Annotated in this window: 44 protein-coding genes and 1 pseudogene (1 of these 45 running past the window's edge); 31 read left to right on the top strand and 14 right to left on the bottom strand. The window is 41.6% G+C overall.

Features of this window, described 5'->3' with window-relative positions; genetic code table 11:
• From ligA to BLT18_RS10085, 6 genes are all read left to right on the top strand, one after another.
• A protein-coding gene (gene ligA, locus BLT18_RS10110; protein WP_091273622.1) for an NAD-dependent DNA ligase LigA crosses the window boundary here: on the top strand, positions 1-456 show its final stretch. The gene continues 1,557 nt to the left of window position 1, outside the view; the window shows 456 of its 2,013 coding nt (coding positions 1,558-2,013); its start codon lies off the left edge, out of view; it ends in the stop codon at positions 454-456.
• Between the two features lie 185 nt (positions 457-641).
• Positions 642-1,832 (top strand): CamS family sex pheromone protein, encoded by a 1,191-nt coding sequence (locus BLT18_RS10105; RefSeq protein WP_091273620.1) that lies wholly within the window; start codon positions 642-644, stop codon positions 1,830-1,832.
• Positions 1,833-1,934: 102 nt separating this feature from the next.
• Positions 1,935-2,225 (top strand): Asp-tRNA(Asn)/Glu-tRNA(Gln) amidotransferase subunit GatC, encoded by a 291-nt coding sequence (gatC, locus tag BLT18_RS10100; RefSeq protein WP_091273618.1) that lies wholly within the window; start codon positions 1,935-1,937, stop codon positions 2,223-2,225.
• A gap of 15 nt (positions 2,226-2,240) precedes the next feature.
• On the top strand, positions 2,241-3,698 hold the full coding sequence (gene gatA / locus BLT18_RS10095) for an Asp-tRNA(Asn)/Glu-tRNA(Gln) amidotransferase subunit GatA (RefSeq protein WP_091273617.1): 1,458 nt from the start codon (positions 2,241-2,243) through the stop codon (positions 3,696-3,698).
• Between the two features lie 12 nt (positions 3,699-3,710).
• Complete coding sequence (gene gatB / locus BLT18_RS10090; RefSeq protein WP_091273615.1) at positions 3,711-5,144, top strand: Asp-tRNA(Asn)/Glu-tRNA(Gln) amidotransferase subunit GatB; 1,434 nt, start codon at positions 3,711-3,713, stop codon at positions 5,142-5,144.
• 239 nt (positions 5,145-5,383) lie between these two features.
• Positions 5,384-6,268 carry a diacylglycerol kinase gene (locus BLT18_RS10085; protein ID WP_091273613.1) on the top strand — a complete coding sequence of 295 codons (885 nt, stop codon included), beginning with the start codon at positions 5,384-5,386 and terminating at the stop codon, positions 6,266-6,268.
• Positions 6,269-6,350: 82 nt separating this feature from the next.
• Here BLT18_RS10085 and BLT18_RS10080 read toward each other — a convergent pair whose 3' ends face one another.
• Genes BLT18_RS10080 through BLT18_RS10065 form a run of 4 tightly spaced genes read right to left on the bottom strand, consistent with a single transcriptional unit; the run spans position 6,351 to position 9,025 of the window.
• Positions 6,351-6,572 (bottom strand): hypothetical protein, encoded by a 222-nt coding sequence (locus BLT18_RS10080; RefSeq protein WP_091273612.1) that lies wholly within the window; start codon positions 6,570-6,572, stop codon positions 6,351-6,353.
• Between the two features lie 42 nt (positions 6,573-6,614).
• Positions 6,615-7,526 (bottom strand): proline dehydrogenase family protein, encoded by a 912-nt coding sequence (locus BLT18_RS10075; RefSeq protein WP_091273610.1) that lies wholly within the window; start codon positions 7,524-7,526, stop codon positions 6,615-6,617.
• Positions 7,527-7,544: 18 nt separating this feature from the next.
• Positions 7,545-7,799: a biotin/lipoyl-containing protein gene (locus tag BLT18_RS10070; protein WP_175487464.1), complete on the bottom strand. Its 255-nt coding sequence runs from the start codon at positions 7,797-7,799 to the stop codon at positions 7,545-7,547.
• 23 nt (positions 7,800-7,822) lie between these two features.
• Complete coding sequence (locus BLT18_RS10065; protein ID WP_245705240.1) at positions 7,823-9,025, bottom strand: Glu/Leu/Phe/Val family dehydrogenase; 1,203 nt, start codon at positions 9,023-9,025, stop codon at positions 7,823-7,825.
• A gap of 268 nt (positions 9,026-9,293) precedes the next feature.
• Between BLT18_RS10065 and BLT18_RS10060 the strand changes: the two genes are divergently transcribed.
• The 10 genes from BLT18_RS10060 (at position 9,294) to mqnE (ending at position 24,701) form a co-directional block, all read left to right on the top strand.
• Positions 9,294-10,697: a sigma-54 interaction domain-containing protein gene (locus BLT18_RS10060; RefSeq protein ID WP_091273605.1), complete on the top strand. Its 1,404-nt coding sequence runs from the start codon at positions 9,294-9,296 to the stop codon at positions 10,695-10,697.
• Between the two features lie 276 nt (positions 10,698-10,973).
• Positions 10,974-12,173 carry an ornithine--oxo-acid transaminase gene (locus BLT18_RS10055; protein ID WP_091273603.1) on the top strand — a complete coding sequence of 400 codons (1,200 nt, stop codon included), beginning with the start codon at positions 10,974-10,976 and terminating at the stop codon, positions 12,171-12,173.
• A 21-nt stretch (positions 12,174-12,194) separates the two neighbouring features.
• The gene (gene pruA, locus BLT18_RS10050) at positions 12,195-13,742 is read left to right on the top strand and encodes an L-glutamate gamma-semialdehyde dehydrogenase (RefSeq protein WP_091273601.1); all 1,548 of its coding nucleotides are present in this window, start codon (positions 12,195-12,197) and stop codon (positions 13,740-13,742) included.
• A 138-nt stretch (positions 13,743-13,880) separates the two neighbouring features.
• The gene (locus tag BLT18_RS10045; RefSeq protein ID WP_091273600.1) at positions 13,881-15,302 is read left to right on the top strand and encodes a YfcC family protein; all 1,422 of its coding nucleotides are present in this window, start codon (positions 13,881-13,883) and stop codon (positions 15,300-15,302) included.
• Positions 15,303-15,347: 45 nt separating this feature from the next.
• On the top strand, positions 15,348-16,745 hold the full coding sequence (locus BLT18_RS10040) for a M20 family metallopeptidase (protein ID WP_091273598.1): 1,398 nt from the start codon (positions 15,348-15,350) through the stop codon (positions 16,743-16,745).
• A gap of 149 nt (positions 16,746-16,894) precedes the next feature.
• Positions 16,895-18,268: a sigma-54 interaction domain-containing protein gene (locus BLT18_RS10035; RefSeq protein WP_091273597.1), complete on the top strand. Its 1,374-nt coding sequence runs from the start codon at positions 16,895-16,897 to the stop codon at positions 18,266-18,268.
• A 293-nt stretch (positions 18,269-18,561) separates the two neighbouring features.
• A complete protein-coding gene (locus BLT18_RS10030) occupies positions 18,562-19,743 on the top strand; it encodes an amidohydrolase (protein ID WP_091273701.1) in 1,182 nt (393 codons plus the stop codon).
• 212 nt (positions 19,744-19,955) lie between these two features.
• On the top strand, positions 19,956-21,575 hold the full coding sequence (locus BLT18_RS10025; protein ID WP_091273594.1) for an amidohydrolase: 1,620 nt from the start codon (positions 19,956-19,958) through the stop codon (positions 21,573-21,575).
• Between the two features lie 33 nt (positions 21,576-21,608).
• On the top strand, positions 21,609-22,997 hold the full coding sequence (locus BLT18_RS10020) for an alanine/glycine:cation symporter family protein (RefSeq protein ID WP_217635740.1): 1,389 nt from the start codon (positions 21,609-21,611) through the stop codon (positions 22,995-22,997).
• A 600-nt stretch (positions 22,998-23,597) separates the two neighbouring features.
• The gene (gene mqnE, locus BLT18_RS10015; protein WP_245705239.1) at positions 23,598-24,701 is read left to right on the top strand and encodes an aminofutalosine synthase MqnE; all 1,104 of its coding nucleotides are present in this window, start codon (positions 23,598-23,600) and stop codon (positions 24,699-24,701) included.
• A 479-nt stretch (positions 24,702-25,180) separates the two neighbouring features.
• Here the strand turns inward: mqnE and BLT18_RS10010 are convergent, their stop codons facing one another.
• From BLT18_RS10010 to adh, 3 genes are all read right to left on the bottom strand, one after another.
• Entirely contained in the window at positions 25,181-25,687 is a 507-nt protein-coding gene (locus BLT18_RS10010) for a hypothetical protein (RefSeq protein ID WP_091273593.1), read from the bottom strand.
• A 318-nt stretch (positions 25,688-26,005) separates the two neighbouring features.
• The gene (locus tag BLT18_RS10005) at positions 26,006-26,374 is read right to left on the bottom strand and encodes a DUF779 domain-containing protein (RefSeq protein WP_091273591.1); all 369 of its coding nucleotides are present in this window, start codon (positions 26,372-26,374) and stop codon (positions 26,006-26,008) included.
• A gap of 64 nt (positions 26,375-26,438) precedes the next feature.
• Positions 26,439-27,959, bottom strand: coding sequence for an aldehyde dehydrogenase (gene adh / locus BLT18_RS10000; RefSeq protein WP_091273589.1), 1,521 nt, complete (start codon positions 27,957-27,959; stop codon positions 26,439-26,441).
• A 313-nt stretch (positions 27,960-28,272) separates the two neighbouring features.
• On the opposite strand from adh, the gene rlmD (BLT18_RS09995) reads away from it, so the two are divergent.
• Positions 28,273-29,664, top strand: coding sequence for a 23S rRNA (uracil(1939)-C(5))-methyltransferase RlmD (gene rlmD / locus BLT18_RS09995; protein ID WP_091273696.1), 1,392 nt, complete (start codon positions 28,273-28,275; stop codon positions 29,662-29,664).
• Positions 29,665-29,840: 176 nt separating this feature from the next.
• On the top strand, positions 29,841-31,331 hold the full coding sequence (rlmD, locus tag BLT18_RS09990) for a 23S rRNA (uracil(1939)-C(5))-methyltransferase RlmD (protein WP_091273587.1): 1,491 nt from the start codon (positions 29,841-29,843) through the stop codon (positions 31,329-31,331).
• Between the two features lie 351 nt (positions 31,332-31,682).
• On the opposite strand, the gene BLT18_RS09985 is transcribed toward rlmD (BLT18_RS09990), so the two are convergent.
• From BLT18_RS09985 to BLT18_RS09970, 4 genes are all read right to left on the bottom strand, one after another.
• Entirely contained in the window at positions 31,683-32,858 is a 1,176-nt protein-coding gene (locus BLT18_RS09985) for a DUF4317 domain-containing protein (RefSeq protein WP_091273585.1), read from the bottom strand.
• A 299-nt stretch (positions 32,859-33,157) separates the two neighbouring features.
• A complete protein-coding gene (locus BLT18_RS09980) occupies positions 33,158-34,039 on the bottom strand; it encodes a sugar phosphate isomerase/epimerase family protein (RefSeq protein WP_091273584.1) in 882 nt (293 codons plus the stop codon).
• 269 nt (positions 34,040-34,308) lie between these two features.
• Positions 34,309-35,772 carry a CoA-acylating methylmalonate-semialdehyde dehydrogenase gene (locus BLT18_RS09975; RefSeq protein WP_091273582.1) on the bottom strand — a complete coding sequence of 488 codons (1,464 nt, stop codon included), beginning with the start codon at positions 35,770-35,772 and terminating at the stop codon, positions 34,309-34,311.
• A gap of 297 nt (positions 35,773-36,069) precedes the next feature.
• Positions 36,070-37,095, bottom strand: coding sequence for a LacI family DNA-binding transcriptional regulator (locus tag BLT18_RS09970; protein ID WP_091273581.1), 1,026 nt, complete (start codon positions 37,093-37,095; stop codon positions 36,070-36,072).
• A 274-nt stretch (positions 37,096-37,369) separates the two neighbouring features.
• Here BLT18_RS09970 and BLT18_RS09965 point away from each other — a divergent pair, with 274 nt between their 5' ends.
• From BLT18_RS09965 to iolI, 7 genes are all read left to right on the top strand, one after another.
• Entirely contained in the window at positions 37,370-38,302 is a 933-nt protein-coding gene (locus BLT18_RS09965; protein WP_091273578.1) for an aldo/keto reductase, read from the top strand.
• A 521-nt stretch (positions 38,303-38,823) separates the two neighbouring features.
• Positions 38,824-39,636 (top strand): 5-deoxy-glucuronate isomerase, encoded by an 813-nt coding sequence (gene iolB, locus BLT18_RS09960; protein ID WP_091273575.1) that lies wholly within the window; start codon positions 38,824-38,826, stop codon positions 39,634-39,636.
• A 50-nt stretch (positions 39,637-39,686) separates the two neighbouring features.
• The gene (gene iolC, locus BLT18_RS09955) at positions 39,687-40,679 is read left to right on the top strand and encodes a 5-dehydro-2-deoxygluconokinase (RefSeq protein ID WP_091273573.1); all 993 of its coding nucleotides are present in this window, start codon (positions 39,687-39,689) and stop codon (positions 40,677-40,679) included.
• 12 nt (positions 40,680-40,691) lie between these two features.
• Entirely contained in the window at positions 40,692-42,605 is a 1,914-nt protein-coding gene (iolD, locus tag BLT18_RS09950) for a 3D-(3,5/4)-trihydroxycyclohexane-1,2-dione acylhydrolase (decyclizing) (RefSeq protein ID WP_091273571.1), read from the top strand.
• Between the two features lie 20 nt (positions 42,606-42,625).
• Entirely contained in the window at positions 42,626-43,531 is a 906-nt protein-coding gene (gene iolE, locus BLT18_RS09945; protein WP_091273569.1) for a myo-inosose-2 dehydratase, read from the top strand.
• Positions 43,532-43,605: 74 nt separating this feature from the next.
• Entirely contained in the window at positions 43,606-44,643 is a 1,038-nt protein-coding gene (locus BLT18_RS09940; RefSeq protein WP_091273567.1) for a Gfo/Idh/MocA family protein, read from the top strand.
• The gene (gene iolI / locus BLT18_RS09935; RefSeq protein WP_091273564.1) at positions 44,640-45,479 is read left to right on the top strand and encodes a 2-keto-myo-inositol isomerase; all 840 of its coding nucleotides are present in this window, start codon (positions 44,640-44,642) and stop codon (positions 45,477-45,479) included. The genes BLT18_RS09940 and iolI overlap by 4 nt, the downstream gene beginning before the upstream one ends.
• Positions 45,480-46,419: 940 nt before the next feature.
• Here iolI and BLT18_RS09930 read toward each other — a convergent pair.
• Both BLT18_RS09930 and BLT18_RS09925 read right to left on the bottom strand, forming a co-directional pair.
• Entirely contained in the window at positions 46,420-47,193 is a 774-nt protein-coding gene (locus tag BLT18_RS09930) for an SDR family NAD(P)-dependent oxidoreductase (RefSeq protein ID WP_091273562.1), read from the bottom strand.
• Between the two features lie 42 nt (positions 47,194-47,235).
• The gene (locus BLT18_RS09925; protein WP_091273560.1) at positions 47,236-47,625 is read right to left on the bottom strand and encodes a tautomerase family protein; all 390 of its coding nucleotides are present in this window, start codon (positions 47,623-47,625) and stop codon (positions 47,236-47,238) included.
• Positions 47,626-47,903: 278 nt separating this feature from the next.
• Here BLT18_RS09925 and fba point away from each other — a divergent pair, with 278 nt between their 5' ends.
• From fba to BLT18_RS09890, 6 genes are all read left to right on the top strand, one after another.
• On the top strand, positions 47,904-48,776 hold the full coding sequence (gene fba, locus BLT18_RS09920; protein WP_091273558.1) for a class II fructose-1,6-bisphosphate aldolase: 873 nt from the start codon (positions 47,904-47,906) through the stop codon (positions 48,774-48,776).
• Positions 48,777-48,954: 178 nt separating this feature from the next.
• Positions 48,955-49,863, top strand: a complete 909-nt coding sequence (locus BLT18_RS09915; protein WP_091273556.1) for an AraC family transcriptional regulator — start codon at positions 48,955-48,957, stop codon at positions 49,861-49,863.
• Between the two features lie 637 nt (positions 49,864-50,500).
• The gene (locus tag BLT18_RS09910; protein ID WP_091273694.1) at positions 50,501-51,391 is read left to right on the top strand and encodes an AraC family transcriptional regulator; all 891 of its coding nucleotides are present in this window, start codon (positions 50,501-50,503) and stop codon (positions 51,389-51,391) included.
• Between the two features lie 392 nt (positions 51,392-51,783).
• Positions 51,784-52,752, top strand: a complete 969-nt coding sequence (locus tag BLT18_RS09905) for a sugar phosphate isomerase/epimerase family protein (RefSeq protein ID WP_091273554.1) — start codon at positions 51,784-51,786, stop codon at positions 52,750-52,752.
• Positions 52,753-52,842: 90 nt separating this feature from the next.
• The gene (locus tag BLT18_RS09900; RefSeq protein WP_091273552.1) at positions 52,843-54,021 is read left to right on the top strand and encodes a Gfo/Idh/MocA family protein; all 1,179 of its coding nucleotides are present in this window, start codon (positions 52,843-52,845) and stop codon (positions 54,019-54,021) included.
• A 1,277-nt stretch (positions 54,022-55,298) separates the two neighbouring features.
• Positions 55,299-56,738 carry a sugar porter family MFS transporter gene (locus BLT18_RS09890; RefSeq protein ID WP_091273548.1) on the top strand — a complete coding sequence of 480 codons (1,440 nt, stop codon included), beginning with the start codon at positions 55,299-55,301 and terminating at the stop codon, positions 56,736-56,738.
• 546 nt (positions 56,739-57,284) lie between these two features.
• Here the strand turns inward: BLT18_RS09890 and BLT18_RS18215 are convergent.
• Positions 57,285-57,671, bottom strand: a pseudogene (locus tag BLT18_RS18215) (AAA family ATPase); the annotation flags it as partial.

Below are 57,671 nucleotides of genomic sequence, written 5' to 3'. Positions count from 1 at the left end.
GCTAGAACGCTGGCAGAGCATTTTAAAACAATGGAGCGGCTGCATCATGCTTCGTATGAAGAATTCATTGCTATTTATGAAATTGGAGAAAAAATGGCAGACTCCATCGTCAGCTATTTCAACAAGCCGGAAGCTGCAGAACTGCTGGATGAACTAGCGGAACTTGGTGTGAATATGGAATATAAAGGCATAAAAAGAGATGAAGCCGCCGACAATTCTGCTTTCTCTGGCAAAACAGTTGTCCTGACAGGAACATTAGAGAACATCACGAGAAAAGAAGCAAAAGAGAAAATCGAAGCTCTTGGAGGAAAAGTAACAGGCAGCGTTAGTAAAAATACGGATGTACTCGTTGCTGGTGCAGATGCTGGTTCCAAATTAGACAAAGCTCAACAACTTGCCGTTGATATCTGGAACGAAGAACAGTTTTTAGAGGCGGTCAATGGTGAAAATATGTAAGGCGGGAGAGAGGCAGCGCAGCCTGTCTCCTTTGTCATTGTATGAAAAACAGTGAAAAAAGCTGGGAAGATTATTATTTTTTTCACTTGAGAATATGCCTTTGTCATTCTATGATGGAACTTGAATGGGATGATATGTACGCTTGTTAAAAGTATTCGTTCCCGGGGAAACGAGGAGAGAGATACATGTGGAAAAAAACGGGAGTTTCTGCGTTGTCCGCGCTCGTATTGTTATCTGGCTGTCTGCCTGGTATGGAGCCTGATGATGGAATAGAAATGGATGAAGAAGAACATATAGAAGATACAGAAGTAAAAGTAAGTCCGGAAATACCAAGCTTAAACCAGTATTACCGAAGCATTTTGCAAGATGGCAAGTACATACATGGGACAACGAGAGGATATAACACAGCTGTTGTTTATAATCGCATGGATTTAGAAAGACTGGAAGTAGGTTTGCAAGAGGTTGCGTTAGAAGAATTCAATCAAGATGATTATTTTTTCCGCGAAGGACAATTTATTAACCGAACAGAATTGAACAACTGGCTGATGAGATATGAGGAACCTGCAGAGGAGGAAGAAGGAAATCCAACTGGATTGAACCCTCCGTTAGGCAGCGGTGATAGTTTTGAAGAACGAGAAAGGTCGCAGCCAAGAGTTCTTTCCAATATTCTCGAACACAACTATGTTTTTGAAAACGCAGAAGGCAACCTCCAAGTCGGGGGTGTTGTTATCGGTATTTCCATGAACAGTGTTTATTATTTTCGACAAGAACATGAGGATGGAACATATGGGCCGTGGCTGAATGAAGAAATTGATGAAAACACCAGTTTAGAAGAAGGAAAGCAGATTGCTCAAGAAGTGTTAGAACGGTTAAGAGATACAGACCGGGCTGATGGAGCGTTGTCACAGGTCCCAATTGTATTTGCAATATTTCGTGAAGCACCAAGAGAATCGGCGGTTCCCGGGGAGTTTATAGCAACTGCAAAAGCTAATCCTGAAGAAGATGTAGGGAATTGGCAGTCCATTAATGAAAAACATTATTTATTTCCATCAAGTACAGCGACAGAAGAACAAAGAGAAGATGCAGAAGCATTTAACCAATTTCGAAATGAAATCAATGATTTCTTTGAAAACTATGTTGGTGTTGTTGGGGAAGGATATTATCAAAATGGGGAGTTAAGAAGCCTCACGGTAAACATTCCGATTACGTTTAACAGTAAGACAGAAATTATTGCACTGACACAACACGTGACAGATCGTTTGGAACAGCGTTTTCCGAATGAGCTGGACATAGAAGTGAATATTACATCGACAGACGGTCAAGAAGCATTAGTTGTCAGAGATGCAGGAGAAGACCCTTTTATTCACGTATATTAAGCGTAGGTGAATGAGCGTCCAGGCGTTGATACGTTGCCCGCAGCGGTCTTATTTGGTATCATCAATATATTGTGAAAGGACGAATAAGTGGAGGTGACGGAAGTGGAAAGAATTACAAAAGAGCAAGTAAAGCATGTGGCACATTTAGCGCGCCTTTCGGTAACAGAAAAGGAAGTAGAAACTTTCACAGAACAATTAGATGCTATTATCGGCTTTGCTGAACAGCTGAATGAGCTAGATACTGACAATGTTGAACCGACAACACACGTTTTGGACATTCATAACGTGCTGCGTGAAGATGAACAGCGCCCGTCATTAGAACGGGAAGAAGCGTTGAAAAACGCGCCGGATCAAGAAGACGGACAAGTAAAAGTACCGTCTGTTTTAGAGTAAAGGAGGGAAAGATACATGTCTATATTAGAAGAAAGCTTTTCATCGATACATAAAAAGCTTAAAGATAAAGACGTAAAAGTCACGGAGCTCGTTGATGCTTCTTATGAACGTATTAAAGAAGTAGATGAGAAAGTTCAAGCATTTTTGACATTGAATGAAGAAGAGGCGAGGCAGCACGCAGAAAAGTTAGATCAAGCGATTCAAAATGATGAAGCCAATAATGTGTTATTTGGCCTGCCGGCTGGCATTAAGGATAATATTGTAACAAATGGACTGCGCACGACTTGTGCAAGCCAGCTTTTAGCTAATTTTGAACCAGTCCATAATGCAACAGTGATGGATAAGCTTCATGCTCAAGAAACAGTTACTGTTGGCAAATTGAATATGGACGAATTTGCGATGGGTTCTTCCAATGAAAACTCAGGATTTCAAACAACACGAAATCCGTGGAATGTAGAGTACGTTCCCGGTGGGTCAAGCGGTGGTTCTGCGGCCGCCGTTGCAGCTGGCGAAGTAGCTTTTGCCCTTGGATCTGATACGGGCGGCTCTATTCGTCAACCAGCCTCTTATTGCGGTGTGGTCGGCTTAAAACCAACATACGGACGTGTATCCCGCTTTGGATTAGTTGCGTTTGCTTCGTCCTTGGATCAAATTGGTCCATTGACACGTACTGTAGAAGATAACGCATATGTTCTGCGCGAAATCGCAGGTCATTGTAGGAAAGATTCCACTTCTGCAGATGTAGAAGTACCTGATTATCTTTCTTCGTTAAAACAGGACGTGAAAGGGCTGCGCATTGCTGTACCTAAAGAATACCTTGGTGAAGGTGTTCATGAAGATGTGAAAAAGCACGTGCTGGATGCTTTAAAAGTGTTAGAAGATCAAGGAGCAACGTGGGAAGAAGTGTCTCTTCCACATTCTCAATATGCAGTTGCTGCTTATTACTTATTAGCTTCTTCGGAAGCATCAGCGAACTTAGCACGTTTTGATGGTGTTCGCTACGGTGTTCGCAGTGAAAATGCGAACAATTTAATCGATATGTACAAAGAAACACGGAGCCAAGGTTTTGGTGATGAGGTGAAGCGCCGTATTATGCTGGGAACCTTTGCACTCAGCTCCGGTTATTATGATGCCTATTACAAGAAAGCACAAAAAGTACGTACGTTGATTAAGCAAGACTTTGACCAAATTTTAAACGATTATGATGTCGTCATCGGTCCTACAGCACCTACTACTGCATTTAAAGTCGGTGAAAAGATTAATGATCCGTTAACGATGTATGCAAACGACATTTTAACGATTCCAGTGAACCTTGCGGGCGTGCCAGCGATTTCTGTTCCATGCGGCTTTTCCGAAGGGCTTCCAGTAGGATTGCAAATCATTTCTAAGCCGTTTGCAGAAGGCACGGTGTATCGTGTAGCTCATGCATACGAACAAGCAACTGAACATCATAAAGCAAAGCCGGAACTGTAAGGGGGGAAAACGATGAAATTTGATACAGTAATAGGTTTGGAAGTTCACTCTGAATTAAAAACAAACACAAAGATTTTCTGTAATTGTTCCACAGAGTTTGGTGCACCGCCAAACACACATACATGCCCTGTCTGTCTCGGGCATCCCGGGGTACTGCCAGTGTTGAACGAGCAGGCTGTAGAGTATGCGATGAAAGCAGCGCTAGCGTTAAACTGTGAAATTGCGGAAGAAACGAAGTTTGATCGTAAAAACTATTTCTATCCGGATAATCCAAAAGCTTATCAAATCTCACAATTTGATAAGCCGATCGGTGAAAACGGCTGGATTGAAATTGAGGTAGAAGGATATAAAAAGAAGATTGGGATTACCCGTATTCATATGGAAGAAGATGCTGGGAAGCTGACACACGATGATTACGGAGAGCACTCCCTCGTTGATTTTAACCGTGTTGGGACACCGTTAATTGAAATTGTATCGGAGCCTGATATTGAGACGCCGGAAGAAGCGTATGCCTATTTAGAAAAGTTAAAAGCGGTTTTACAGTACACAGAAGTGTCCGACTGTAAGATGGAAGAAGGCTCACTTCGTTGTGATGCCAACATTTCGCTAAAACCTGCAGGCCAAAAAGAGTTTGGCACGAAAACGGAGTTGAAAAACTTAAACTCATTTGCCAATGTACAAAAAGGGTTGGCCTATGAAGAAAAGCGCCAAGAACAAGAGCTGCTTTCAGGCGGAGAAATTTTGCAAGAAACAAGACGGTGGGATGACGCAAAGAAAGAAACTGTCTTAATGCGTGTCAAAGAAGGTTCAGATGATTATCGTTATTTCCCTGAACCAGATCTTGTTTCCCTTTATATTGACGAGGACTGGAAAGCGAAAGTAAAAGCCGATATTCCAGAGCTGCCGGATGCACGTAAAAAACGCTATGTAGAAGAATATGGTCTTCCGGAATATGATGCTGGTGTTATTACACAATCAAAAGATATGTCTGATTTCTTCCAAGAAACCATTGACCAGGGTGCTGATGCAAAGCAAGCTGCGAACTGGCTGATGGGGGAAGTAAACGGGTACTTGAATGCAGAAGGCTTGGAACTTGAAGATGTGGCGCTGACGCCTGAAAGTCTTGCTAAACTCATCCGTTTAATTGAAGAAGGAACAATTTCTAGTAAAATTGCCAAAAAAGTCTTCGCTGATGTAATGAAAGAAGGCGGCGATCCGGAGAAAATTGTTAAAGATAAAGGGCTTGTCCAAATCTCCGATGAAGGTGAACTGAAGAAAATTGTAGCCGGTATTCTTGAAAACAATCCACAGTCGATTGAAGACTATAAAAATGGAAAAGACAAGGCACTTGGCTTTTTAGTTGGCCAAGTTATGAAAGAAACAAAAGGAAAAGCAAATCCGCAGTTAGTGAATAAGTTAATTCTTGAAGGAATCGATGAACAATAAATAACGAACCCCCTCCCATTGGCTAACACCATAGGAGGGGGTTTATCATTATTAAGCAAGAAGACTCCCGCTTCAAGCGGACTGCAAGGTTGTTAAGTAGGAGCAGTTCCGTGCGGGGGATGCCTGCTGTGAAGTGCTGGATCATAGACAATAAATCAATATATTGTTATAGGTAGAAGAAGCCGGTTTTTCATGAATGTGGTATAGTAATAAAAAACAATATGTTGGGAGATATCATAATGAGACGTGCACGCGTTATATACAATCCAACATCGGGACGAGAACAAATGAAAAAGCAGCTGCCTTATATTTTAGATCGACTGGAAACATCAGGTTATGAAACGTCTGCACACATGACAAAAAGAGAAGGGGATGCGAAAGAGGAGGCAAAGCGCGCTGGATTGGCTGGTTTTGAAGTTGTGATAGCAGCAGGTGGAGACGGTACTATCTTTGAAGTTGTAAATGGTTTAGCTAAACTAGAAGAACGTCCGAAGCTTGGCTTGATACCGGCTGGTACTACAAATGATTTAGCACGGGCGCTTGGTATCAGCGGTTACAGCATCGAGAAAATTTGTGACGTATTGTGTGGGGAGAAGAGTTCTTGGATCGATATTGGGAAAGTGAATCATCAATATTTTATTAATATTGCTGCAGGCGGAAAATTAACGGAATTAACGTACGACACGCCCAGCAAATTAAAGACGATGATGGGTCAGTTTGCTTACTATGTAAAGGGTGTTGAAAAGCTGGGGTCTCTTAAACCGAAAAATGTACGAATCGAGTATGATGGAAAGTTATTTGAAGGCGATATTATGATGTTTTTAATCGCAAATACAAATTCGGTTGGAGGCTTTGAGAAACTCTTGCCAAATGCAAAATATAACGATGGTATGTTTGATATGATTATTATAAAAAAAACAAACGTGCCTGAGCTCGTTCGAATCGGTACCCAAGCATTACAAGGAGAGCATCTTCACCATGAAAAAGTGTTATATGTACAAGCGAATAGAATCAAAATCCAAGTAGATGGGGACATGCAGTTGAATTTAGATGGAGAATACGGCGGCAAACTGCCAGCCGAATTTGTAAACCTGCATCATCACGTAGAGATGCTTTGCCCATAACAACGTTCAGGCTGTTGAAGCAGACAAGCCTGAACGTATGATATGTGGTATCACGGAAATGAATAGAGAGATGACTAGATTATTAGCTTTCTTTCTTATGAATATTTTCTATAAAAGATGTTTTAATCGTTTCCTTTGCTTTTGTCCATGAACCAAAGTTACGGTGATACGTATTGGAGCTTGGCAGCGCTTTTTCTTTCGCATATTCATCCCAATGGTCTTTTGTAGTAAATTCACCAATGTGCTGACAAGCAACTTTGATCATTTTCTCTTTTTTGAGTTCTTTTCTTACTTTTGTCGTCATCGATCTCATTGACCTCCGTTTCATTAGTAGTAAAGGGAATTCTTATGAGTTAGAAAGCATGCTTTTCACAGCAAGTTTTATATTTTGCGGCCGTTCTGCGAGCCGGCGCATGAAATAACCGTACCAGTCGTTTCCAAATGGCACATAAGAACAAACGCGGTATCCTTCGTTAGCCAGCTGCTGCTGGAGATCATGGCGAAACCCGTACAGCATTTGGAATTCAAATGAATGGTAAGCAATCTGATTCTCATGGACAAACGCTTTTACTTGTTCTATAATTTCATGGTCATGCGTAGCAATGGCGGTGTAACTGCCGTGAGAAAGGTGTTTTTTTATCAAATGCAAAAAATTTTTATCAATGTCGGCTTTCTCTTGCATAGCAACATCCGCCGATTCTTTATACGCCCCTTTAACAAGACGGAGAGGAACACCCTGCAGGTGGTCGATATCTTCATTTGCCCGGTATAAATAGGATTGAATCACTGTTCCAACGTTATCAAACTCTTTTCTGAGCGCAAACAGTATGTCAAGTGTTGTTTGATAGCGGCTGTAGTCTTCCATATCAATGTTGACGTATATGTCGTATTGGTTAGCGGTTTGGACAATACTTCGCATATTGTTCATGCATAAATTTTTATCAATATCGAGCCCAAGCTGCGTTAACTTTAAGGAAAGATGGCAATCCACCTTCCACTCATGAATAGCATGCAAGGTGTTGATACAATATTGACCAGCCTCCAATGCTTCTTGTTTGTCTGTGACAAATTCACCTAAGCGATCGACGGTACAAGCCAGCCCCGCTTCGTTTAGTCCCGCTATTGTTTTCATCGCACTTTCAATCGTTGTACCAGCTACTACTTTTGAGGCACCAAGGCGCAGCCCCCATTTTTTTGCGGCATGGTTTAACAGTTTGTTTTCCGAAAGAAAGAGGAAAAAATTTCGTGAGATATTCATGGCTTCTCCTCCTTTCCCTTAATCACTTCCGGAAAGTTTTAAGTCATCTTCAATGACGGCCAAAACCGTGTCGGCTTTTATTGTTTCTCCAGCTGTGACATGTATATCTTTAATGATTCCACTTGCACCGACATGTACTTTCGCAAGACTGCCGTTTTCTGTTTGGATAGTAAATAGTGGTTCCCATTCATACACGTATTCCAATGGCTTCACGTACACTTCTGCTATTTTTCCTTGTTCAAAAGATGACACTTCATGTATTTTTTGAAACATTGTGAAATCCTCCTTCTGTTTATTTATACCCATCCACGGAAGCGGCTGGCTTCGGCCATTTTTCTAGTACCTGCGATATAGGCAGCCGTCCGCATATCCGTCTTATAGCGAGTTGCAGCTTTATATACTTTATGAAAGGACTGCACCATTTTAGTATGCAGTTTTTCATCTATTTCATCTTCAGGCCAGTAATAGCCTTGGTTATTTTGAACCCACTCAAAATAGGAGACAATCACTCCGCCAGAACTTGCGAGCACATCTGGAATTAATAGAATATCGTTATCCGTTAGTATTTTCGTAGCTTGTGCAGTGGTCGGGCCGTTCGCTGCTTCGACAACGACTTTCGCTTGAATACGATCCGCATTTCGAGCGGTAATTTGGTTGGAAATAGCAGCAGGAATGAGAATATCACATTCTTTTTCCATTAACTCTTCATTGGTAATCGTATGTTGAAATTGATTGGTCACCATGCCAAAACTGTCTCTTCGTTCGCTTAATGATGGAATGTCCAATCCATCTGGATCATATAACGCACCGAGAACGTCACTGATGCCAATCACTTTTGCTCCTTTGTTATGCAAGAACGTCGCGATATAGCTTCCCGCATTACCAAACCCCTGAATGATAATCCGGGCGTCTTCTAAGCTTTTATTGCGTACTCGAACCGCTTCTTCAATACAGGTGATAACCCCTCGGGCAGTTGCGGTTTCGCGGCCTTGGGAACCACCTAGTACAACAGGCTTCCCCGTAATAAATCCAGGGGAATCAAATTCCCTGATGCGGCTGTATTCATCCATCATCCACGCCATAATTTGAGAGTTGGTGTATACATCTGGAGCTGGAATATCTTTGGTTGGTCCGACGACTTGACTAATCGCGCGTACGTAACCACGGCTGAGACGTTCAAGTTCCCCAAAAGACATTTGTCTTGGATCACAGATGATACCGCCTTTTCCACCGCCATACGGTAAATCATTAATGCCGCATTTTAAGCTCATCCAAAGCGCAAGTGACTTCACCTCTTCTTCTGTTACAGAAGGGTGGAAACGTACACCGCCTTTGGTTGGACCAACGGCATCGTTGTGCTGGGCGCGGTAACCAGTGAAAACTTTTGTGCGGCCATTGTCCATTCGAACAGGGATACGAATTGTTGTCAGACGAATCGGTTCTTTTAGTAACTCGAACATTTCCTCTGGATAGCCAAGTTTTTCGGTAGCTTCTCGCATTGTATGTTGAGCAGATTCCAATAATAAAGTAGTGGAAGACTGTTGGTGATTGGGAATGGTAGCCATATGTGCTGCCTCCTTCAAAATAGTGTTTCCTCCATTACATATTCAAAAATCGTGCCAACTTTTATCAAGAACAAAAAATCCCTTAACTATCACAACGGACGAAAATATATTTTGCAGTATAAGAGAGGATTTGCTAGGATAAAGAAAAATAAATTATCAAAAGAAAAATAATTTTTTGGCAGGTGAAAAGGAGGCAGCGGTGATGGATATACAGGGAAAGCATCAAGACATGATTTATGAAAACGTGATGAATCACATTGATGTTGGCGTGCATGCAGTGGATGCATTGGGGAAAACAATTATTTATAATAATAAAATGTCAGAAATTGAAAACATGAATCCGCAAGAAGTACTGCACAAACATATTTCCGATGTCTTTAAGTTCAATAAGGGACAAGAAAGCACGTTGGAACGGGCATTATCTGAAGGTATGGAGTCACGGAATGTAAAACAGTCGTACTTAAATAACAAAGGAATTGAAATAACAACAATTAATAATACATTTCCGGTGAAGGAAAACGGAACGATTGTTGGGGCGCTGGAAATAACAAAAGATATTACAAAACTAGAGCGGATGGTACAGGAAAATATGAAGCGCGGCAATCGAAAATATTCATTTGACAGTGTTATTGGAAGAAGCGCTGAAATGAAAGAAGTGATTGAACATGCGAAACGGGCGACACGGACAAGCTCTTCGGTTCTCATTATAGGAGAAACTGGAACAGGGAAAGAAATTTTTGCGCAAAGCATCCACAATGGCAGCAGCCGCTCGCCCGGTCCATTCATCAGTCAAAACTGTGCAGCGCTGCCGGATAGTTTGATTGAAGGGATTTTATTTGGGACGAAGAAAGGCGCGTTTACAGGGTCTGAAGATCGTCCTGGTTTATTTGAACAAGCGGAAGGAGGAACGCTTCTTCTCGATGAAATAAACTCACTTAGTCCTAACCTGCAGTCGAAACTCCTGAGGGCGATTCAAGAAAAAACGATTCGCCGGGTAGGGGATACAAAAGAAAGAGAAACCGATATTCGTTTAATTGCTACCATGAATGAAGATCCCATTGATGCTGTTACGGAAGGAAGACTTAGGAAAGACTTGTATTACCGGCTGAGTGTGGTTTCTATATTTATACCGCCGCTTCGCGATAGAAAAGATGATATAAAAGAGCTAAGTGATTATTTTATACAGTCATACAACGAATTGTTTCAATTAAATGTGAAAGAAATTAGTGACGAGGTGCGCCGCTTTTTTGAAGAGTATCATTGGCCGGGGAACGTGAGGGAGGTCGAGCATGTAATTGAAGGTGCGATGAATATGATTACCGATGAAGAAGTTATGGAAGAATCCCACCTTCCCCTGCATTTACGGAAACGTATAACTATAGAAAAGCCGAATGTCCAAAACAACACCTTTGTGGAAGATGCTGAAATACAGGAAGAGAACCGCACCTTAAAAGACTATTTGTTTGATAAAGAAAAAGCGTATGTGAAAAAAGTGTTAGAAAATCACGATTACCAAGTGAAAAAGGCAGCGGAAGTGCTTGGGTTAAGCAGGCAGAGTTTACAGTACCGTTTGAAAAAATTAGGAATTAAAAAAGTAAGAGTATAAGTGCCGCCGAAGAAGAGGTTCCTAAAAAGGAATCTCTTTTTTTACGGCGTGGTTTTCTGGAATGATTCGTTTTGCTGTCCCATATTCTGATGAGAGAAGAATTCTTATTTTTCATTTGAGCAAAATATTTTTTCTAATATCAATAATTTTTTGGCATAGGAAAAATATTTTTTCGCCTATTTGATATAAAAAAGGGACACGTTGTGATTTTTATGTTGGCATGCATTTTGCATTATATTAGTGTGACATTTCATGGAAGGGAGAAGGAGTGAAGTCATGACGTTAACACCGAGTACTTCAATTATTAAACAGACAGAAAAACATGGTGCGAGAAACTATCACCCTCTGCCAATTGTTATATCTAAAGCAGAAGGTGTATGGGTAGAAGACCCTGAGGGGAACAGATATATCGATATGCTGAGTGCGTATTCTGCATTAAACCAAGGGCATCGCCATCCAAAAATTATTCAGGCACTGAAAGACCAGGCAGATAAAGTGACGCTCACCTCTCGTGCGTTCCACAATGATAAACTAGGTGCATTTTACGAAAAAGTCAGCAATCTCACAAACAAAGATATGGTTCTTCCGATGAATACAGGTGCTGAAGCGGTAGAAACAGCGATTAAAGCTATTCGCCGCTGGGGGTATGAGAATAAGGACATTGACGAAGGCAAGGCAGAAATTATTGCTTGTGAAGGGAATTTCCACGGAAGAACGATGTCCGCTGTTTCTTTGTCTTCTGAGGCAGAGTACAAGCGCGGTTTTGGACCAATGCTTCCAGGTATTAAAGTTATTCCTTATGGTGATATCGAAGCATTGAAAGCTGCTATTACGCCAAATACGGTTGGCTTTATCATGGAACCCATTCAAGGGGAAGTAGGGATTGTTATTCCCCCGGAAGGCTTCTTGAAAGAAGCGAGTCACATATGTAAAGAAAACAACGTGTTGTTTGTTGCAGATGAAATTCAGAGTGGTCTGGGACGTACTGGTAAAACATTTGCTTGTGACTGGGAAGATGTTGAACCGGACCTTTATATTCTTGGTAAAGCACTTGGAGGTGGTGTGTTCCCAATTTCGTGCATTGCTGCAAATGAGAGTGTTCTAAGCGTGTTTAATCCTGGTTCGCACGGCTCCACATTTGGAGGAAATCCCATTGCATCTGCTGTTTCCATAGCAGCGCTTGAAGTGCTAGAAGACGAGAAGCTGGTGGAACGTTCTGCAAAACTAGGGCGCTATTTCAAAGAACGGCTCAACAAGATTCATAATCCAAAAATAAAAGAAGTGCGAGGGAAAGGTCTTTTCATCGGTGTAGAGCTGACAGAAGCTGCCCGTCCATATTGTGAGGCATTGAAAGAAAAAGGCCTGCTCTGTAAAGAAACGCATGAAACGGTTATTCGTTTTGCGCCGCCGTTGGTTATTTCTGAAGAAGACTTGGATTGGGCTATTGAAAAAATTGAATCTGTATTGAGTGCGTAATAACAGAAAGGAGAATGAATGATGTATACAGCTTATCGACATGAACCATTTACGGATTTTACAAAAGAAGAAAATATTAAAGATTTTCAACAAGCGTTAGAGAAAGTAGAAGGCTATCTGGGAGACGATTACCCGCTTCTTATTGATGGAGAAAAAGTAACAACCGATGATAAATTGGTTTCTTACAATCCGGCAAATAAAGAAGAAATAATTGGTACGGTATCAAAAGCAACGCCGGAATTAGTAGACAAAGCATTCGATGCTGCGACTCGCGCTTTTGAAACATGGAGACACACCAATCCAACAGCAAGAGCAGAAGTTTTATTCCGTGCTGCTGCGATCATGCGCCGCCGCAAGCATGAGTTTTCTGCACTGCTCGTCAAAGAAGCAGGTAAACCATGGAAAGAAGCAGATGCTGATATAGCTGAAGCAATTGACTTTTTGGAATACTACGCTCGTCAAATGATTGAGCTCAAACAAGGCAAGCCGATCAACAGCCGTGATGGTGAGTTCAATCAGTATGTGTATCAACCGATGGGGGCAGCTGTTACAATTCCGCCTTGGAACTTTGCAGGTGCAATTATGGTCGGTACGACGGTGGCCCCGCTTGTGACCGGAAACACCGTTCTTCTTAAACCAGCTGAGCCTACACCAGTGATTGCGGCTAAATTTGTAGAGATTTTAGAAGAGGCTGGTGCACCTAAAGGCGTTATTAACTTTGTACCTGGTGAGCCTTCTGAAATTGGTGACTACCTCGTGGATCATCCGAAAACATCCATTATTACATTTACTGGTTCTAGAGCAACGGGGCTTCGCATTTATGAGCGCGCAGCTGTTGTACAAGAAGGGCAGCAGCACTTAAAGCGTGTTATTGCTGAAATGGGCGGTAAAGATACCGTTGTGGTTGATAATGAAGCAAATCTCGACACTGCTGTGGATGCGATTATTCAATCTGCGTTCGGTTTCTCTGGTCAAAAATGTTCTGCCGGCTCCCGTGTTATTGTGCATGAAGACGTGTATGACGAAGTAGTAGAACGCGTGGGAGAGCGCACAAAAGCGTTGATTGTTGGTGATCCTGCTTCGAAAGATACCTATATGGGACCGGTCGTGAATCAAAAAGCATTTGATAAGATTACCGGCTATATTGAAATTGGCAAAGAAGAAGGCCGCCTTATCACTGGCGGAGATGCCGATAACTCAAAAGGTTATTTCATTAATCCGACTATATTTGCGGACGCAGCACCAGATGCACGTATTATGCAGGAAGAAATTTTTGGTCCAGTCGTAGCATTTGCCAAAGCGAAAAATTATGATGAAGCACTAGATATTGCTAACAACACAGAATACGGACTTACTGGTGCTGTCATTTCCAACAATAGTGAACATCTTGAAAAAGCAAAACACCACTTTCACGTTGGCAACTTGTATTTCAACCGTAACTGTACAGGGGCGATTGTTGGTTATCACCCATTCGGAGGATTTAAAATGTCTGGAACAGACGCGAAAGCAGGCGGGCCAGACCATCTTCTTCAGTATTTGCATCCGAAAACAATCAGTCAAATGCTGTAAGGGCAGCAAGAGGACAACGAGAAGTTAAAGCTCAAGGCCGCACCGGCTTTGAGCTTGCTTTCATTGTGAAGTGCTTTTTATAACCTGATTTGAATCCGTTTTCAATAAAATGATAGAGAAGTGAAAAGGAGATGAAAAATGAAAGCGAAAACTGTACCACAAACAAATCATGTTCCGTCTCATAAAAGCAAAGAACCCCCTCACACGTTTTTAATACTATTTGGGATAATTGTGTTAGTCGCGATTATTTCTTATTTTATCCCGCCTGGAGAATATGAACGAACGATAAATGAAGATGGTCAAAGTGTAGTTGTGGATGGCACGTATACATCGGTTGAACCAAACCCGCCTGTTTTCTTTGATTTGTTTCAAGCAATACATTTAGGGATGGTTGAGGCAGCAATGATAATCTTCTTTATTTTTGTTGTCGGAGGATCTTTTCATGTATTTCGTGAAACAAAAGCTATTGAAGGCGCATTTGGCAGTATGTCAAAGCAATTGGTTGGGAGAGAATTATTTGTTATTCCTTGTGTCATGCTCTTTTTTGGAGTAGCCGGAGCATCAGTCGGTGTATTCGAAGAGATGCTTCCTTTTATTATGATTATGATACCGATTGCTTTAAAAATGGGATTTGATTCAGTAGTAGGTGCGGCAATGGTGCTTGTTGGCGTTGCTTCTGGATTTACGGCTGCATTTATGAACCCTTTTACGATTGGGGTGGCACAAGGAATTGCAGAACTCCCGCTGTTTTCTGGCATGGGTGTACGAATTGTTTTTTGGATTGTGTTTATGCTCGTAAGTATTTGGTACGTCATGCGTTACGCCAAGAAAGTACGCAATGATCATACGCTTAGTATCACGTATGAAGAAGATAAACAATGGGATATAGACATGAATGACAATCACCATCATAAGCTGACGAAACGCCAAACGGCCGTACTTGCTGTTCTGTTAACAACACTTGTTGTGCTGGCATTTGGTGTCATAAAGTTTGGCTGGTATTTAACAGAAATTTCGGCGGTGTTTGTCATTATGGCTGTTGTGATGGGGATTATTAACGGAATGAATGTTAATAAAATAGCCAAATCTTTTGCAGAAGGGTGCCAGGAGATTGTAGTTGGGGCGCTCGTCGTCGGATTTGCTTATGGAGCTGTTGTTATACTAGAGAACAGCAGCACAATCGACACTATTTTGTATTCTATGGTCAATGCCCTATCGGAGTGGCCGTCTAGTATTGCTGCATTTGGCATTTTTATTGCTCAAAGTTTACTAAATTTTATTGTCTCCTCGGGAAGCGGACAAGCTGCTTTAAGTATGCCGATTATCGCCCCGTTGGCGGATTTAATTGATGTTCAACGGCAAACAGCTGTACTTGCGTTTCAAATGGGAGATGGAATTTCCAACATCTTTTCTCCGACAAGCGGTCTTTTGCTAGCGGCACTAGCGATGTCAGGAATATCGTGGATAAAGTGGATAAAATTTATATGGCCATTGATTATTATTCATTACGCCCTTGGAGCTGTTTTTGTTACGATAGTCCACCTGTTCATCTGGACATAACGTTATAGAGAATAAGGATATTTTCAGTATTGGAGTGATAAAGAAATGGAACATACGAAAGAAATCAACGACATCATTGAACAATATCGGGATATTTTTATCGACGTGAGTGACAATATTTGGGACTTTGCGGAAACGAGCTTTTTCGAACATCAGTCTGCAGCGGTGTTGATGAAACGATTGGAAGAAGAGGGATTTCGTATTCAAAAAGATATTGCCGGGATGGATACAGCATTTATTGCTGAATATGGATATGGTAATCCGGTGGTCGCTGTGTTAGGAGAATATGATGCACTCGCAGGATTAAGCCAAGAGAGAGGAATTGCTGAAAAAAAGCCGGTGCAAGAAGGCGGCAACGGTCATGGCTGTGGTCATAACTTGCTAGGAGTCGGTTCGTTTGCTGCTGCAATAGCGGTAAAAGCATATATGGACAAGCATGAATTGAAAGGAACAATACGCTATTACGGTTGTCCTGCGGAAGAAAGCGGCGATGGCAAAGTGTTTATGGTAAGAGACGGGGTATTCGATGATGTAGATGCTGCTGTCACTTGGCATCCAGCTCCTATAAACGGCGTAATTAAAATGAACATTTTAGCCACATACCAAGTGTATTTTCATTTTAAAGGACGTTCTGCTCACGCAGCTGCGGCACCACACTTAGGAAGAAGTGCATTGGATGCGGTAGAGCTGATGAATATTGGAGTGAATTACTTACGAGAGCATGTGGTGCCTGAAGCTCGTATGCATTATGCAGTCACAAAAACTGGCGGTTCTTCCCCAAATGTTGTGCAATCCGAAGCGGAAGTTCTGTATTTATTAAGAGCACCGAAAGTCGCACAAGTAGAAGAAATTTATCAACGTGTGAAAAAAATTGCGGCAGGTGCAGCACAAATGACAGAAACGGAACTAGAAGTCGTATTTGACAGCGGTACGTCTGATTTACTTCCGAATGAAACATTAGATGCGGTGATGGCAAGAAATTATGAAAAACTTCAAGCTCCTGTTTTTGATGAAGAGGAGTATCAGTTAGCGAAAGACATACGGACAACACTTCATGAAGGAGAGAAAAACAGTGTATGGGGAAAAGGGTTAGAAAATGTTGACTTAACAGACACTATTATCCCGCAAAGCGACATGGTTTTATCTACCGGATCCACAGATGTAGCTGATGTCAGCTGGGTTGCTCCAACTGTACAGTGTGCGGCGACGTGTATGGCCAATGGAACAGCCCTTCATAGTTGGCAAGCCGTGTCACAGGCCGGCTCTTCTATTGGAAAAAAAGGGATGTTACATGCAGGTAAAGTGATGGCTTCTACCGCTGTTGATATGCTGCTGCATCCACATTTGATAGATCAAGCGAAAGAAGATTTCAAGAAAGCAACGAATGGACAATCGTATATGTGCCCGATTCCAGAAGACGTAAAGCCTGGAACAAACATATAACGAATAGCTGCATCCGGCATATACCTTATATAAGGTATATGCTGGTGTTATGAAGAGGCGCTGATGGAAGTAAGAGGGGTTACTGCTTCTTTTTTAAGTTAGTCTTTGATAAAATATGAAAGCATGAGAAGAAGGCAGGGGGTGTTTGAATGCATATTGATGTAGACACCATCGAGCAGTTAGCCGATTACGATAACATTTTAGTTGTTGACAAAAATGGTTTTATCATGTTTTACGATACAGCTGATTTGAATGTTCTCATGCAGTTAGGTGTTCGTCCTGAAGAATTCATGGGAAAACGAGTGACCGAACTGTACAAAGATTTGAATGAAGAGAACAGTACGGTTATGCAAGTGTTAAGCAGCGGTGTCCCGCTAATTCATGTCAAACAGGAAATGACAACAAAAAAAGGAGATACCGTTTTCTCCATTAGTTCAACGTACCCTGTGAAGGAAGATGGACAAATAGTTGCTGCGATCGAGTTTTCAACACGTTCGTTTACCAAAGAAAATATTCATCATCTTGACCAATTTGCCAAACACAAAGTATACCGGAAAAACAATACGATATATACTATTGATGATATTGTCACAGAGCACCCGAAAATGAAAAAAATAAAAGAAAAATTACGAAATATTTCTCGTACGAACTCTACTGTTTTGCTGTATGGAAGGACAGGGACTGGAAAAGAAGTCGTTGCTCAATCGATTCACAATCTCAGCTCTCGTTATGCGCAGCCGTTTATATCATTTAATTGCAGCTCTGTTCCGCCCAATTTATTGGAGAGCACGTTGTTTGGAACAAAAAAAGGCGGATTTACAGGAGCCGAAGATCGTCCTGGACTGTTTGAACAAGCGGATGGGGGAACGTTGTTTTTAGACGAAATCAACTCTCTGGACATGCCCCTGCAGGTAAAGCTGTTAAAAGCAATTGAAGAAAAAACGATACGGCGTATTGGAGGGAAAAGTAATATATCACTCGATATTCGCGTGATATCTGCCACCAATGAAGATCCTGACAAGCTGGTTCAAGAAAAAAAGCTTCGAGAAGATTTATTTTATCGATTAAGTGTGGTGCAGTTAAACCTTCCTGATTTAGCAGAACGAAAAGAAGATATTGAAATACTAGTAGCATCTTATATCCGTTTTTATAATCATCACATGAATACGTATGTCGACAGCATTCAGCCGGAAGTATTGGAGTGTTTTAAAAACTACCATTGGCCTGGAAATGTGAGAGAACTGAAAAATGCAATAGAGACAGCTTATAACCATGTAAGCAGTCACGAAATTACGATGGATGACATTCCTGATCGAATGAAACAGCAGCAAGCACCCTCGACGGCCTCTGCAAAGAGAACAACGAATGTTACATCGATAAAAGAGGCGGTAGAAGAATATGAAAAAAGCATTATTGTGGAAACGCTAGAGAAGTGCGGTGGAGTTATCGCTGAAACAGCGAGACAATTAAGAATTTCGAAACAATCATTAAAATATAAAATGGATAAATATGAGTTGAGGTAAAAATATTTTTACGAAGAGGTGGAATTTTTCCCCTCTCTTTTTTTGTATGAACAGAAAAAGCAGCATAGACAAAGCCTAAGTGTCATTAACATAGCAAGGAAATCTGTGTATGCGTAACAAGGCATTCGTATTCCTCTAAAGTTTTTTTGAGGGGAAACATAGATAAGTGAAATGAATGCGAATGTCGCGGGAAAGAACATTTATGGTGACATGATTCAGAAATTAGGCATGAAATTTGCATTATTTTAAAAGAGTAAAAATTTATTAGTGAATGCAGGGGAGAGATGATTGTGATGGATAACACAAAATTAAATCAAGAAGTAAAAGAGATGCAGCAGCAAGTCGTGGACTGGAGACGTCATTTTCATCGTTATCCAGAGTTGTCTTTTCAAGAAGAAGAAACATCTCAATATATCTATGACACATTGCAGTCATTTGGAAATTTAGAGGTCAGCCGGCCAACTCCAACGAGTGTTATGGCACGGTTAATAGGAAAGGAAGACGGAAAAACATTAGCTATTCGTGCAGATATCGATGCTTTGCCAATTGCAGAAGAAAGTACATTTGATTATGCTTCTGAACGTGAAGGTGTAATGCATGCGTGCGGCCACGACGGGCACGCGGCCATGCTGCTTGGGACCGCAAAAATCTTATCACGTTATCAGGAAGAGATTAATGGGGAAGTCCGCTTTTTGTTTGAACATGCAGAAGAAGCGTTTCCAGGCGGTGGAAAAGAAATGGTGGAGGCCGGAGCTATGGAAGGTGTTGACTATGTTATTGGTGCACATGTTGCCTCTACCATAGATGTAGGACAAACAGCGGTTACCTATGGCCCGATGACAGCAGCGGCGGATGGTTTTTGGGTGACGATTCAAGGAAAGGGCGGTCATGGAGCGCTTCCGCATGATACAGTGGACAGCATTGCTGTAGGGGCTCAAGTAGTGTCGAACTTGCAGCAAATTGTTTCCCGAAACATCGATCCAATTGACAGCGCTGTCTTAACAATTGGGGAGTTTCATGCTGGAGAGGCAGGAAATATTGTTGCTGACTCTGTCAAGTTCAGCGGAATTGTCCGCACGTTTGATCCAAAATATCGAAAACAAATCGAGCAGTTGATGCACCGGGTTATTAAAGGTGTGACGGAAGCTCACGGTGCTGCTTATACGATGGAATATAAAAATGGATATGCCTCGATTCAAAATGATGAATACGTAACGAAAGTGGTAGAAGACACCATCACTGAATTGTATGGGGAAGATACGATCATACATGAGAAGCCGCAAATGATAGCAGAAGATTTCTCTGCATTTTCAAACGAAGCGCCAGGAACCTATTTTAAAGTAGGAGCTCGAAATGAAGAAAAAGGGATTGTATATCCACATCACCATCCAAAATTTACATTTGATGAACAAGCTCTAGAACATGGCATGAAAATTTTTGTAAACGCTGTACACAAGTTTTTGAACGAGTCATGACTGTTTTATTAGGAAAGGAAAAAATTTTTACAGGTGAGGAAGGCAGGAAGGTTCCCGTCTTTCTCCGGTGTGACGCGACAAATAGCAGCCCGTTGTATTTGTTTGCAGGCTGATAATGCCAGTGTTGTCATGAAGGGTACGTTTAATCGGTACAAAAATTGCATTGTAGAATATGAGACAAGCAAACGATCTAAAGAAAGGATGTCTGTAATATGACAAGCAAAACGTGCTTATTCGTCAATGGACGTATTTTTACATCCAATTCAAATCAACCTTATGCCAGTGCCATGATTGTACGAGATGGGAAAGTAGACTGGGTTGGAAATGAAGAAGATATAACAGGAGCAGAAAAGGCCGAAACAATCGATTTAGAAGGCAGACGTGTGCTGCCAGGCATGATTGACGCTCATCTGCATCCGCTGTACTTGGCGTACGCTGCAAAACAAGTTCCGGCAACGCCTCCTGTTGTAAAGTCACTAGAAGACTTGAAGAATGAGTTGAGAAAGCGCAGAGAACAACAACAAAAGGGAGAATGGATTGAGTCGTGGGGATTTGACGAGGGGAAGCTAAAAGAAAATCGCGGGCCGAATCGCTGGGATTTGGACGAAGCAGTTTCCGATTCCCCGGTAGTAGCAACACGCACCTGTGCTCACATTGTCGTTGTGAACAGCTGTGCATTAGAATTAGCTGGAATTGACCGTGATACGAAAGATCCGGATGGCGGTGAAATTGAACGTGATGAAAATGGAGAGCCTACCGGTGTTTTAAAGGAAAATGCTAAAGACTTACTCCATGATGTGATGCCTGTGGCGACAATGGAAGAAGATGCGGAAAAACTTGCTGATTTAAGCGACACATTTTTGTCATATGGAATTACCGGTATTACTGAATTGATGGCAAAAACAACCCCGATAGATTATTTAGAGATGTATGAAAAAGCACACGAAAAAGGATTGAAACAACGGACCGTTATTTATTACAAATGGTCGGACTTACAACAGAGTTCGGTTTTAAATGAAGAGAATACAAACAAAGAACGAGATATTCATATTGGCGGGATTAAAGTGTTTTCTGATGGAAGTATTTCCGGCCAAACAGCTTGGGTCAAACCAGGATATATAAACAACGAAGAAAATGAAGGCATTCCGATAACATCTGAGCAAGAATTGTTAGATGCAGCACAAGAAGCGAAAAAGCATGGTGTACAGCTAGTTGTCCATGCGATGGGAGAGCAAGCGATTGACTTAATTGTTAACACGTTTTATGGCGTTGAAAGCTGGGTTAAAGATGGTGTGTCGGTACGGATAGAACACGCTTCAATGCCAACGAAAGAAGCGTTGCAAAAGGCATCAGAATCAAGCATTGGCTTTGTTCCGCAGCCTATCTTCTTATATGCAGAAATTGAAAGTTATTTGCATAACTTGGGCACTGAAAGAACGAAGCGGACGTATCCTATTCGCACGATGCTTGAAAAAGGCATCCCGACAGCACTTTCTTCTGATGCACCGGCAACACCGTGGGCAGAGCCTGTAAATCCATTTGTAGGCATTAAATCGGCTGTTACGCGTTACGCCCATAATGGTACAGATACCGGCCAAAATGAGCGCATTGACCTTGAGACAGCTATTAAACTTTACACGAAGGGAGCAAAAGAGATTACACAAATCCCAAACGTTGGTGAACTAAAAGAAGGAAATTACGCTGATTTTATCGTGTTAGACCAAGATATTTTTGCTGTTAAACCAGACGATATTGATAGCATTTCTGTTGAAAAAACATATATGAGCGGTGCGCTCGTTTATCAAAAACAGCGAGAGAAGGCACAATCATAATCAGGAAAATGTTGAAAAGAAAGTGGTGTATTCGTGGAAAGACTAATAGAGTTGAATGCAAAAATTGCTGATATGTTAGCAGTTCCCCTGATGATATTTTTAATCGGAGGGGGGATTTTTCTTACTATTAAATTACGATTTTTCCAATTTAAACATTTTCCACACATGATGACATTCACATTTAGAACGATGTTTAAAAAAGGTGATGGAGAAGGGACGGTTACGCCATTTCAGGCTGTGGCAGGTGCTATGGCCTCAACGATTGGAGCGGCAAATATTATTGGCGTTCCAGTAGCGATTGCATTTGGAGGTCCAGGTGCTGTGTTTTGGATGTGGCTGATTGCGCTGATTGGTATGGCAACTAAGTATTCAGAAGTAGTGCTTGGTGTAAAATATCGGACGGTAAATAAAGCAGGAGCGTATGTGGGAGGACCGATGTATTATATTGATAAAGGCTTGGGCTGGAAATGGCTGGCGGTTCTGCTTGCTGGAGCTCAATTATTTGTCGTATTTTCAAGTGCTTCTGTGCAAGCAAATTCACTTGCTGGCGTATTAGAAGGTTCTTTTCAAATCCCCTCTATCGTTACTGGCATTGTTGTAAGCGTTCTTATTATACTAGTTATGGCAGGCGGCATTAAGACGATTGGCACGTTTGCTGAGCGGGCGGTACCGTCAATGGTACTTGTTTACATGGGGGCTGCAATAATCGTTCTTTTATTTCATATCGATGCTGTTCCCCATGCGTTTTATTTAATCTTTCAACACGCATTTGCGCCAATATCTGCTGTTGGAGGATTTGCAGGAGCAGCGCTTGCGGCAGTTATACGATGGGGCGTTGCACGCGGTTTGTACTCTAATGAAGCAGGAATGGGGAGTGCGGCAATTGCTCATGCTGGAGCACAGAATAAAAACCCGGCCACACAAGGGTTTTGGGGAGTATTTGAAGTGTTTATCGATACGATGGTGGTCTGTACTATCACTGCCCTTGTCATTCTTACTACAGACGTATGGACCGCAGTTGGACCAGACAGAGCGGAGAACATGACAATGCTTGCACTTGCTGAAGTGTTTGGCCAAAGTGCAGCAGGTCTTATTATTTCCGTCACCTTGTTTGTTTTTGCGTTGACGACAATGCTGATGGTTATTTATTTTGGTGAAAAGCAGGCAGAATATTTATTTGGTTATAAGGCTTCGATTGTCTTTCGGTATGTTTTTATCAGTTCCATTTTAGTGGGAGCGGCAAGCAATTTACTATTTGTATGGTCTTTGCTCGATATTGCCATGGTTTTTGTGGTCGTGCCGAATATGATTGCAGTTATGCTATTAAGCGGTAAAGTAAAAGAAATAACAAGAAGTTATTTTTCTAAAAAACAAGACCATGGAGAAAATCATAAAACGAATAAGCATATGGAGCAGCTGTAGCACACAAAACGTGATGAATAAGAAACATGACGATTTTCTTAGAAAACATTAGTCATTAGCAGTTGATACAAAACGCCATTTTCACTCTAGTTCAGAATATGATATATCAACATTTACATGTACACTTTGCTTACGTAACGCTCCTGTGTTTATTCGCCTGAAAAAGAGAGACGTGTTATGAGGCGGCTCACAGGAGATACGAAGAGAGGGAGGTATTTCCTGGATGGGAAAATAACAACGTTTTCCCATTCAGGAAAGTAATAGTTTTGGGTGTCATTTGCGCATGTGACGATGGCAGCCGCACCGGCATGTTAATGAGGCTGCAGTTCCGTAAATGATGGCAGAAACAAGCGGAGGGGAAGCTATTTAAACATATTTGTGATAAAATAGAAAACAATGAAACCTCTAAAACGGTCAGCAAACAGTATATACTTGATCTGTTTTAGAGGTTTTCTTATGGGAAAGGAAGAAGGACAGCGCCATCCTCTGGCTCAAAAAGTGTATTTAATACGTGACATACTTTGTTTATAATAAGCATAAGGCACAAACAGAGCCTTTTTATTTGGCATGTTTGGTTTTATCATCAACTAGGAGGTCTTTATTTTGCTCATCCAAACTGATACCACTTCCCGCCTGAACAGCATTAAAGAGAAAGTGGAAAACAACGAACGTTTATCCATGGAAGATGGCTTATTTTTATATAACTCCGATGATTTATTAACGATTGGAGAACTGGCTAATCAAGCCAATTTAAGAAAGAACGGCAAGAAAACATATTTTGTAGAAAATATGAGCCTTTATTTTACGAACGTGTGTGAAGCAACATGCGCATTTTGCCATTTCAAGCGAAAGCCTGGCCAAGAGGGTGCCTATACAAAGAGCCCGATGGAAATGGTGGAATTTGTAAATGAACATATTACACCTAATGTAAAAGAGTTCCATATTACAGGTGGACATAACACAGAAGTGCCGTTTGATTATTACGTGGAAAGTATTAAAACGTTAAAAGAGCACTTTCCGAATGTTACCATTAAAGCCTACACAGGAGCAGAAATCGAATTTTTCTCCCGTCAAAGCGGCCTTAGTTACAAAGAAGTACTTAGTCAATTAAAAGATGCAGGCTTGTCTTCATTAACGGGCGGCGGTGCAGAAATTTTATCAGAGAGATACCGAAAGAAAATGAGTGTCAACAAGGCAACAACAGAGCAATGGCTTGATGTGCACCGCAACGCGCATTCTTTGGGAATTCCCACCCACGCAACGATGTTATACGGGTCGATTGAAACGTTAGAAGAGCGTTTGCAGCATATGGTTTACTTGCGTGAGCTGCAAGATGAAACAAATGGCTTTTTGGTTTTCATTCCGTTAGCAGTTCAGCCGAAAAAAGTAGATTCCAAAATAACGAAGCGCACAAGTGCAGTCGAAGATTTAAAAACGATTGCCATCAGCCGTTTAATGCTCGATAATTTTCAGCACATCAAATCGTATTTTATTACATTAGGTACGCAAGTGGCTCAGCTTGCTTTAAACTTTGGCGCCTCCGACATACACGGCACGCTGGTAGAAGAGCGCATCAGCCATTCAGCAGGTGCACTGTCACCAAAAGGATTGACAAGAGATGAGCTGGTGTATCTTGTCAAGGAAGCCAATCGGATTCCAGTTGAACGAGATACGTTGTATAACGAACTAAAAGTCTATGAATAAGAAAAAAGAATGATGGTAAAGAAGGGGACCCCGAATACGGTACGTGTTAAAAACAGTGCTTTATTCGGGTTTTTTATGATTCATTGATAAAGCTTTGAAAGAATTGTCGCTGCTCACATTGGGGTGAGCATGGTGAACACCAAAGAAACTTTTTAGTGCAACTGCAGCACCATTTAATGCGCTAGCTTGCCTCATGATGTTTTGGGGGCTTATTTTTTGTAAGGAAAATATCGGTAAACCTGATCATGCCGCTGAACGCAGGAAGTTGGGTTACGCCAGTGAGGCAGGCAATCTGCATCCAAATAAGTAATAAGGAACATTTGGCTAGCCCAAGCCTTTAGGTATTAGGTGCAGGTGATTGCCTCGTTGTACGTGTACTGATTTCCTCAACATGTTGACAACTTCGATGATTTACCCGTGTTAAAATGTTACACTTTCCTATCGGTGTAACAAAAGAGGAGCCTGTATTTGCGGCTCCTTTATTCGTTCACGCGTTCATACACTCCTGTTTGACTGTCAAATGCTTCGTCCCGCTCAAATGTGTCTTGTTGCTGCTGGTCATATGTATCAGAAAATGCAGCGCCAAAATCCTCCCACGTTTGTTGAAAAGAATTAAATCGATCGTTATTTATTGTTTTATTTATATCGAAAGAAAACGTTCGTTTACTGGAATGTTGCAGCAGATGCTCTTCGATGGATGAAAACGGCAGAAAGGAAAATGTGAAATTGTCATTCAGTGGTTCAAACAGAGGATGATCGACAGTGTGAAAGTTTTTATCAAAACCCTTCAGTTTTTCTGCTTGAGAACGTGTATCCCTATCCTGTTGCGCTGCTTCTTCTTGTGCTTCTTCCCATAATGTATTCCAGTTATCAGATGCAGGTACGGTGTCTGTCTCGCTGTGGTGGTCAAGCGCCCATGTATCCACGTGGGGGAAGAAGAAAAGGTAACTGCTTAACATAAGAGCAGCGGTGGATCGTCTTTTCAAAAAATTCCCTCCTCAACGGAAAAACGCGCTGGCCGGCAGCGCGCGTGGTATGTAGCTGATTAATATCCACGTGTAATGTTATAAATCGACCAAGCTCCTGCGGCAACGGAAGCGATAATACTGAAAATAATGAACCAGTGCATCATCTTAACCCCTTTCTTCTAACTTAACAAACACTTCCCTATTTAAATAGAATAGTATGGTTTTTGAAAAAAATCAATGAAAAAAGAGCGAACATTTGACGTATGTATAGGATGAGTGTGTGACAGAGAAAATATACATAAAAGGCGCTCTTTCAAAGAGCGCCTTGATGTTTAGCTACTGACTATCTTCTTGAAGGATTTGGCGTTCCTCATCGGTATAGACACGAGAACGTGTTAAAAAGCGTTTTCCTTCCGGCCCTTCAAGTGAGAACATACCGCCGCGGCCATCCACCACATCAATAATCAGTTGTGTGTGCTTCCAATAGTCATACTGATCTTTAGACATATAAAAGGGCATACCGCCGATGTTACCTAAATGAACGTCACTCTCTCCTATGCGAAATTCCCCTTCCTGAAAACACATGGGAGAGCTGCCATCACAACAGCCGCCAGATTGATGAAACATTAACGGTCCGTGCCGTTTGGATAATTTGTCAATGAAGGAGAGCGCTGCGTCCGTCGCTGTTACTCGTTGTACTTTCAACGAAAAGTCACTCCTTTATATACATTAGAAAAAAAGAGACAATTAGGAAACATTGACCTATAGTTTAAAAGAAACCTAATGCTTCATCGCTGTAACTTATCAATAAATTCTTGGTTTGCTGGTAATGATCAAGCATCATCTTATGATTTTCACGGCCGATACCCGACTTTTTGTAGCCGCCAAACGCAGCATGTGCTGGATAATCGTGATAACAATTAGTCCATACGCGTCCGGCTTGAATTTCACGGCCGAAACGATACGCCGTGTTAATATCACGTGTCCACACACCTGCACCTAAACCATATAACGTGTCATTGGCAACGGATAGTGCTTCTTCTTTTGTTTTAAAGGTTGTAACGGCGAGCACTGGTCCGAAGATTTCTTCTTGGAAGATACGCATATCGTTTGTGCCTTTAAAAATTGTCGGCTGTACATAATATCCATTGGCAAGGTCGCCGTTCAATTCATTTTTGCCGCCGCCAGCGAGTACTTGGGCACCTTCTTGTTTGCCAATGTCAAGGTATGACATAATCTTTTCCATTTGTTCTTGGGAAGCCTGTGCCCCCATCATCGTTTCAGTATCAAGCGGGTGTCCTGTCTTAATCGCTTCTACACGTTTTAATGCTCGTTCCATGAAGCGGTCATAAATAGACTCATGGATGAGTGCACGGGAAGGGCATGTACATACTTCTCCTTGGTTAAGCGCAAACATCACCAAACCTTCAATAGCTTTATCGAGAAACTTATCGTCTTCTCTCATCACATCTTCAAAGAAAATATTTGGTGATTTGCCGCCGAGTTCAAGCGTAACCGGGATAATATTTTCGGATGCATATTGCATAATTAAACGTCCGGTTGTTGTTTCACCGGTGAAAGCAACTTTGGAAATGCGGCTGTTTGACGCAAGTGGTTTACCAGCTTCTACGCCAAAGCCGTTGATGATATTTATAACACCAGGTGGAAGAAGGTCTTTGATGAGGTCAAGCAAGACATGAATAGAAGCAGGTGTTTGCTCTGCGGGTTTTAATACAATACAGTTACCGGCTGCAAGAGCAGGGGCAATCTTCCATGTAGCCATTAACAGCGGGAAGTTCCACGGAATAATTTGGCCGACAACACCGAGCGGTTCATGAAAGTGGTAGGCAACCGTGTCATCATTAATCTGGCTTATGGTACCTTCTTGGGTGCGAATAACTCCGGCAAAATAACGAAAATGATCAACAGCGAGCGGAATATCTGCGTTGAGTGTCTCACGAATAGCTTTTCCGTTTTCCCATGTTTCTGCAACAGCCAGCGTTTCTTTATTTTCTTCTATACGATCAGCAATTTTATTTAATATATTGCCGCGCTCGGCAGGAGACGTTCGTCCCCAAGCATCCTTTGCTTGATGAGCGGCATCCACCGCCAATTCTACGTCTTCTTTTGTGGAGCGGGCCATTTGACAAAATACTTCTCCAGTGACTGGAGTGACATTGTCAAAATACTCCCCGTTTACCGGCGGGCGGTATTCTCCTCCAATAAAATTATCATATCGATCATTAAAATGTACGAGACTTTCAGAAGTATTTGGTGCATTATAACGCATATTCCTATCTCCTTTCTATATTTAAGAAGACTGCCGATATTAACGAGGCACCCAAGCCTCATTCAAAAGACCTTTTCACCCCCTTATATTAGTTTGTATAAGAATACTATTCATAATTTTACCATTAGTTAGAAAATAATCAATTCCATCAAAAGATAGAAAATAGAGGAGATTATGTTAGACGATTTACACATTATAGAAACAAGAATATGAAGGAAACAATAAGAGGAGAAAAGGCAAGGCGTGTAAAATCGGGAAGGTGTGATACAATGGCACATATTAGAATAGAACGGAGAAAGAAAGGGTTACGATGATGAAAAAGAAACAAACAGTACATGCACCAGTGCAAAAAAATGAAACGATAACCGCATCATTCGAAGATTTAACCCATGACGGAGCAGGTGTTGCTAAAGTCGATGGATATCCGCTATTTGTGCCATATGGTATTCCTGGCGAAAAAGCGAAGATTAAAGTCATTAAAACGAAAAAAGGATATGGGTTCGGAAAACTGGTAGAGAGGTTAGAAGAAAGTGAAGAACGTACAGATCCGCCTTGTCCCATTTATTATCAATGCGGCGGCTGCCAGATTCAGCATATGAGTTACGACGCACAGCTGCGTTATAAACAAAAGCAAGTCCAGGATGCACTGTCGAAAATCGGCGGTTTGAAAGAAGTAGAGGTCCATCCAACCCTTGGGATGGAGGATCCATGGCGTTACCGCAATAAAGCGCAAGTACCGATTGGCACAAGAAACGACGGTCATTTAAAAGCAGGGTTTTATCAAAAACGTTCCCACCGGATTATTGATATGGAAGCGTGCATTATTCAGCAAAAAGAAAATGATGATTCGGTGCAAGCAGTGAAAGAAATCGCGGATAAATATAATATTAAAGCGTATGATGAAGAAAAACACCGCGGCACTCTGCGCCATGTTGTCACCCGCTACGCAAAAACGACCGGTCAGCTCATGGTTATTTTCATTACAAACGGAGAAGAACTTCCGCATAAAAAGAAGCTGATTGAAGACATCCGTCAGGGAATTCCAAACGTTGCATCTATTGTACAAAACATTAATACGAAACGAACGAATGTTATTTTCGGAGACAAAACTCGTGTGTTATGGGGAGAAGAGTACATTTATGACCATATTGGCGACGTGACATTCGCGATTTCCGCACGATCTTTTTACCAAGTAAATCCAGCACAAACAAAAGTGCTGTATGACAAAGCGCTCGAGTACGCCCGTTTACGCGGGAACGAAACAGTTATTGATGCCTACTGCGGCATCGGCACGATATCGCTGTTTTTAGCGAAAAACGCCAAGCATGTCTACGGGGTGGAATCTGTCCCTGAAGCTGTAGCAGACGCCAAACGCAATGCACGCTTGAACAAGATGGAGAATGTAGACTTTGCGGTAGGAGAAGCCGAAAGCGTCATTCCATGGTGGCATCAAGCACATGGCATTCATCCAGACGTCTTCGTGGTGGACCCACCGCGCAAAGGCTGTGACGAAACGCTGTTGGAGACGATGCTTAAGATGCAGCCGCAGCGCATCGTTTACGTCTCGTGCAACCCAGCGACATTGGCGAGGGATTTGAAAAAGCTAGAAGAAGGCGGCTATGAAACGAAAGAAGTGCAGCCTGTCGACATGTTTCCGCAGACGACGCATGTGGAGTGTGTGGCTAAAGTAGTTTTAAATGTATAAACACATAATAAAGTCTTGCCATTTGAATACACATTTGTGGAAATAGCAGCTTCTGGAATAATAAAGTGTTGGTTACATGAGCGAATGTTCCATTGCAGTTTTAGGATGAAAAACTTAAGAGCTCCTTTCTATAATGGGATGTCAATCAAAGAAAAAGAAAAGTTGGGTAGTGCATTATGACTAAACAAAAGAATCGTGGATATAAAAAATCCAGAAATAAACAATATCAATCTGAAAAACAGAATAGCAAACAACTCCCGCCAAATAAAAACCGGAAAAACCAAAAATCCAAAGGCAAGCCTCCTGCAGCCGATAAGCGCCAGCATGGCAAGAAAAGTGTAATCGCAGAGGTGACTTGTTCAGGCCTGACAAGTGAGGGTAAAGGGGTTATCGAGTGGGAAGGGAAGCAGCTGGAGGTAGCGAATCTGTTGCCTGGTGAAACAGCCGAAGTAATCGTTTCTAAAAAAGGACGCTTTTTCAACACGGAGCTGAAACGGGTGATAAACCCTTCAGAAGACCGTGCCTATCCGCCATTTGCTTATTATCACGAGAGTGTAGGATGTCAGATTCACCACATGAACGATCAGGCCCAAAAGCGTTTCAAACAGCAAGTCATAGATGAACGAATGAAGCCTTTTGGAAAACCAAATCCCATCATAACCATGGATCATCCGTATGATTACCGGAACAAAAATGTTATGACATTCGGTTTGAATAAAAAGCGACAGATTATTAGTGGATTATACGCCGAAAATTCTCATCAGATCATACCAATGGAAAGGTCCATCATCCATGATCCAAAAGCGGATGAGATTATTCAAACCATCAAGGGGATGATGAAATCCTTTAAAATGCAGCCGTACAATGAAGACACTGGGCAGGGTTTTTTGCGGCACGTATTGATAAGGGTGGGGAAAATGAGCGGTGAAATCATGGTGGTACTGGTAGCTGCATCACCAGTGTTTAAGGGGAAGAATCATTTCATTAAAGCACTAAGAAAGACTCATCCGGAAATTACGACCATACTGCTGAATATAAATGACAGAAATGACAGCATGGTGCTTGGTAATCAGGAAAAAGTGCTATATGGAAAAGGAACCATAACAGATACCCTCTGTGGATTGGAATTCGAAATTTCAGCGAAGTCCTTCTATCAGATTAATCCAGTCCAGACAGAAAAGCTGTATACAAGGGCTATTGAAATGGCAGAGTTAACTGGAGAGCAAACCATAATAGACGCATACTGCGGAATCGGTACGATTGGACTGGTTGCAGGCAAGAGAGCTGGCAAGGTGATTGGCGTGGAGCTTAATAAAGATGCGGTTCGTGATGCCATTCGTAACTCAAAGCGTAACGGCGCAAAAAATGTACGGTTCTATCAAGGCGACGCTGGAGAGTTCATGGTACAGATGGCGGGACGTGGTGAAAATGCAGATGTGGTGTTTATGGACCCGCCTAGAAGCGGGAGCGATGAAGCCTTCTTGTCTAGCTTGGTTAAACTCAAGCCGAAGCGGGTCGTATATATCTCCTGTAACCCGGAAACACAGGCACGTGATTTAAAGTATTTGGTAAAGAACGGTTATAAGGTTACAGAGATTCAGCCTGTCGACATGTTCCCGCAGACGACGCATGTAGAAAATGTTGCGTTACTTGAAATAAAGAAGTAGATCAACAATAAAGTTCGACGAAAATACAAAAATTTAGAGATACATCAGCGTGGTGCCGGGCAGGCTTATTCAAACAGAGGGAGCAAATGGACGAGAAGTAGCAACACCAGATGAGGCAAGAGAAATGATAGGCTTACCATCAAAGAATGCTGCACAAGTTTAGTAGAAAGCATTGTTATGCAGGGATGATGGTTGATAGAGTAAGGTGCAGAGACACGGGTGCTGCGGAAAGTATCTTTTATTTCCATTTTTGGTTTTAGATCAAATGCCGGGGCAGGAGCGAAAAACTCCTGCCCCTTTATGTTGTTCAAACGTTGATATACAGTGCAGAGCCTTATTTTGTATGCTGGCTTATGACAAAGATTCGCCAAAAGCTTCCGGCAGCATTTTAAATCCATCAATTTCTGCATCTTCTTCCACTTCAATCATAATGCAGCGTTTTCCGTTATAGTTGACTTGTCTTACGTGCTGCAAATCTTGCGGGCTGATAGAAATAGTGGCGACTTTGGTATTAATTTTAATCGATTTTGATGTGTATTTCGGGACGATGCTGCTGGCCTTTAATTCATAGCTTTCGTTATCCATAACGCGTTGAAAAGCAGTTTTTACTGTATCTGTGTCGACTTGTTCCCCGCTTTGGTGAAGAACTTGCTCGACGTCTTTGTAGTCAAGTGTTGGCGGAGTATCTTCTTCATTTTCTTCAACGACACGGTTGATTTCCCCATATACATTGGCAAGGGTGGAAGGGGTCAGCTGCTCTCCTACCACATCTTTGATAACTTCCTCAAATGCGGCTTTATCTTCTTTAGCGGTCATGATTTCTTCTCCGTTCAGTACTTCTTCGATAAAATGGTAATCTGGCTCGTTGGCTTTGCTGGCGGCATAGAGCACGTGATTGACATCGGAAGCACCGTCTGTAACGGTTGGAAACAGAAATCCTGCCATCGGTTTTTTCAGATCAATTACTGGATCTGTCTCAACTTTATACTTGAATTCCTTCTCTATATAATCGAACTGTATTTCTTTTTTTGGCTCTTCTGTTTTATTCATGCTGCAAAGAATAAACGGATTTGAATATACCGCATCCCGCTCGCTTTCTTCTGTTTCTTCGTTTCGCTTTTTCGTTGGTTTTAAGTATTCCGCGCGAATGAAAGAAATGACAATATCCTGTTCATACGGATGGTCTTTCATCATTTTTTCCGTCATCAGAAGCATCTGTTCTTTCCAGCTCTCTACATCACTGCTTAAGAGTCCTTTATGAAGAATGAGTTGACTGTTATTTTCTGCATCATGTTTAAATTTTAGTTCAAATAGCTTTTCATCCAGCTGGCCGGTGAGGAGCTTTTTGAAATTATTCATGAAAAGTTCCTGCTGGTCGCGATCGAGCATATCAAATGGCTGGCTTTGGTGGTGGTAAATGTCGGTTGTATCTTTCATGATGTAGACGTTAAAAATGTCGGAGATTTTCAGTAAATCATTGTCGACAATCAATTGTCTGCGGATATCGGCTATATCTTTTTTATCCATGTATTGTTCACTCCTGCTTAAGGTATGGTTTTCATTTTATGAAACTCTATTTTAACACAGGAATTCTTTGCTGCCCTGACAGGAACATAGGTTACCAGCGGAAGAGACTAGGGGAGGGACGCACTGCAAGAAGTTGTGGCAGGAGACTAAGGACGCAATATAGATATATTATTGTTTGAGAAAAAATGTTAGACAGCTGTTCCTCAAAGGCTGTCTAACTATTACACACGTGATGCCTGGCAATCAGTAAAAGCTGCCGCAAAAGAGTTTCCTTTTGTGGCAGCAGTTTGAAGGTGTTGCTATTTGTTGACAGTTTCTTTTTTATGAATCAGTTCCTCTGTCAGACGCTCTAGCATAAATCTGCTTGATTCTTCGGCACGATGTTCTTCTCCGAATACGGCAGCTGTCACAATTCCATCGAAGTCCATTTCACGAAGCTTGTTAAACAATACGTCCCAAGGGATGTCGCCTTTACCGATATCTAAGTGCTGGTGTACAGTGGCGTGAACACCAGGAGGGTTGACGACGTAACGCAAGCAAGAAGATGCTTTATGGTTAAAGGTATCTGCTACGTTAATGTGACGCAGTTTGTCACCGGCGTAATCAAGCATAGCAGGGATGTTACCTTTGCCGTCGTCGTAGAAAAACGTGTGCGGCACGGAATAGAAATAGCCGATCCAATCTTTATCAAACGCACGAAGCATATCGACAGCCACGTAATTATCTTCAATAAAGTCATACGGATGGGCTTGAATATGCAAATTCAGTCCTTCTTTTTCAAAGAAAGGAATGAGTTCGTCCATAGACTTTACAAATTGTTGTTCACATTTGTACGGCATATCATTGCGGCCTGTGAATTCAGTGTTGACGACATCGACATCCAGTTCCACGGCGATCTCAATTGCACGCTTCCAGTTGCGCACAGCAGCTTGGCGGTCTTCTTCATCTGGTCCGGCCCAGTGCTGCATCGGCAAAATAGAAGACAGTTTCACGCCAGTATCACGGCATGCTTGTTTTAATTCTTTGATACGTGCTTTATCGACGCGCGGGTACTTATAGAAAGGCAGAAAATCATCACGCGGAGAAAGTTCAATATATTCATATCCCAATTCAGCAACTTTGTCGACCATTTTGGGAAGGGGTAAGTGTCTAAACATATGTGGGTCTAATGTTAGTCTCATAAAATCATTCCTCCTTAAAAGTGCAGACGTTTAGAAAACATGGAAAAAAGGAGGATACACCTGAAAGTGCATCCTATTCCTTTTGTTAGGCTTGATAAGCGGTGTAAGGAAAAGGGTGTATGAACCTGTGTGATTTTTAGCTCAAAGGAGAGCAGTACTTAGAATGTTTAACTTTAAAATATAAGGAAAGCTGCGGTTTCCATCATAAGAGTTGGACGGCAAGCCAGGTTTTTCTAAAGAACTATTAAGCAGAGTTTTGATGTTTTTTCTTACCAGCGGGCGGTAAGCATTTTCTTACGAGTGTAGAATTCAACACCGTCGGTTCCGTTTGCGTGCAAATCACCATAGAAAGAGTTTTTCCAGCCCGAGAATGGGAAAAATGCCATTGGTGCGGGTACACCAATGTTTACTCCAAGCATGCCGGCATCGATGTTTTGACGGAATTGACGTACGGCACGGCCGCTATCGGTATAAATGCAAGCTCCGTTTGCAAACTCGGATTTATTTGTCAGCTCAATAGCTTCGTCTAACGTATCTACGCGGACGACAGAAAGTACCGGTGCAAAGATCTCTTCTTTCCAAATCGTCATGTCGGTTGTGACATTATCAAAGATAACCGGCCCGACAAAGTAGCCGTCGTCAAGCTTAACGGTCTTGTCACGGCCGTCATAGGCAAGAGTTGCCCCTTCATCTTGACCGATTTTAATGTAGTTTTCTGTTTTTTCTTTATGTGATTGACGAATGACGGGACCGAGGAAGACGCCTTCGTCCAGGCCGTTTCCGATGGTGATACTGTCCACTTCTTTTTTCAGTCTTTCCACGAATTCATCGGCAGCATCACCAACAGCCACGGCAACGGCTGCAGCCATACATCTTTCTCCGGCAGACCCGTATGCAGCACTGGCAATTTGAGAGACGGCATTATCGATATCGGCATCTGGAAGGACAATGGAGTGGTTTTTCGCTCCAGCAAGTGCTTGGACACGTTTGCCGTGTTCTGCTCCTTTTTTATACACGTATTCTGCAACAGGTTGAGAACCGACGAAAGAAATTCCTTTGACGTCTGGGTTTTCAAGCAGTCCGTTTACAACATCATGTGCACCATGAACGATATTTAACACGCCATCTGGAAGTCCAGCTTCACTAAAGAGCTCTACCAGGCGATTGGCTAAAACGGGTGTACGTTCAGACGGTTTCAATACAAATGTATTACCACAAGCAATGGCGAGCGGGAACATCCAGCAAGGCACCATCATCGGGAAGTTAAATGGCGTGATGCCTCCAATAACACCAATCGGATAACGATACATGCCTGATTCCATGTCTGTTGCAATATCTGGGAGTTGTTTTCCCATCATGAGAGAAGGCGCTCCTGCTGCGAATTCGACACATTCGATACCTCGTTGTACTTCCCCGTAAGCCTCACTGTAACTTTTACCGTTTTCAAGAGTGACAAGACGAGCCAGCTCATCCCAGTTTTCTACTAGAAGCTGCTGATACTTGAAAAGAATGCGAGCACGTTTTGGCACCGCTGTATTACTCCACATTTGAAACGCTTCTTGTGCTGCTTCTACCGCTTTATTCAAATCTTCACGGCTCGAAATAGGCACATGTGCAATCGTTTCGCCAGTAGCAGGATTAGGAACTTCTTCAGATCGTCCTGATGTGGCTTCAATCCACTGCCCTCCTACATAGTTTTTCAGATGCTGTACTGCTTCGGTTGTATTCGCCATCTTCATTACTCCTCTCATCAGCATATATTCTTTCATGTCAAGTTAGAAAACTAGACATTGCTGCTAATAAAAGAAATCGATTTCATTTTATGGTGTAAGTGTAAGTGATATTTTTTCGTTTGTAAACGCTATTTTTAAAATTTTTCAGAATACAAATGGCGAATAAAAAAGGAAAGCCTCGAGAATTACTGTTAACAAGGCAGTGTTAATAAATAAAAGATGGATGTTTTTTATTGTTTTATCAGACGAGAAGGCTCCCGCTCCAAATAGATGATGAGGTTGTTAAGCGGGAGCGACTTAAGTTTTCTGCTCGGATGATGACACAAATGATTGACCACCACATGATTGACGGATAAAAAGGTGGTCTTTCATCACGAAAGATTGTTTTGTGATTTTTTCTTTATTAATCTTCTGGATTAAAATGCTCATTGCTTTTTGGCCGATTTTGTATTTAGGCTGGTCAATAGAGGTTAAGTGGGGTTCTACAACACTTGCCATTTTTAGATTATCGAATCCGACTATTGCAATGTCTTCCGGTATACGAAGGCCGCTGTTTTTTACAGCTTTCATTGCTCCCATGGCCATCTCATCGTTGTAAACGAAAACACCAGTAGGGGGGGTTTCTAAAGCAAGCAGCTTCATCATTTGGTTGTACCCTGACTCCAATGATTCATTTCCGCCTTCTTGAATATAAGACGGGTCAACATCTAAATCATGACTCATCATTGCTTGTCTAAATCCTCTTAAACGGTCACGTCCTAAAATTACATTCATAGGACCGCAAATATGGGCAACTCTTTCATGGCCGAGCTTGATTAAATGTTCCGTTGCTTTTCTAGCCGCACTGATATTATCAATCGAAACAGTTGGCACATTTAACCCATCAATGTATTCACAAGCAAGGACAATTGGAAAGTGTTCGGCCAGCTCTTCAAGCTTTTCTTTTTCGAGCCGCGCGGTAAGAAGGAGCATGCCATCTACTTGTTTTTGCAATAACAAATTAATATAATCATTTTCTCGTTCTACGCTGTTTTCAGTATCACCTAAAATGACTTGATATCCTTCGCGGATGGCAGTATGTTCAATTCCCCGCAGTACTTCAGAAAAGAAAGCACTCGTAATATCTGGAACAACAGCAAGAATCGTTTTTGTTTCCTTCGTTCGAAATTGTCTGGCGACGATATGAGGCTGGTAATTTACTTGATTAATGACTTCTAGCACTTTGTCTCTTGTTTTTTTGCTCACCAATTCTGGATTGCTTAACACACGGGATACGGTAGCAGGAGAGACATTTGCCATCTTTGCCACATCGCTCATTTTCATTTTCTATTCCTACTCTCTTCCTGATGGTTTTACTTATTAAAAAAAAAGGGCTATCCATCATCTTAATCATTCTTGTAATGAATTTCAAGAAAAATGAAACCGTTTTCGGTGTTGTCTGCACTCTATTTTAACCAATGCAGACGAATACAAACAAAATAATGAAAGGTTTTTTGAAAAATGGAACCGTTTATGTTTGAAAATTGGAAGAGCTTCTTTTACTATTTGAAACTGTAAGATAAATATTTCATCAATGAGTGAATGGAGGACGGTATAAGTGGCAAAACAAGCAGAATTAGGGAAATCAGGTTTGTATGTAAATCCGGTGGGGCTGGGGACGAACGCTGTCGGCGGACATAATTTGTATAATCATTTGGATGAAGAACAGGGAAAAGATCTTGTTCGCACTGCTATTGATAATGGAATTAATTTTTTAGATACCGCATTTATTTACGGTCCAAAACGTTCTGAGGAGTTAGTAGGAGAGGTTGTAAAAGAATCTGGAAAAAGAGATGAAATCGTTTTAGCGACAAAAGGGGCACAAAAGTTTGTTGATGGAAAAGAAGTTATGGATAATTCTCCAGAGTTTTTGCGTCAATCAGTAGAAGAAAGCCTTCACCGCTTACAAACAGAATACATCGATCTTTATTACATTCATTTTCCAGATGAAGAAACACCGAAAGACAAAGCGGTTGCAGCATTACAAGAGTTAAAAGAAGAAGGAAAAATCCGAAGTATTGGTGTGTCTAACTTCTCCATCGAACAATTAAAAGAAGCAAATAAAGATGGACACGTAGATGTGTACCAAGGCAATTATAACCTTATTCAGCGTGAAGCAGAAGAAGATTTTCTTCCATACTGCAAAGAGAATAATATTTCCTTCATTCCGTTTTTCCCATTGGCAGCAGGTATTTTAGCCGGCAAATATACAAGCGATATGACGTTTGATGATCTTCGCGCAGATTTTCCTCACCTCCAAGGGGAAGAATTCAAGAACAATTTAGCGAAAGTGGACAAGCTGCGCCCAATCGCTGAAAGTAAAGGAGTAGATGTCGTTCACGTTGTGCTTGCATGGTACTTAACTCGTGATGCAATAGATGTCTTAATTCCAGGAGCGAAGCGTTCCGAACAAGTATTGGATAATTTAAAAACGTTAGATGTTGCTTTAACAGATGACGAAGTTGCCCATATTGATCGTGTTTTCCGATAAAAACCGCCATTTTCCTTTTCTCCCGGCTGTTCATTGCAGCTGGGAGATAAAGAGCATTTTTGGATAAAAGCGTTTACATGCAGGGGAGATTGTTGTAGAGTAAGATACATAAAGAAGAATAATGGTAGGTACACAATGTGTTTGTTGAAATCGATTACAAAATGTAAGAAGCTCCTCTGTCTTTTTCAGCGTACGTTGCAGTGAATGGGAGGCGCTTATCTTTTAATGATACCAGCTGCTGCTTCGATTATTGTACAGTTGTTATTAACATTGGCATAAATAATAATTAGTCATCATACATTTATCAAAATATAATCAAAATTTTCAAAAGTTTTATTGACTGAAGCTATTATTCATATTATTCTAAAAACAGAAATCATGATGAGCGTGAAACAGCAGGTGTGTATGGGCAGCAAGCTGTGGTTTTGATTAAAACTATCGTCATTTTCTATGCACATTATTTATTTTTAAATATAATGAAATCGATTTCAAAATCAGTTCGTTTGAGGAGGCTTTTATAGATGAGTCATTTGTTAAAGAAACCAGTGCGTCAACAGTTGGAAAATGGTGTATCACTCGTTCATGATATTACATCCAATAACTCCGATCTGGAGTACGTTCATTTTAAAATGATTGACGTAGAACCAGGTGCCTTATACAAAGAGGCATTAGCGAAACAGGAAGTTTGTGTTGTCGCTCTAACAGGAAAGATTACCGTTACTGATGGAGTGGAAACATTTGAAAACATTGGGACTCGTGCATCGGTATTTGAAAAAAAGCCAACCGACAGTGTGTATATTTCTAATGACCAGTCATTTGAGGTAAAGGCAGAATCCAAGGCGCGGGTTGCCCTGTGCTACTCTCGATCGGAAAAACAATTGCCAACGAAGCTTATCAAAGCAGATGACATTGGCGCAGAGCATCGCGGGCAAGGCAGCAACAAGCGAATGGTTCATAATATATTGCCTGATGACCACCCAGCAGCAAACAGTCTTCTTGTTGTAGAGGTGTTTACAGAGAGTGGAAACTGGTCCAGTTATCCGCCTCATAAACATGATCAAGACAATCTTCCAGAAGAATCGATGCTAGAAGAAACGTATTATCATGAACAAGACCCTGGTCAAGGCTTTGTTTTTCAACGTGTATACACAGATGACCGCTCGTTAGATGAAACAATGACGGTTGAAAATGGAGACATGGTGATTGTGCCAAAAGGCTATCATCCAGTTGGTGTACCAGAAGGGTATACGTCTTATTATTTAAATGTAATGGCAGGACCCAAACGCATTTGGAAGTTTCATAACGATCCGGATCACAAATGGATCATTAAATAAATCGTGTGTCATTCAAAGGCATGAAAAGAGAAAAAGGGGAGAGTGATTCTATGAACATTTCACTTGCAGCGGACAAAGAATTTGATGTTATTGCGGTTGGCCGGGCATGTGTGGATTTGAATGCTGTCGAATATAATCGTCCAATGGAAGAGACAATGACTTTCAAAAAATATGTAGGAGGCTCTCCTGCAAATATTGCGATTGGAAGTTCTAAGCTTGGGTTGAAAGCTGGATTTATTGGTAAAATTCCAGATGATCAGCACGGACGTTTTATTGAGCAGTACATGAATGGACAGGGCATTGACACATCCAGCATGGTTGTCGATACAGAGGGGCGGAAAACGGGATTGACGTTCACTGAGATATTAAGCCCGGAAGAATGCAGCATTCTCATGTATCGTGAAGAAGCAGCAGATTTATATCTAGAACCAGCGGAGGTTCATGAAGACTATATTAAACGAACGAAATTACTGTTAATCTCTGGCACCGCACTTGCTCAAAGTCCATCTCGAGAAGCAGCGCTAAAAGCGGTACATCTGGCGAAGAAAAATGGTATTAAAGTGGTGTTTGAACTAGATTACCGTCCTTACACATGGAAGTCGGCAGAAGAAACAGCAGTGTATTATTCATTAGTTGCTGAAAAGGCAGACATTGTAGTTGGTACTCGCGAGGAATACGATGTCATGGAACACCGATTGGGTAAAGGAGAAAACCAAGCGACGGTTGATTACCTTTTCCAACATGAGCCAGAGCTTGTAGTCATTAAGCATGGTGTAGACGGTTCTTATGCTTACACTCGTTCTGGTGAAACGTATCGGGGAAGAGCGTACAAAACAAAAGTGTTAAAAACATTTGGAGCTGGTGACTCTTATGCTTCCGCTTTTCTTTATGCTCTTGTTTGCGGAAAAGATATTGAGACAGCGTTGAAGTATGGAAGTGCCTCGGCATCAATTGTCGTCAGCAAGCACAGTTCTTCAGAAGCGATGCCGGCGGTTGAAGAAATTGAAGCATTAATTGAAGAAAATAACACTATTAAAAGCTAGGGGCGACATGTAATGGGAACGATTCGATTAACAACAGCACAAGCGCTGGTTAAATTTTTAAATCACCAGTATATTCATGCAGATGGTGAAGAATTTCCGTTTGTCGAAGGGGTTTTTAACGTTTTCGGACATGGGAATGTATTAGGGATTGGGCAAGCATTAGAACAAGATTCGGGCCATTTGAAGGTCATTCAAGGAAAAAATGAACAGGGCATGGCGCACGCAGCAATCGCTTACAGCAAGCAAAAGCTTCGTAAAAAAATTTTTGCATTAACATCATCCAGCGGTCCTGGATCTGCGAACTTAACAACAGCGGCAGCAACCGCACTTGCCAACAACATTCCTGTACTGCTTCTTCCGGCAGACACATATGCGACAAGGCAGCCAGACCCTGTCTTGCAGCAAGTGGAACAAGAACACAGCATGGCTATTACAACAAATGATGCATTGCAGCCAGTGTCTCGCTATTGGGACCGGGTGCAGCGGCCGGAACAGTTAATGTCAAGCTTAATTCGTGCGTTTGAAGTAATGACCGATCCAGCGAAAGCGGGTCCTGCGACAGTATGTATTTCTCAGGATGTAGAGGGAGAAGCATTTGACTTTGATGAAGAGTTTTTCCAAAAGCGCATCCATTATGTGGATCGGCCGCTGCCGACAGAGCGTGAGTTACAGGGAGCTGTTGAAAAGATTAAAGCGAGTAAAAAACCGCTCATTGTTGCCGGCGGCGGAGTGAAATATTCAGAAGCCCGTGAGGCTCTGACGGCGTTCTCAAAGGAATATGATATTCCGCTAGCTGAAACGCAGGCAGGCAAATCGGCCGTGGAGCATTCATTTAAAAATAACTTGGGCGGACTTGGCATTACCGGCACAAGAGCAGCTAATCAAGCAGCGCAGGAAGCCGATTTGGTGATTGGCATCGGCACTCGTTATACAGACTTTGCCACATCGTCCAAAACAGTATTTGATTTTAAAAAAGCTGCATTTCTAAACATTAATGTTAGCAGGATGCAAGCCTATAAGCTTGATGCGTTCCAAGTCGTTGCCGATGCCCGTACCACATTGGAACAGCTGATGCCGCTGTTAGAAGGATATAAAAGCCAGCACGGATCATCCATTCAAGAACGCAAACAAGAGTGGACGCGTGAACGTGAGCGGCTGCGTTCTATTACATTCAATCGAGAAAACTTTGACCCGGAGATCAAAGGCCACTTTTCTCAAGAAATAATGAATGAATACGCTGATACATTGGGTACAGAGTTTCCGCAAACGAATGCCTTGCTGACAGCCAATCAAGCGGTAGATGAAGATGCTGTTGTGGTATGTGCAGCAGGGTCGCTGCCAGGTGATTTGCAGCGTCTGTGGGAGACAAATACACCAAACACATATCACTTAGAGTATGGTTACTCTTGTATGGGGTACGAGATTTCCGGAGCATTAGGAGTGAAACTTGCAGAACCGGATAAAGAAGTATATGCAGCGGTTGGAGATGGAAGCTTTCTCATGCTTCATTCCGAGTTTATTACGTCATTGCAGTATCATGAAAAAATAAATATCCTTCTCTTTGATAACGCGGGATACGGTTGTATTAACAACTTGCAAATGGATCATGGCGGAGGCAGCTATCACTGTGAATTCCGTACGGCCAATCATGATATTGTAAACATCGATTATGCAAAAGTAGCGGAAGGATACGGTGCTAAAGTGTACCGCGCCAACACAGAAGAAGAATTAAAAGCAGCTATAGAAGATGCAAAAAAACAAGACTGTTCTACATTAATTGAAATGAAAGTTCTGCCAAAGACGATGACAGATGGTTATAAGGGAAGCTGGTGGAACCTTGGAGTAGCAGAAGTATCAGAGAGAGAAAGCATTCAAGAGGCTTACGCATTTAAAGAAAAAATGCTTGAGACAGCAAAGAAGTACTAATGGTAAAGGGGGAGGCGCTTATGGGTCATCAAGATATTCAATGGGGGATAGCACCGATTGGCTGGCGCAATGATGATATCCCTGACATTGGAAAAGAAAACACACTGTCCCATTTATTGGGTGACATTTACGTTGCGGGGTTTGATGGCACAGAAGTCGGAGGATTTTTCCCGGAAGCGGATGTGTTGAATAAAGAATTGCGTCTGCGCAACTTAAAAATTGCAGGAAAATGGTTTTCTAGTTTTATTGTTCAAGATGGAGTGGAGGAAACAGCAAAAGCGTTTGAGAGACATTGCGCTTACTTAAAAGAAGTGGGAGCGGCCATAGCGGTTGTTTCTGAGCAAACGTACAGCATTCAAAAAGAAGAAAAAAATGTTTTTTCCAAGAAGCCTTATTTTACAGATGAAGAGTGGAATCAATTGACAAGCGGACTCGATATTCTTGGGGGTATTGCAAACCGATACGGCTTGAAGCTTGCTTTTCATCATCATATGGGAACGACTGTACAAACAATGGAAGAAGTGGACCGTCTGATGGAAAACACCGACCCTGCTAAAGTGCATTTATTATATGACACAGGCCACATTTACGTATCCGATAAAGAGTATGTGCCGCTTTTGCGCAAGCATATTCATCGGATTGCGCATGTGCACTATAAAGATGTCCGAAAGGAAGTAATGGAGCAGTGCGAGCAAAAAGGACAGTCTTTTCTTGATGCGTTTTTAGCTGGGATGTTTACCGTTCCTGGTGATGGGGACCTTGATTTTGTTGACGTATATGAGGAGCTGTTAAAACATGACTATAAAGGATGGATTGTCATCGAGGCCGAGCAGGACCCGGCAAAAGCCCATCCACTAGAATATGCGTTAATTGCAAGAGAGTATATAGATAAAAATCTTTTGAACAAAAGTCTTATCAACAAATAACAGCAGAACAGCTGCAGTACACATGCAGCTGTTCTCATGAGTCTCTGAAATTCAGTAGAAGCGAGGGATATGACATGACATTAGGGTTTGGAGTTGTGGGAACTGGAGCGATTGGACGCGAACATATACAGAGAATAACAAAAGTTGTGTCAGGAGCGGAAATTGCTGCTGTTACGGATGTCAATCAGGACGCTGCCAAAAAGGCTGTGGAAGACTTTAACTTGCGTGCAAGCATATATGAAGATGATACCGCGCTTTTAAAAGATGAAAACGTAGAAGCTGTACTTGTTACAAGCTGGGGACCTGCTCATGAAAGTACAGTTCTTAAGGCAGTTGAAGCAGGAAAATTTGTATTTGTAGAGAAGCCGCTTGCTACAACGGCGGAAGGTTGTATGCGCATTGTAGAAGCTGAGCAAAAACATGGCAAACGCCTCGTTCAAGTCGGTTTTATGCGTCGTTACGACAGTGGTTATCGTCAGATGAAAGAAGCGATTGATAATAACTTTATCGGAGAGCCGCTCATGATTCGCTGTGCTCACCGCAATCGGGAAGTAGGAGAAAGTTATACCCAGGACATGGCGATTTTAGATACTCTTATCCATGAAATTGATACACTTCACTGGCTTGTTGGTGACGATTACAAATCGATACAAGTTACTTATCCAAAGAAAACAAAAAATGCATTAGAGCATTTAAAAGATCCTCAAATTGTCACATTAGAAACAAAGACGGGAATCATCATCCATGCAGAAATCTTTGTAAATTGCCAGTTTGGTTATGACATCCAATGTGAAGTCATTGGAGAAGAAGGAATTGTAAAACTTCCAGAGGTAGCTACAGCCCAATACCGCAAAGACGGAGTCCTGGGCTCAGGTATTTTGCAGGATTGGCAGAGCCGCTTTAACGATGCTTTTAATAATGAATTCCAAGACTTTATTGATGCTGTTCGCAGGGAGGGACAGCCGCAAGGGCCGTCTGCATGGGATGGATACATTGCTGCTGTAACAGGGGATGCTGGTGTGAAAGCACAGCAATCCGGTCAGGCAGAACCTATTGAACTTCCAGAACGTCCTGATTTTTATCAACAAAAGAAACAGGAGGAGAAGGTATGAAACTCTGTTATAACCAAGCAACGACATTAGAAAACTCCCATCTGGAAAAAGATTTGGAACTATGTGAAAAGCATGGCTATGACTATATTGAAATCCGTACGATGGATAAGCTTCCAGAGTACTTAGACAACCATTCCATAGACGATTTAGCAGATTTCTTTCAATCCAGCCACGTAAAACCGCTTGCAATGAATGCGCTTGTCTTTTTTAATAATCGCTCAAAAGAGGCTCATCAAACGAACATGGAAGAGTTTAAAGACATGTTAGAGAAAGCAGAGAAAATTGGAGCAGCGTATATTGTAGCAGTGCCTCTCGTAACAGAAACGAAAATTTTAAAAGAAGACATTAAACATAGTGCCGTCGAAGTGTTAACCGAACTTTCTGATCTTGCAAAACCATATGGTGTAAAAGTGGCGCTCGAGTTTGTCGGTCACCCGCAATGTACAATCAATACATTTGCTCAAGCAAATGACATTGTAGAAACCGTCGGCCGTGATAATGTGGGTCTTGTTCTTGACTGCTTCCATTTTCATGCAATGGGTTCAAATATGGAAGATTTAAAAAAGGCAGAGGCAGATAACATCTTTATCCTTCACATTGATGACACCGAAGATTTTCCGATTGGCTTTTTGACAGATGAAGATCGCGTATGGCCGGGACATGGAGTGATTGACCTAGAAGGCATTATTTCAACTGTGATAGAAAAAGGGTTTGATGGAGCGGTTTCTGTTGAATTATTCCGCCCTGAATATTATAAACTCGATCCAGATGAGGTTATTAAGACGGCGAAAGATACGTCTATAGATGTATTAAAAAAAGTGCAAGCCGTCGTATAGAAAACGCAAAAAGGGTCTGTATCAAAAGCCTCTAAACGGAAAAGCTATGGGCGCCATCCAGAGAGACGGTGACCATGGCTTTTTTGTAAGGTAAGAACGTATAAAAGTTTGGCGTTTTCATGGTCTAGAAAAAGCGCCTGCCCGCTCAGGCGCACACGACGTGGGTCGGTTCAGCGTTGCCACAGGACGTGGTGGTTTTAGTTGAACATCCTCTGTCTTTCCTTTCGACTCCGGGCTCTGTGCGAAAGATCCAGGACTTGTCGCGGGCTCCCAGGATGGGGGTCCATTCGGTGTTGTCACAGGAAGTCCTTCCACAGGATGTGGTGAATTCAACGCCCGCCGCAGGACGTGTGCGTTTTTAGTAGAAGTACCTTACAGAACAGAAGTTCCTTCACCGTCGCCGAACGTCTCTCTTTTAAGGCGCTTGCTTTTCTTTGGTACATGAAAAAAGAATGTTGGAGTGTTTTTTCGTTCTCCTATCCTGAATGGCTATCGGGGGAGGTGACTGCGGGGCGTCGGCTAAGACCAGCCACATCGTGTGGCTAACGCCGACACTAGCACGTCCTGTGCGTCGAAGCAAGAGCTGAAGATCCACCCGACGGTGATCTCCCGTCGGTTAGCTGAAGCCTTGCCCGCGGCCAGCGAACCTGAAGAGCCATTCATACGAGAGGGTCTACGTTCATCCAAACAACAAACCTTATAAAATCGGAAAAAGGGCTGTATGGGTAGCCGCATGGAGTAAAGGATTGGTGTTGTCAACATGTAAAGGAAAGTCATATACGTGCAACGGGGCAGGTCGCGGGCTTCGACAGGAAGGGGGTAGTTCGGGAATACTTATGCAGGAGGCGGTGGCTTCTGTGTCTGGAATAGGATATTCATAAACTTAGCAGGATTTTTTACCTTGGCTGAACTTTCTTCTTTTAAGACGTTTGCGCTTTTCTTAGTGTGCAGATAAATGGCCGTTAACGAGCCAGCCGCCGTCTGTTTTAAGAATAACACCTGTTACGTAATCAGACTCACTAGAAGCAAGAAACGTGGCAGGGCCGGCGATATCTTCGGGATAAGCTAACCTTCCGAGTGGAATGCGGTTTTCCAATTGTGTTACATTGTGCTCCCCTTTTTCCGCTAATTCATTGAAAAGCGGTGTCTGAACATATCCAGGACTAATAGCATTCACTTGAATGTTGTACTTTCCCCACTCCAGGGCTAATGTTTCTGTTAGCTGGCGTACTGCTCCTTTACTGGCAGCATATGCTGCACGTTGCGGGATACCTGCATGGGCTGCGATGGACGTAATATTAATAATTTTGCCGCCCGTGTGCTGCTCTATCATTTGCCTGCCAGTTTCTTGGGACATTAGAAAAGTTCCGGTAGCGTTAATGTCCATGCATTTGTTCCATTCATTGATATGTAACTCTTCAGAAGGAGAAACCATCGTTATTCCGGCAGCATTCACAAGAATATCAATACTTCCAAATAGTTTTTTTGTTGTTTGCACGATGTGTTTTACATCTCTTTCATTTGACACATCTCCAGCGATGTAGTTGATGGAGCCGTTCCATTTGGTAAGTTCTTGTGCTTTTTTTCTCAAGGCTTCTTCTGTTCTTGCTGCCACCATCACAGAAGCACCTTCTTTTGCAAACGCTGCGGCAATTGCTCCGCCAATACCGCTGCTCCCGCCGGTAATAAGAGCGGTTTTATGTTTCAAACGCATAAATTCATTTCCTCCCTTCGTGTATGTTCTTCTTTCATTCTGTTACAGCTTCCCAGTTAAAAACTGTGCTTCTCCATTGCCAAAACTCCAATCGGCATCGTTATTTTCTGCTATGTTTATCATAATATCTTCTTGCGCCAATCCGCATTCTCTTGCTAGCTTTTCTACCATCAAACGGTAGAGTTTCTGTTTTTTCTCTTGTGTTCTTGTTTTGCTGACTATGCTGATGACTACGACATTATCGGTGCGCACAAGGCCAAGTCCTGTGTCCTTAATGATCATTTCAGCTGGTTTATGCTGGTGCACCATTTGGTAGCGGTCAGTATCTGGTACATCAAACGCTTCTATCATAGCAGTGTGGGCAGCGTCTAACAGCTTTCTCAGCTCTTCGTCACTACGGCCTTCTATTATGTCAAATCGTAGTAGTGGCATAATAACTCCCCCTGAATAAAAATAGTTGACTCTTATTGCATTTGTGCAATAGTGTCCAAGTTATTTGTACATGCTGGTTCGTTTTGCTCGTTCTATCTTTTCGCCATTAGTTAACCAGAAAAAATAAATTTGTTACAAAAAAAGAAAATAGATAATATGCTATTTCTCTTTTATCATATCATAAATTAATAATTAAAGGTATTTGTTTTATCAAAAAATAATCAAAAGTTATCAAAAGATGTTAAGATGTATATAAACAATCATAAGGAGTGTGTGTAATGACATTAGTATCAATGAAAGAAATGTTAACGGAAGCAAAGCAAGCAGGCTATGCTGTAGGACAGTACAACATTAACAATTTAGAGTTTATTTCAGCTTTTTTACGCGTTGCCCAAGAAGAAAAATCGCCGATGATCATTGCTGCATCAGACCGTATGGTAGATTTTCTCGGTGGATTTAAAAATATCGCTGCAATGGTGAAAACGCTGTATAATGCTTTAGATATTACAGTGCCAGTCGCTCTCCATCTAGATCACGGACAAAGCGTCATACGTTGTAAACAAGCGATGGATGCAGGGTTCACATCCGTGATGATTGATGGGTCTCACTATCCAATTGAAAAAAATATTAACATGACAAAAGAAGTTGCAGATTATGCAAACTCTCGCGGGGTGTCTGTGGAGGCAGAAGTGGGAACGGTAGGCGGCCAAGAAGACGGCCTTGCCGGAAGTGTGCAGTATGCGGATGTTAAAGAGTGCATTCGTTTAGTAGAAGAAACAAAGATTGATGCACTTGCTGCTGCGCTTGGCTCCGTACATGGTCCTTACAAAGGAGAGCCGAAGCTGGGGTTTGAACAGATGAAAGAGATTTCAGAACGCACTCAAGTACCACTTGTTCTGCACGGTGGAACAGGCATTCCAACCCATCACATTCAACGGGCTATTACCTTAGGACATGCTAAGATTAATGTGAACACCGAAAACATTCAAGCGTGGACCAAAGCGGTTCGAAACAAATTGGCAGAGGATGAAAATGTGTATGAGCCTCGGTTGATTTTGTCACCTGCGATTGAAGCCGTGGAAACATCGGTGAAAGAGAAAATAAGGGAATTTGGGACAAGTGGAAAAGCTTCGCAAGCTGTGGCAAAATAAATGTAGAAAAGCACTCTATGAATAGGTGAAAGTGTCTATGTAAAAAGGCAGATTGTCGGGCAGACGGCCGGGCAGCCATGTTTGTTTTTTGGAAACGGTTGTTGTTAAAATAAGCCGAGAGAGATGAGAACTTGCAGTACTCGGACTGAGAAGCTTCCAAGCAGAGGGATGGGGTTTTATGGAACTGAAAAATTTTGTATCAGGAAAAATCATTTTAAATGAATCGGTCCATCGCTTGGAACAGAATGGCGCTGTGTTTAACATTCATTATTGGGGGGCCATGCCCAATCATTATAATACATTGCGCCATAAACACTCTTTTTTTGAAGTGTGTTATGTCGTTGAAGGAGAAGGGTCATATATTGATGGAAATGACATTTACCCCCTTCAAAAAAACACGATGTTTCTTTCAAGACCAGATGTTTCGCATCAAATAAAGAGTGAGAGCGGCCTGTTTCTCTTAGTGGTTGCATTTGAATTGATGGAATCGGAATCGAGTGACCAGTGGATTTCAAACATTGAGAGTGCCAAGCAATGTCCAAGAGTCATATTAGAAGCAGAAGAGGAGACAGTACCTGTCCTTCTATGGAAGGCATTGCTTATCCAAGCGGCAAAACCGGACCAGGGCTTTGTAAAAGAGGGATTAAAGCACTTAGCAGCAAATTTAATTTTTTCTATCCTTTACTCCTTTGTTCCGATTTCGCAAGGAGAAAAGCGGCAAGATCTGCCCGCGCCAGCTTCCCAACTTCTCAAACAAGTTATTGTCTATATACGTGATAACTTGTCGGGTTCTTTAAAGTTAAAAGATGTAGCCGGCCACTTCCATATATCGAGTCGCCATTTATCTCGTTTGTTTGTTTCAGAGGCAGGGGTAAGTTATTCCGACTTTATTCAAAATGAAAGAATAAAGAAAGCAGCAACATTACTGAAAACAACGGATTTATCTACGCATGAAATAGCAGAAAAGACTGGCTATTCATCCGTTCACTACTTTACTCGTGTGTTCACGTCGATTATGCGCGATCCACCGGGGCGTTTCCGCTCTCTTTATACAAACTTAAAAACACAAGAGTTTACAGACTATTAAACTGGCTTTTGCAGCTTCTTCGTGTAATATTAGCAGAACACACAGAGCACATATGGTATCCAAGAGGATTTGTTACTCAGCCTAAGATGCTATACGCACTGTCTGAGGAGGGGCAATGAGACGCCCTCACCTTGAGGACTGTTCAAAACAGAAATGGACTGCGAACGCTTAGTCACTCAAGAATCCCACCCGTTACCCCGTAAGGTTTGGGGCTTGCGTCTTTAGACGTGGGAGTCTCAAAGTACGTATGTCAGCTTCTGCAATATTAGAATTATTTGAAATATAAACTATTTTAAATATACATTGAAAAAATGCAGTCCCTTTATCAATCAAATACCATGCAGCAGTTATTTTCTGTGATGTTAGATGTTTACAAAAATATAAAAGAAAACGATTCTATTAATGCAGGAAGAAGTAATAAAACAAGCTAAGCGGGCAGAGAGTATTTCATATGAATAATAATAATGAAGTGCTGGGGCTTTCCTGTAAAAAAGGAATAGTCCCTTCTTTTGTTTATTCTGTAAAAATGTTTTACAAACGCTGAAGTCTGACAGCTGTTTTCACAAAATAACAAACTCATTCTTTTTAACAATGAGCAAATATAGTTGGGGGTGGTTTGTTGATACAAAAAGAATTGATGTCAGGAAAAATCTTTTTGAATGAATGTGTACATCGTGTACAGCGAAATGGAGCTGTGTTTAACATTTACTATTGGGGAGGTGTGCCGAATCATTACAATACGCTGCGGCATAAGCACTCTTTTTTTGAAGCATGCTATGTTGTCGAAGGAGAGGGAGCGTATATTGATGGAGGTGATACCTACTCGCTTCAAAGAAACTCGGTGTTTCTTTCCAGGCCGGATGTTTCCCATCAGATAAAGAGTGACAGTGGAATATTCCTTTTATTTGTTGCATTTGAATTGGTTGCATCAGAGTCAAGTGATGAATGGAGCAGGCTGATAGAGGATGCTAAGCAATGTCCAAGGGTCATCTTAAACGCAGGAGAGGAAACGGCCTCTGTACTTTTATGGAAAGCTTTGCTCATCCAAGCAGCAGGTCCAAAATATAGTTTTTTAAAAGACTCTCTCTTCCACCTAGCAGCTGCTTTGATTTTTTCTCTTGTTCACACTTTTGCTCCCAATTCAAAAGGAAAAGCACGGAAGAAATCGCCGGCATCCTCTTCTCAGCTTCTCAAACAAGTTATCTTCTATATTCGTGATAATGTATCGGAAACTTTAAAAATGACAGATGTAGCCGATCATTTTCATATATCCAGGAGACATTTAACACGCCTATTTGCATCGGAAATAGGCGTGAGCTACTCTGATTTTGTTCAAAATGAAAGGATAAAAAGAGCGGTAGCATTGCTTAAATCAACTAATTTATCTGTTAGTGAGATTGCTGAAGAAAGCGGCTTTTCTACTGTGCACTATTTTACTCGTGTGTTTACTTCTAAAATGCGCAATCCGCCAGGGCGTTTTCGTATGCTTTATTCCAATGTGAAAACGAACAGGTTTACCGAATATTAATAATTGTCGTGTTTGAAGCAGGTTTGTTTTTCATCAAAATATAAGAAGCAGCAGCTATTGTCTTCATAGTATAAATGGCTGCCAAAGAAATAAATAATGCTGTATCCGTTTCTGATCATTTTGTCATTGATTTCATGATGTTCAGGGTTGGTGTTTTTCGTGTACAACCAGGCCCAAAAATCCAAAACAACGTCTTCATCGTCCAAATACAAATTATTTATCGCATTTTACAATGTAACTATCATTGAATGCCAGGAAGTCTGATTTACCGCAAAAAAGAAAACGATTACATGGAAAGGGGGGAGAGGTGCTGCCTGTCTTTGAATACTAAACACCTATTCAGAAGACAGCGCAGGATGAATGGAAATGAACCTATGTCAAGGAGGGGTACTATGCTAAAAGTTGGTCTAGTAACAGATATTTTAGAAGACGCAAGCTTTGAAGAAATGCTGGATACATGTGTGGAACAAGGAATTGAAACATTAGAGCTGGGGTGTGGCAATTGGTCAAGTGCTCCGCATATTGACGTAGATATCTTGTTAGAAAGCACCGAAAAACGTCGGTTCTTTTTAGATGCTATAAAAAGAAGAGGACTTGAAATCGCGGCTCTAAACTGTTCAGGTAATCAATTGGAGCCTACCGAACGTGGAAAAGCCCATCAAACCGTCGTAGAAAAAACATTTAGGCTGGCAGGATTATTAGGCGTGGAAACAGTTGTGATGATGTCTGGCTGTCCTAGCGGCGGACCGGGTGATGTGACACCAAATTGGATTACTCACCCTATATTGCCGCCGCACTTTCAGACGCTGGATTGGCAATGGAATGAAGTTGCTTTTCCTTATTGGGAAAAGGCTGTGCATGCCGCAAAAAAACATGGTGTTCAAAAGATTGCGATTGAAAATCTAGGTTTTAATTTAGTTCATAATCCAGAAACACTTTTTAAATTAAGAAATGAAATTGGCGATATGATTGGAATGAACTTTGATCCAAGCCATTTATTTTGGATGGGAGGCGATCCTATTGCAGCTGTAAGAGAGTTAGGAAGCGCGATATATCACGTTCACGCCAAAGATGTGCGCATCGAAAGAGGAATTCATGATATTCATGGCCTTATTGACGTGAAACCGATGAAGAGTTTTGTTAATCGGTCATGGAACTACGTAGCCCTCGGACACGGTCATGATGTTGGCTTTTGGAAAGAATTTTTTACAGTCGTTAAAATGAGCGGTTATGAGGGACCGATTGTTCTTGAAATGGAAGACGTAACGATGGATCCGCTTACTGGTGTAATAAAGTCAATGGACGTTTTGAAAGAAGCATTGCCAAGAACGTTTAAAAAATCTAAGACTATTGTAAAGTGAAATTTCTTCAGGTTTAGTATTTTCAATATTCTAATAATTAGAAAGTGGTTTACGTGAAAAATTTATGAATCATTAGGGAGGGGTTTCACGATGCTAAATGGAGAAAGAAAGATTTCAAGACCGCTGCGCTGGGCAATGGTTGGAGGCGGACGTACAGGCCAGGTAGGTTACAAACATCGTACTGGGGCGCTCCGAGATAACACTGCTTTTGAATTGGTAGCGGGTGCATTTGATATTGATTTTGAACGAGGCAGAGATTTTGGAGTAAATATTGGGGTTTTAAAAGATCGTTTGTATCCCGACTATGAAACGATGTTTGCTGAAGAAGCCAGAAGAGAGGATGGGATTGAAGTTGTCTCGATTGCTACGCCAAATGCAACTCACTTTGAAATTTGTAAAGCAGCATTAGAAGCAGGACTGCATGTTATTTGTGAGAAGCCATTGTTTTTCACGACGGAGGAAGCACAATTTGTGAAAGAGTTAGCAGAAGAAAAAGAGAAAATTGTTGGAGTTACATACGGTTTCTCTGGACATCAGCTTTTGTTGCAAATGCGGGCAATGATTGAACAAGGCAAAATTGGGGATGTACGTGTTGTGGATTTACAATATACGCACGGTTTTAATGCAGCAGATGAAGGAGATAAATCAAATTCTGCGCAAAAATGGCGCGTGGATCCGAAAGTGGCGGGACCCAGCTTTGTTTTAGGAGATTTATCCACTCATACGTATTACATGTCGCAACTGATTTTGCCTCATATGAAAGTGAAAAAGTTATTGTGTGACCGCCAGAGTTTTGTTGGCAGCCGTGCCCCGCTAGAAGATAATGCTCACGTAATCATGCACTATGATAATGGAGCAGTAGGAACGATGTGGACTTCATCGATTAACGCTGGGTGTATGGATGCTCAAAGAATTCGTATCGTAGGATCAAAGGCAAGTTTAGAATGGTGGGACAGCAAACCAAATGAATTAAGGTATGAAATTCAAGGGGAACCTGCCCAAACATTGGTACGTGCCATGCCATACCTGGATGAGAATTGTCAGGCAGATGAAAGGCTGGGTGCATTACATGCTGAAGGGCTGTCCGAGTCTTGGGCAAACATTTATCTCAAGTTTGCCATGGCTGTTGATGCGAAGGAACGTGGTGATGAAGAAACGTTACGTCATTTAGTATATCCTGATATTGATGCTGGACTAGAGGGGGTCCGCTGGGTTGAAAATTGTGTGCGCTCTGCTGACAATGGGGCAGTTTGGGTAGATTTTGAATGAGTTTTAAGTTTTTGCAATTTCCCCATGACAACCTCTGAAAGAAATAAAGCGAGGAGGATGAAAGCATGGGGCTGTCCCATAAGTCAGTTTTTCGGCAGCGCAGCCGAAATATACTCGCTTTCCGCAGACTGAGGTCATGCCCGCGTAAAGCGCCCCAGCTGCAGCAGATGTGTTCTAAAGCAGCAGCTTCTACGGTGACAAGGAAGGTGGTTGAGTGGATTTCTCAACCACCGTTTTTCTTCAGTGACAAGCCATAATGTCAAATTGACTGAAAGTAAGGGCTTGCTGCTTCAAATGATAATCATCAGAAGAGACAAAAATATTCATCTTGTACAGGTAAGCCCGCAGCTTTTCTTAAAAGTGCAAACGGCTGCGGGAGTGCAGTTGCTGCTTATTATTCCCCGATGTTTCAACATGTAATGGATTTCATATTCATTGTAATAGTGACAGGTCTCATTTTGTGCTGTGTCTTTAAAATACAAAATAAAGTCTTTAAAATTCAAATACGAATCGTCTGTTATTTCTTACAATTTAAATATATTGAGAAAAGGAGCTGAGCTTAAGCGGAGACGTCTTACCATAAGCTCGAAGGAATTGATATTATGCTTCATTCCTTTTCGTTTCCCATGGGTGGTTATTTTTCGTTTTTCATAAGTGAAGTGGTATCATTTCATCTGAATGCTTGCAGATATCGTCAGAACATGAAAAAACAAGAAAAGGATTACATTTGTGATGGGTAATAGAAGACATGGTGTTTTGTCTTCTTGGAAAGGAGGACTTATAACCGTCCTGTCATATCCCCTTTTTTATGTTGAATGAGAAAGTGACAGAAAAAACAAAGACACCAACGGCTGAAGCTTGATAAAAGTTTTGCAATGTGTTTATTATCCTTGGCATATTCGAAGCATAGTTTTTCTAAGTCGTTAAGACAAACGATGATTGGGACAGTTATATAACTTTTTGTGCAGCTATGGAATCGTGAGTTTACCAATCTGTAAAACTTTACGCTCGTTATTTTTCGAATATTTTTAAAATAGTTGAAAGGAAAAAGAATAATTACACATTACGAAAAGATTTTTTTTAGGAATAATTGAAAACGATTACAATGATTGTTTGTTCTTAAGTGGACATCCAGTTCATGTTGTACCGAAACTATGGGTTATCACAAAGAATTACTGCCCGCTGGTATTTGGCTCAAAGGTGCATACATATGTGCCTTTCTCGTTTCTACTATCTTTATAAAAGCACTTTTCATTTCATAAAGGAGGAATGAACGTATGAAACACCAGCGATATTATATTCTATTTGTAGGACTAGTCGCTTCTTTAGGTGGACTTCTTTTTGGCTACGATACAGCAGTTATTGCAGGAGCAGAGCAGTCCATACAATTATATCTAGTAGACAGCTTAGGATTAAGTTCATTTATTCATGGGCTGACTGTATCTAGTGCATTGGCGGGATGTATTATTGGAGCAGTCATTTCCGGAGTGATAGCCAATTCGATAGGACGACGTAATACACTCATTATTGCTGCTGTTTTATTTTTCCTATCGGCACTAGGTTCAGCTTACCCAGAGATTCTGTTCTTCACTGCAGGTGAGCCTAGTTTAGCATTATTGATCACTTTTAACCTTTATCGAATATTAGGTGGTATTGGAGTAGGTTTAGCTTCAGCCATAGCACCAGTGTATATTAGTGAAATGAGTCCTCCAAATATCAGAGGAAAAATGGTCGTCACTTATAATATGTCTGTTGTGATTGGCCAGACGGTTGTATATGTTGTCACTTGGTTCATCGTATTAGGTAAAACTGGTGAGTGGATCAATGATATTGGCTGGAGATATATGTTTGCTTCAGAGTTGATTCCGGCTGCAGTATTTTTCATTTTACTTCTATTTATTCCGGAAACACCTAGATATATGGCTTTGAAACACGACTATGATAAAGCATATAACTTATTAGAAAAAATCAATGGATCTAAACAAATAGCTGGTGAAACCCTTCAACAAATCAAACATTCTTTAAACACTTCAACAGAAAAAGTAAGCCTCTTCTATTATGGAAAACTAGTTTTGTTTGTAGGTTTTGCAGTGGCTGTTTTGCAACAATTCATAGGCATAAATATTATTATGTATTATGCACCGCGAATTTTTGCAAATCTTGGTGCTGATGCGTCAACATCCATGTTTCAAACAATATTTATTGGAGCTATAGGTGTCCTTGTTTCATTCCTGGCTATAAAATGGGTTGAGGAAAAAGGAAGAAAGTTTTTACTCCTGTTCGGTTCGGCAGGATGTGCGATTTGTTTAACTGCAGTAGCGGCACTTTTCTTTGCAGGTATTCAAGGGATAAGCACACTCATATTTATTTTAGGATTTGTTGCTGCATTTCAGATGACTTGGGGACCTATTACGTGGGTTGTACTCTCAGAGTTGTTCCCTAATAGAATTAGGGGGCAGGCGGTTGCTGTTGCTGTCACGTTAGTATGGGGGGCGAATTTAATAGCTTCATCTACATTCCCTCCATTAAACGATGCCTTAGGGGCAGGAGCCTTCCTTATTTACGGTCTCATTAGTACAATCGCCTTTTTCTTTGTGTTGAAGTTTGTTCCTGAAACAAAGAATAAATCACTTGAAGAAATTGAAGAAATCTGGCTTTCTAGAAACAAAAGCGAGTTAGAAACAAAAGGTTTGGCGCCTGAAAAAAAGATAAATTAAGAACTATCATTTCAAGCGTGTCACTTGATGTAACCGGTTGCAAGGAAGGTGAAATAAAAGCAGCAGTCAGTGGATATATGGTAAAGGGAATATATACTTGTAAAGCAGAAAGTGGAAATAATAAAAATGATTGAAGCGGCTTGAGCTCTGTATTCTGTAGGAGCTGAAGCCGTTTTATCAGAAGGCGGGAAAGTATATATTTTGATTGTTATTTGAAAGATTTTTCGTCCATACGCTGTCCGGAAGCAGGAGCGCAAGACGGACGACTCGGGAATAGCATGGGGCGAAGACCTCGCAGGACGGGTACCGTTCGAGCAGGCTGAGGTCATGCCCGCGGAAAGCGTCCCGTCTGCAGCCAGATGCGTTCTAAAGCAGCAACGTCTACGGTGATAAGGACAGTGGCTGAGTGGGTTTCTCAACCACCGTTTTTCTTATGTTTATAAAACGGAATGCATGTGAATTTTAGAGCTATATGGCGGCTTTTTTTGAGAATTATTTGTCGTATGAAGCCCATAAAATAAGCAGTAATCGAATGATGACCACTGCTTATTTATGACCAATAACAAGGCTTTCTCTTGCTACTTCAACCACTTCTTTGGATATTTTCTCAACTTGATTAATCGTCATAACACGTTCAATCTGTGTAAAGAGACGTTGAATAAGACGAAAATTCCCACCCGTTATCCGTACCACAGCCGTAAAAGCCTCGTAATCAGTAAAATCTTCAAGGTTAATTTGCAAGCCAAGTTCTTGCCATTTGTGTTTTAAAATAAAGGTCATTTCTTCCTTGCTTAGTTTTTTAAATTCATGGGCAAATCCAATCCGGGAATATAACTGTGGATAGCGCATCAATTGACGTTCAAGACCTGGCATCCCTATAAGGACAACCCCCATCGGATGGTTATCGTACATATCCCGGATTAATTCCAATCC

It is taken from the genome of Alteribacillus persepolensis (genome assembly GCF_900099605.1).
In the GTDB taxonomy this organism is placed as follows: domain Bacteria; phylum Bacillota; class Bacilli; order Bacillales; family Marinococcaceae; genus Alteribacillus; species Alteribacillus persepolensis.
Note: the sequence above shows the minus strand (reverse complement) of the source record. Positions and strands in the feature narration are given on the sequence as shown.

Bases quoted from the DNA above. Each gene is read 5' to 3' on its own strand.
- BLT18_RS10105 (WP_091273620.1), top strand. From the start codon at position 642: ATGTGGAAAAAAACGGGAGTTTCTGCGTTGTCCGCGCTCGTATTGTTA.
- gatA (WP_091273617.1), top strand. From the start codon at position 2,241: ATGTCTATATTAGAAGAAAGCTTTTCATCGATACATAAAAAGCTTAAA.
- gatB (WP_091273615.1), top strand. From the start codon at position 3,711: ATGAAATTTGATACAGTAATAGGTTTGGAAGTTCACTCTGAATTAAAA.
- BLT18_RS10085 (WP_091273613.1), top strand. From the start codon at position 5,384: ATGAGACGTGCACGCGTTATATACAATCCAACATCGGGACGAGAACAA.
- BLT18_RS10080 (WP_091273612.1), bottom strand. From the start codon at position 6,572: ATGACGACAAAAGTAAGAAAAGAACTCAAAAAAGAGAAAATGATCAAA.
- BLT18_RS10075 (WP_091273610.1), bottom strand. From the start codon at position 7,526: ATGAATATCTCACGAAATTTTTTCCTCTTTCTTTCGGAAAACAAACTG.
- BLT18_RS10070 (WP_175487464.1), bottom strand. From the start codon at position 7,799: ATGTTTCAAAAAATACATGAAGTGTCATCTTTTGAACAAGGAAAAATA.
- BLT18_RS10065 (WP_245705240.1), bottom strand. From the start codon at position 9,025: ATGCGAGAAGCTACCGAAAAACTTGGCTATCCAGAGGAAATGTTCGAG.
- BLT18_RS10060 (WP_091273605.1), top strand. From the start codon at position 9,294: ATGGATATACAGGGAAAGCATCAAGACATGATTTATGAAAACGTGATG.
- BLT18_RS10055 (WP_091273603.1), top strand. From the start codon at position 10,974: ATGACGTTAACACCGAGTACTTCAATTATTAAACAGACAGAAAAACAT.
- pruA (WP_091273601.1), top strand. From the start codon at position 12,195: ATGTATACAGCTTATCGACATGAACCATTTACGGATTTTACAAAAGAA.
- BLT18_RS10045 (WP_091273600.1), top strand. From the start codon at position 13,881: ATGAAAGCGAAAACTGTACCACAAACAAATCATGTTCCGTCTCATAAA.
- BLT18_RS10040 (WP_091273598.1), top strand. From the start codon at position 15,348: ATGGAACATACGAAAGAAATCAACGACATCATTGAACAATATCGGGAT.
- BLT18_RS10035 (WP_091273597.1), top strand. From the start codon at position 16,895: ATGCATATTGATGTAGACACCATCGAGCAGTTAGCCGATTACGATAAC.
- BLT18_RS10030 (WP_091273701.1), top strand. From the start codon at position 18,562: ATGGATAACACAAAATTAAATCAAGAAGTAAAAGAGATGCAGCAGCAA.
- BLT18_RS10025 (WP_091273594.1), top strand. From the start codon at position 19,956: ATGACAAGCAAAACGTGCTTATTCGTCAATGGACGTATTTTTACATCC.
- adh (WP_091273589.1), bottom strand. From the start codon at position 27,959: ATGCGTTATAATGCACCAAATACTTCTGAAAGTCTCGTACATTTTAAT.
- rlmD (WP_091273696.1), top strand. From the start codon at position 28,273: ATGAAAAAGAAACAAACAGTACATGCACCAGTGCAAAAAAATGAAACG.
- rlmD (WP_091273587.1), top strand. From the start codon at position 29,841: ATGACTAAACAAAAGAATCGTGGATATAAAAAATCCAGAAATAAACAA.
- BLT18_RS09985 (WP_091273585.1), bottom strand. From the start codon at position 32,858: ATGGATAAAAAAGATATAGCCGATATCCGCAGACAATTGATTGTCGAC.
- BLT18_RS09980 (WP_091273584.1), bottom strand. From the start codon at position 34,039: ATGAGACTAACATTAGACCCACATATGTTTAGACACTTACCCCTTCCC.
- BLT18_RS09975 (WP_091273582.1), bottom strand. From the start codon at position 35,772: ATGGCGAATACAACCGAAGCAGTACAGCATCTGAAAAACTATGTAGGA.
- BLT18_RS09970 (WP_091273581.1), bottom strand. From the start codon at position 37,095: ATGAAAATGAGCGATGTGGCAAAGATGGCAAATGTCTCTCCTGCTACC.
- iolB (WP_091273575.1), top strand. From the start codon at position 38,824: ATGAGTCATTTGTTAAAGAAACCAGTGCGTCAACAGTTGGAAAATGGT.
- iolC (WP_091273573.1), top strand. From the start codon at position 39,687: ATGAACATTTCACTTGCAGCGGACAAAGAATTTGATGTTATTGCGGTT.
- iolD (WP_091273571.1), top strand. From the start codon at position 40,692: ATGGGAACGATTCGATTAACAACAGCACAAGCGCTGGTTAAATTTTTA.
- iolE (WP_091273569.1), top strand. From the start codon at position 42,626: ATGGGTCATCAAGATATTCAATGGGGGATAGCACCGATTGGCTGGCGC.
- BLT18_RS09940 (WP_091273567.1), top strand. From the start codon at position 43,606: ATGACATTAGGGTTTGGAGTTGTGGGAACTGGAGCGATTGGACGCGAA.
- iolI (WP_091273564.1), top strand. From the start codon at position 44,640: ATGAAACTCTGTTATAACCAAGCAACGACATTAGAAAACTCCCATCTG.
- BLT18_RS09930 (WP_091273562.1), bottom strand. From the start codon at position 47,193: ATGCGTTTGAAACATAAAACCGCTCTTATTACCGGCGGGAGCAGCGGT.
- BLT18_RS09925 (WP_091273560.1), bottom strand. From the start codon at position 47,625: ATGCCACTACTACGATTTGACATAATAGAAGGCCGTAGTGACGAAGAG.
- fba (WP_091273558.1), top strand. From the start codon at position 47,904: ATGACATTAGTATCAATGAAAGAAATGTTAACGGAAGCAAAGCAAGCA.
- BLT18_RS09915 (WP_091273556.1), top strand. From the start codon at position 48,955: ATGGAACTGAAAAATTTTGTATCAGGAAAAATCATTTTAAATGAATCG.
- BLT18_RS09910 (WP_091273694.1), top strand. From the start codon at position 50,501: ATGTCAGGAAAAATCTTTTTGAATGAATGTGTACATCGTGTACAGCGA.
- BLT18_RS09905 (WP_091273554.1), top strand. From the start codon at position 51,784: ATGCTAAAAGTTGGTCTAGTAACAGATATTTTAGAAGACGCAAGCTTT.
- BLT18_RS09900 (WP_091273552.1), top strand. From the start codon at position 52,843: ATGCTAAATGGAGAAAGAAAGATTTCAAGACCGCTGCGCTGGGCAATG.
- BLT18_RS09890 (WP_091273548.1), top strand. From the start codon at position 55,299: ATGAAACACCAGCGATATTATATTCTATTTGTAGGACTAGTCGCTTCT.